Raw genomic sequence first — 57671 nt, 5'->3', positions numbered from 1 at the left:
TGGCCAAGTGGCTCTGCGGCCTCTGAGTACATGTTGAACATAACTTGGAAGATCGGTGATCGTCCCGCTTCGCGATGTAGCCTGGTATCCCTTACTATCCAACCGAACGGATATGCCGAATTTGCGATGGCATCGCTGACCAGTGCCTGGATGCGCAAGGCATGTACCGCAAAGGACTGGCCCACATCGATCGCGGTGCGGATTGGCAGCATGTTCAGGAAGAAACCAACAATGTCGGCACTGCCAGGTTGATCCCGTACGACGTGCGGTATGCCAACGATGATATCATCCTGACCGCTATACATCCGCAGTAGAAGCTTGAAACATGCGAGGAGTGCTGTCGACGTGGTGCACCCATGTCGGCGCGCAAACTCCCTTATTTGATGGGATAGCTCGCTGCCAAGTATCACCGAATGCGATGCGCCGCGATACGCATTTGTCTGCGGCCGCGCTCGTCGCGTTCCAAGCGAGAGTACCGGCGGATCATCTCCAATCTGACGACGCCAATAGCTACATTGGTTGGCAAGCGCATCCGGCGTAGCGTGTTGTGTTTCCCAGACCGCGTAGGTCGAGAGTGACACTCGGTTCTCTGGCAGAAACGCCGCGGCATCTACGTACCTTTGTCGCAGGTCCCTGAGCAGAACAGAGATCGACCAGGCATCGATGATAATTTCGTGAGCGGTGATCAGTATGAGATGATTGTCAGGACCGAAACTGATCATCTGCGCGCGAAACAGATGACCTTGGCTGAGATCAAAGCTGCCGTTCAGCTCTGTTCGCCTTAGCTCTGCGATCAGCTTCTCAGCCTCCTGCGACGTGAGATGAGATGCATCAGTCAATTCGAGACTTGCGCAGTGCGGAGCATCAAAAAGCTGAACCGGACCGTCCTCGTCGATAAAGCGTGCCGAAAGTGCCTGATGGGAATGAACGACATCGGTCCAGGCGCGATTGAACGCGGCCAGATCGATGATGCCCCGCATTCGCAGGCCGCCTTGAATGATGTAGTTCCTGGCAGACGGATCGAGCTGCGAAAGAAACCACAGATGCTCTTGAACTCGCGTCAGAGGCGATCGTGTAAGCTTTTCGCAAGCCGGTGCCGTGCACGGTCGAGAGTCGGCTCGCGCGGAAATCGAAGCCGCAAGAGATCGTATCGTTCCATTCAGGACCAGCCTGAAGTCCATTCTCACTCCGAGCTGGGTCTGCAATCGGCCCAATATGAGCATTGCACGGAGCGAGTCTCCGCCGAGGCTTATGAATTGGTCATTCACACCAATGTTCTCAATGCGCAGAACACCGGACCAAATTTGGCCCAGCTGAACTTCGAGGTCGGTTTGCGGCTCCTCGAATGGCGTCGGCAATGGAGGGCGAAGACTGGTCGGGTCGGGCAATGCTCCAAAATCGACCTTTCCATTACTGGTCAGTGGAATACCGTCGACGTGGATGATTCTTTCTGGGAGCATGTAGATGGGCAGCGCTTCAGCAAGGAAGTTCTGAAGCTCGCTTTCAGTTACCTCAGCTGGAGCGGACACATACGAGATGAGTCGTCTCGGTGCGCTTTCCCTCTCGGACCTGGTTATGTCTCTCGCCATAAGCTTTACGCCTGCGCAGACGGAGGCGACTGCGACGGCGCCACGCACCGAATGGTGAGCGGAGAGGCGAGCCTCGATTTCTCCTAGCTCAATTCTGTGCCCGCGGATTTTGACCTGACGGTCCCGTCGACCGAGACATTCCAAAAGACCATCGGAACGAACGCGCCCGAGATCGCCTGTCCTGTATAGGCGCTGGAAAGACGGAACGTTTGAGAACGAGTTTGGCCCAAAGGCATCCTTCGTGCGGACGTCGTCATTGACGTAACCAGCAGCGACGCCAACGCCGCTCACGCAGATTTCGCCGACCTCTCCCGCCTTGCACAGCCGCGGCCCGTCGGCGATATAAACCTCAAGATTAGAAATCGGCTTGCCGATCGGCACATAAGCGTCAGCCAGCGCAGGCGGCGCGGAGACCAGATGATGCGTGACGCCGTCCGCGCACTCGGTCGGCCCGTAATGGTTGAGAATGGGGACCCGCGGATACAAGGCAAGCCACGCCCGCGCCAATGCGGGTGTCAAAGGTTCTCCGACCGTCGAAATAATCCGCAAACCGTCCAGAGCTCGATCAGCCGCTGCAAGCGGCTGCAAATATTCAACAAATACTGCAAGCATCGACGGAACGAGTTGAACTACCGTCACGCCGTGTCCCTGAATCGCTTTGAGAAGCGATACTGGCGATTTCAGTGTCGCATCATCAATGAGCGCGATACAGCCTCCGACGCAAAGCCCCGCCAAAAGCTGCCATAACGAGATGTCAAAGCAGTGCGATGCCGTCTGCGCGATGCAATCCGTCCGAGTGAGGGCTAGGGCATCAATCTTTGCCGCCAGATGATTGTTTAGGGCTGCACGCTCGATCATTGCCCCCTTAGGACGGCCCGTTGAACCAGACGTAAACAGAATGTAAGCGAGTCCATCCTCGCTCCATGATGGCACAACAGACGAAGTCTGGGCCCCGCGCAGCGCCGCCTCTATCGTCATGAATTGCGTGGCGCCTTTGCTGCTCGCCCGTATTGGGCTGACCGCATCGAGCTGGCCTGGCCCTATAATCAGAGCACAGCGACTCTGCTCGATCATGAATGATGTACGCGGAGCCGGTAACGATGGATCGAGCGGCAGGTACGTTGATCCAGCCTTCAAAATTGCGACTACCGCCGTCGCCCAGTCGAGGTCACGCTCACCCCAATAGCCAATCACACTGCCGCGAGCGCACCGCTCTCGTAACCTCCTCGCGAGGAATTCCGATCTTACTCGCAGCGCCTTGTACGTAAGCTCGTTTGCGCCGTACCTCAGCGCAACCCTCACCGGATCCGATCTTGCAACGCGATCGATCGCCGTGATCACGTCGACCGGTTGACGCTCCATAAGCTGCTTTTTGCCTGATCGATTTTCCGTGGGCATACGCGTCTCGCCATTCGTCGCCTTCTGCGGCCCTCAAATCAGAACACCGAGGATCCCGATTGAGGTGTGCATTGCGTAGCCGCCCTGGTTCTGCCACTCATAGTGTGCCGTTTTTTCCCATTCTTAGCTTCTCGTCCTTTTGCGTTCGCTTCGATTTCCTCGATGATCGGCAGGTGAACGCGGCTGGACGCTAGTGCCTCAAGTTGGCGTTGGCATCTACCGGATCTTGTAGTAGACACGCGATAGTCTGCATGGCACCCGCGACCAACGCGCTCAGAGAATCGTTCCGGCTTGTGGTTTCTTGCATTTGTGCTCTCCTCATGAAAGTGGACTTGGCGCTCGCCGGGCTGCAGGTCGCTGCGGCGCCCAAGCGATGACATCGATTGTGCAAAAGCCAACACAGAGGTGTGTTACCGTTTTCAACAAGGCCGGCGTTGTTTGCCATAGCCGTTGAAGGACAATCGTTAAGCGCTCAAACATTTTGATGCTCGTGGCTATAACGAGATAGCTATGGGCAGCGTAACGAGTCGTGGGCGTGCAGAACCATCCGCCGCGAGCTCCTTGGTCCGCTGATGTTCGCAGTGGTCCGCCTTGGTGCAAACGAAAATTCACTCAGAAACGTTTGGCGACGTCCAGTCTACGCCAAAGGGCGTTTCGATACGGCTTCCGGAACCGGAATGGAATTGCGGGTAGCGCCTTCGCTTAGCCTCCACCTGATGCATGCTCGGCAACTTCTCTTCACGCGTCAAAGAAGCTTCCGTCTCGGCGCCTACGGCGGAACCGATACGAATAATGTTACGACAACGCCACGTAGCACTACGGCGAAGCCGGAGCCGGACTGTTATTATCGGGCGGTATTCGTGGTAAGCTGGAAGACGCTGATGATGAGCCCTTCCTGCGCGTGGGGCGTTGCGTGACTGGTCGCTCGTGACGAATTTTCCAACGAGCCCGATTTCGACAACCGCGGCGTAGCCGGTGCGATCCCTGTGTGGGTAGACGGGTCCGGTCCAGCGTCCGGGCCGGCTCCGCTCGCCGGCAATATCCATTGGCTTTCACCGTTTCGCATGTGCCTCGATAGATCGAAAATCTGCCCAGGCCAACAAAAGTCTCTTTTTACCGCTGCAGAGAGAAAGGCGTCTTCCTGCTGCGCAGCATACTGTCGAACGCTACAGCTCGATTGTCAGCTCTAAGACCATTGTCCACAACCTGACGTATGCACCCGCTACGAAGCAACGGGAGACCCTCAATGTCCAAGCGGCACGCTGCTTGCTTCATTTGCGGTGCCATCACCGATGCCAGCTCGAAGGCGCTCGGATGTGGATCGGGAAAGCGCCGCGGAGTGGTTGATGCGATCTGGAGTTCGTTTTTTGGGAGCGACAACGATTTCGCTGGTCGCAAGCGGAGCAGCCAATTCGGCGGACCTTGAGCCGGCAGTACAACTGCGACCGGCTCTGTGGAGCTGGTCCGGAGGATATATTGGCGGGCACGCCGGCGGTGGTTACGGCCAAAAATCCTTGAGTAATCCCTTCGGTCCGTCAGACTATGGCGGGGGCGTCGATACTCCTGTGTTCCTGGCGGGCGGCCGGATCCGCTATAACTGGCAGAAGAATAGCTGGGTGTTTGGTCTCAAACGCAAGGCCAGCAGTGCTCTCTCCAACGGCACAATTACCCGCCTCGCCGCCTCCGGCATAGTACTGCGCGCAAACTGCAAGGCGAGTCCAAACGTCTTTGTCACCGGAGCCGGTCGCCTCGCTTAAGCCTTTGGCGTGCAGGGCCACACGCTGGCCTACCTCAAGGCAGGCGTAGCTTGGCAAAACAATTGAGGCGCCGTCATCAATAACAACGGGTTTGGCCAATGTCGGCGACGGCGCGCTCGACCTCTACAAGGCGCTCGACGAGGTCTTTCCCCGAACACGCCACCATGATGCTAGGTGCAAAAACCGTGAACGTCCTGGACAGGTCCCACTCTCGGTGCAGCCCACCATGAAGAAGGATTTGCGCGAGGTTTATTGGGCGCGAGCCCAGCGTCCGCCGAAGCGGCGACCGACGTCTTCGCCGAGAAGTTTTGCGCCAAGTACGGCTGGGCGATCGAATGCCAGGTCAAGGATCGCGACGCACTACCGGTCTTCTGGGATTTTCTTGCCGAACATTGGGGCTGACTTGAGCACCACCAATCCCATCGAGCGTGTGTCCGCAACCGAGCGATACAGGACCCTGCGGACGAAGGGCTCCTTGTCGCCAACCACCGCCAAGCCGATGGTGTTCAAGCTCGTGATCGCCGCATCAAGGACCTGGCGGCGGCTCAAAAGCACAAATCCGTTGCCCAAGGTCGTCGCAATTGTCGGATTCAACGACGGCATTGAGATCATCCAAGTGCCGGCAAACCAGGTGCCTGATCACCTCGTCACCTAAATCCCGAATAGCTCGGCTTATTGGGCCGATAATTCAATGGAGATTTCTTAATGACTGTTGATAGCGAGAAGGAAGCCCCACCGGCGCTGTCCACCGGTGCGACGCATATACTTATCGAACTATGGGGAGCGAAGAACCTCGACGACCCGGCCATTGCGGAAGACGCAATTCGAAAAGCCATCCGTGCGGCGAGTGCGACATTACTCCACCTTCATATTCATAAGTTTTGTCCGGGTCACGGCGTCTCCGCAATAGCCTTGTTGGCTGAATCGCACATTACTTTGCATACTTGGCCTGAGAGGGCCTACGCGGCCGCTGATGTTTTCGTATGTGGCGACAGCGATCCTGCGAGGGCAGTGCCAGTTCTTGTTGAGGCCTTTCAGCCCGAACGATCTGACGTTCGCAGCTTCCGGAGAGGTGTGTCGATCAAGCCAACGCATTGAAGCAGATGGACGATCTCCTTGGAATAGCCGGTCATGTTTCCGCCCGCGAGCACCGTTCCAATTCCTCGATCCGCGCAAGTCGGCTGGCGTGACGCCGGTCCGCCACTCGGGAATGCCGAGGGCATGGGCCGAAGCCTTCACCGCCGGCTCACGATCGCCGGACAGGATCTCGATGGCGATGTTGCGCGCCTTTAGCGCCGCGATCACCGCTTGCGCATCCGGGACGCCGGCCCTGACGCACCGAGAGGATGAACGTTTCGTTCCCGTTGCTGAAAGCCGCGACCGACGCTTCGGGATCGCGATGGGTCGCATCGCCGGTCAACGCCTTGGCGCCGCCGGCCGATCAGACCGCGGCCAGGCTGGCAGCCGCGCTGAGCGCCGCGTGGAAAGCGAAGGGCGCATCGACCGGCCTTGGCTGAGGCGATCAAGCAGAAAGCCGCAGACCGCGAATTCGAGCGCCAGGCCGCTTTGACCTGTTGTCATCGATTTGGAGATGGAGGGCTGGTCCATCGCGGATTCTCTCTGGAAGAACACGCCGCCAGAAACCACATTCAACCTCGCGGGAGTTGATCGAAATCGAGGCCAGTGAATTTCTGCTAATGTGAAGCAGCCGCCGGTCGGAGAGCGATATAAACCGCTCGCGCTCCGCACAGCGCGCGCGGCAATGAGCGCTTTCGTGAATTACAGAGCTCAAGTCGAGCGATTTGCGGACGGCCTGTCAGTCGCGAGCGGTCGCCTTGCGTGCGGCGATGACGTCCTCACGGGCGATGATTCCGACCAGCTTCTGGCGGCTGTTGAGCACGATGATGCTCCTGATGCGGTACTCGACCATGATCTGGAGCACGCGCGTCAACTTAGTGTCGGGACTGACATAGATGAATTCAGGGGTCATGACGTCGCCGACCTTGCGGCTCATCAGGTCGTGATAACGCGGCAGCATCTGGCTCGTCGTGAAGGCGAGGCACTTCAGGATGTCGAATTTGGTGACGATGCCGACGACCTCCCCGTCGTCTTCGACCGGATAGCTGTTGAAATCGTCGCACTCGAACATCTCGCTGAGCTCGAGCAGGTCGAGATCGCGCTTCACCGTCCGGACGTCGCGTGTCATGTAGTCGCCGACGGTCTGCTCAAGAAACTTGTACACGGCGCGTCCTCCTCGATTCATCTCGGTTCGCCGCCCGTCAGTGCGACAGCAGCACGCAGCGAGCGGATTGCGTGACCAGATATGGGTGACGCCGCCGAGGATCAGCTCGCGGAAATGCGAATGACCGTAGGCGCCGGCGACGATCAAGCCAGCGCCGACATCGCCGGCAATTTTCTCCAATTGCACGGCGGCGGGTTCATTTCCCGCGGCTTCCGCGACGCGCGCTGTCGCGGTGACGCCGTGGCGGGCGAGCCAGGCGGCAACATTCGTGCCGCGCGCCATCGCGACCGAGCCGTCGTCATCGTCCTCCGGAATCTCGAGCATGGTGATGTCCTTCGCCTTGCGCAGCATCGGCAATGCATCGGCCACCGCGCGGCGCGCCTCGGCCGTGTCCTTCCAGGCACGAGCACGCTGCGCAGACCGAGCCAGTTGACCCCGTCGGGCACGACCAGAAGCAGCCGGCCGGCCTGCATCACCAGATCCTTGGGGCTTGCGAGCGAAAAGGCATCGGAAACGGCCGGGCTGTGCCCGCCGCTGCGACGATATCGGCGCACCGCACCTGCGCCAGGACAAGCCGCGTGGGGAAATCCATGCCGCCTGTCTGCCGCGCGCCTTCGTCGCGGCGCGGAATTGCGCTTCCAGATCGGTAAGACGTTTCCTGATTGAACGTGCTCCCGGTCGATCAGCCCTTGCCTCGGCCGCGTCAGCGAAATAGAGCGGCCGAGCAAACTGCGCCGCGGCAACGCCGACTATGGCCGCCTCGAACCGCTCGGCGAGTTCGCCCGCGACCTGAAGACGGCCGTTGTTGGGCTGATCGAGCGCTAGGCTGACCATCACTGTCGCATATGTCATCGAGGGTCTCCGGGCGCCGCGATGCGGTGGAATCTGGCCGCGCCGACGCAAGGCGGGATGAGGTAGATCAAATTTCGTCGTGCCAGCTGGAAGAATTCCGCCAATAAAATCAGAGATCCGAACTTGCCTCCGGCCCGGCCTTGGACGAAATTGTAGCCATCTTCACGGCACGGAACAGCCGCAGGAGAATGGGAGCAATAGCTTGTCGCCGAGTGGCGTCACGCATCCACCAGACGATGCTCGCGGCGAGCATTTTCGGATCCGAATCCAAGGATTCGGCGTCGACACCTGGGATCTCGACCTCAACACGCGGGAGCTGGACTGGTCTGAAACCGCCGGTTCCTTGCGCCGCGTCGCGCGGGGCCAGCCGGGGAGCTACGACCTGTTTATGTCCCGCCTCGAGCCCGGGACCGTGATCGGCTCGAGACGGCGATCAAGCGCGTCTCCGGGCGGGGCGGCGGATTCGACCTGTCTTTCGGGGTCACAGGCGAATCAGCGAGTGGGCACTGGATCCGCGCCCGGGCGGGAGTCATTCGCGATGAAGCCGGCGCCACACGCCATCTCAGCGGTATCCTTCTGGACATCGCCGTCGACGATGACGCGCACGCCCTGCCCGGCTTCCTCAACCGTACCGATGATCGGCGGCTTGACGCCGGCGGCCTGCGCAACCGCGGCGGCCACCGGATGATGGCTTGAGAGCGCCAGGCGTCTGGCGAGCGCAAATACGCCGGCGGGAATATCGGCTGCATTCGTCACGTCGTGGTCCGGCATCGTGAGCGTGCGGGTCTTGTCCAAGATGACATGATCGACTTCGGCGAGGCGCTCGATCACGTCGCCCGAATTGAGCAGCACTCTGAACATGAATATCGTGGCCACTGCCTGCACGGTGGGAATGGCGAGCCCGAGCGCACAGGGGCAGGTGATGATGCACCACCGGCGCTTAGAGCCGCGCCGGTGATCAGGCTCTGCTCGATCTCGGAGCGCCCGTCGATCACGGTGCCGTCGACGGAGCAGCGCTCGCCGGGCCGCAAGAGCACGATGTCGCCGGGATGGATCGCCGCCGGCACCTGCGAGATCTCAACGGGCCCGACGAATTTGGCTACCATCTCCGCTTTCAGCACGGCGAGATTGCCGCGACCGCGCGCCTCCGCCCCCGCCTGTTCTGCTCCAAGACGCGGCCGACTAGCAGCAAGGTAAGCAGCATGATCCCCGCGTCGAAAGAAGCGTGCGGCATGATGAATGGTCTCCACCACGGACATGCCGAGCGCCAGGATCACCACGATCGCAACCGCCAGCGCCTGCACAATCTCGACGCCTGATCGCTTTCACCCGGGCCGACGTTTCTCCTGCGCGACTTGGCCCGTCGAACGTATTTCGGCCGACCTTTTTTGTCGCAATCAAAGCCACGGGCACCGTTTCCCTTCCAAGAGGATCAGAGCTGCCAATCGTGGCGCCAACTGCTGCGGGCGGAGTTGAGGCCCAAAATGAGCAAAGGATTGCGCCAGCGCAACGTGCCTCCTCAGCGAAGTCGTTAGACAATCCGGCAGTTGAAGGAGAAACAGATGAGATCGGATCTGGCGCAATCGTACGGTCACGAGAGGCTTCCCCGCTACACAAGCTATCCGACCGCGCCGCACTTTTCGCCAGCGATCGGCGAACCTGATTACCGGATGTGGCTCGGATCCCTACCGCCCCGCCAGCCGGCCTCGATCTATGTGCACGTTCCGTTCTGCCGGTCTATGTGCTGGTACTGCGGCTGCCGCACCTCGGTCACGAAGAAAGACAACCCCATCGCAGTCTATACATCCGGTTTGCGAGCGGAGGCGCACCTAATCGCCGAAACTATCGGCCACCGCCTTCCTATCTCGCACATCAATTTCGGCGGCGGCACGCCGACGATCATGACGCCAGAGACCTTCGCCGATCTCGTCGGCGCGCTCCGCTTCTCGTATTTCGTGTTGCCCGACGCCGAAATCGCCGTGGAGATCGATCCGCGTACCCTGACCGAGCCGATCGCGGCGGGTTTGGGCTACAGCGGAGTCAATCGCGCGAGCCTGGGGGTACAGAGCTTCGATCCTGTTGTGCAGCGCGCCATCAACCGCGTGCAGACATTCGAGCAGACCGCCACGTGCGTTGAGCGCCTGCGGCAAGCTGGCGTGGGCCGGCTCAACTTCAATCTTATCTACGGTCTGCCACTTCAGACCATGCAATCGTGCCTAGACACGGTCGCCAAATGCATCGAACTCCGGCCGGACCGCTTGTGGGTGTTCAGTTACGCGCATATGCCCTCCTTCAAGAAGCATCAGCGCAAGATCGACGAACACGCGCTCCCCCAAACAGTCGAGCGCCATCTTCAGTCGGAATTGATTGCGGAAGCCTTGGTCGACGCGGGCTACGTGCGCATTGGTTTCGACCACTTCGCCCAACCACGCGACAATCTTGCCGCGGCGAAGCGCGAGGGGCGGCTGCGTCGGAACTTCCAGGGTTACACCGACGACACCCCCGAAACGCTCATCGGGCTAGGGGCAAGCGCCATCGGGAGGATGCCGCAAGGATTTGCACAGAATGTCGTGGTAACCCGTGATTACCTGGCGCGCATCGCCGAGGACCGGCCTGCCACCCTCAAGGGGTATGCCTTCACGGGTGACGATCGCTTCCGAGCCGATCTGATCGAGCGACTGATGTGCGACATGGCCCTCGACCTGTCGAAGATCGCTCGATCGCATGGCCGCAATCCGAAGTCGGCCGTCGTCGATCGCTCGCGGCTCGATAGCCTCATTGCAGACGGCGCAGTGACCATGGACGGCGGCGAGCGACTGTTGGTCAGGAAAGGCGCCGAGTTTCTCGTCAGGACCGTAGCGTCCGCATTCGATGCTCACCTGGCGCGGCCAGTGGCGACTCATAGCCGCACAGTATGAGGCTCCTGGAGCGGCCACACTAAAGCGTGATGAGATTAGGTTAGATTGCCGCAGTTACGGCGGTTGTTGAGCGAGCTGCGAAGTCGATCGGCCACCGTCGGCCTCGACTTACCGGTCCAGTTTCTTGCGTGTCTCGGAACGATCACGGAGCGTGGCGGATATGTCCGTTCCGTCTCATGACCTCTATTGGAGCCGCGTAGGCGGCGTAGGCTTCCTTCAAGAAGACAAGATCGAGCGGGCGCATTTGCGGCTCGATACCCGCAAAGCTACGATCTCGCCTTCGAGTCGGCCGTCGTGTCCCCTTTTCGCACTTGAGGATACCGCATAGCAAACGACATGGTCCTAGCCGGCGAATTCGAAGCCAATCGAGAGAAGATCACGGATCGTCCGTTCGATGCCCGTTTGGAGAACCAACCCAACCAGGAGCAGCTGTCCATACGCTATGGCTGACTTGTCCCAACTTTTATCCAGTTCTGAGTTCACCTCGGGCGCTCCATGAACCGGCAGGCAAGATACTCGGTGTCGTAACAGCCGCTACCAGGGGCAGCAGCTCAGTCAGTTCATCCATCGCAATGCAACTCCACAGTCGGCCGCATGCGGCACCGGCTGGCCCCGACCGGAAAGTATAGTCGGCGGTGTACGGCCATCTGCACGAAGTAAAATTGACCGGTACACGAGATCATCGACCGCAGCCGCTTGGGCAAATCGACCTACTTTGAACATTTTATACGCGATGCTGCGGTCAGGTTTCTCTTCCTCGAGCCGAGTGGCCGGACCAAATCTCACGCCAGTCATCGTGCCATCTCGTTCGCCTGATCCAAGAGATTTTGACAGCATTGGGTTGGAACTAATTGTGCGCGATGTGTGGCCTTCCGTTGAGGCGCGGCGCACGAGCTTGGGGAATTCAACCGCGACTTGCCGAGCAAAAGAAGGCTGCGCGCAGGCACTCCAGTGGTCGGAAAGCGGCAGACTGGGAGAAAAGTTATTTAGTCTGACCCGTGGAAAAGTCTTAGTATCGACACTGAGAACGCGGGCCGTACCGAGCGCATCTTCGCGTAGACAATTGGCTGCACTCGCTCCGATCTTGCTAAAAGCAAGCAGCGCTGTCGCGGCACTCGCAAGGAGCACGGCCGGGTTGGGCAGAGTCCGCCGCAACGGCTGTATCAGTGCTTGGTTGCGAGTACGGCCAGCAAGGTAATGCCATCCGAGTCGGCGGCAGTGCTCGAGCCGAAGTACATCACAGCAGCGCTTCGCTTGGTTGTGCCCCCGGATCACTAGCTTCCCGAGTATCCTGCAACGGGCCACTGCTCTTACGACATTCGCATAATTAGCTATTAAATGTTGCGTCTTCCCGGGCATCATACTCATGTGGTTGCACCAATTACAGCAACTTGCCCCGCCGGGGGCTCAAATTCGCTGCGCGAGCACCTTGTTTGGGGCAAATTAGATCAAGGAGGCATTGCCTGGATCGGAAAAGGAATATATCTCCGCATGAGCGGCCGTTTCGACAAGCTCGTGTGGAAACTTGTCTCGTCAGTCAAAGCGTAGCGCTTCGAGTAACGCGCGTCCTTTTTTCGTGATGGGCCATCGTCCGTTTACGCGCTCAAAAAGACGCTGAGAAATGATGTCGAGGTTCGGCACACGAGCAGCCATTCTCTTGGTGTGGTCGGCCTCATCGCGACCGCTCGTCGCCAAAACCGCCGTATCGCGCCACTTGAGCTCCGCCATGGGCGCGAATCCATGGGAGCAGCTGACCAAACTCTTCAAAACGATGAACTGGAAGTTCACCTTACTGACATCATCATCGTGACACCTACCGCCGCATAGTTGGCGCTCGGCGAAGCGCCTCGAAGCCAACAGCCTTGAGGCGTTCGCGCGTCCTCTCGCCTCTGCCGGCGGCCTCCAACAGTTTCGACACGATATGTGCGCGGGCGCGAGGCGTTTGCGTCCACCCAAACTTAGACCTGTCGACTCGGTGTGCGCCTGATTACAGGCCCAGCAACAGCTCTGCGATCTGCACCGCGTTCAGCGCTGCGCCCTTGAGCAGCTGATCGGCCGCCACGAACATCGAGATCGAATGGCCCGAGGGATCGCTGAGATCCTTGCGGATGCGGCCGACCAGAACGTCGTCCTGGCCCGAGGCGTCGATCGGCATCGGGAAGTAGTTCTTCACACGATCGTCGACGACCTTCACGCCCGGGGCCTGCGCCATGATAGCGCGAACCTGGTCCTCGGTGATGGGCTTCTCGCATTCGAAGGTGATGGCCTCGCAATGGGCGCGCAGCACCGGCACGCGGACGCACGTCACGCCAATGGCGATCTTCTCGTCCTCAAAAATCTTGCGGGTTTCCTTGATGACCTTGGTCTCTTCGTCGTTGTAGCCGGTCTCGGGATCGACCGCGGTGTTGTGGTTGAAGAGATTGAAGGCGTAGGGGTGCGGCATCACCTTGGGCGTATAAACCTGCCCGTTGAGATTGGCGCGGGTGGACTCGACGAGCTCGTCCATCGCGGCAGCGCCGGCGCCGGAGGCTGCCTGATAGGTCGAGATGATCACGCGCTTGATGCGGTTCTTCTGATGGATCGGCCAGAGCGGCACCAGCGCAGTGATCGCCGCGCAGTTCGGGTTGGCAATGATGCCCTTGTGGTCGCGGATGCGGTTGCCGTTGACCTCGGGGATCACCAGTGGGACGTTCGGGTCCATTCGGAAGGCGGAAGAATTGTCGACCACGACGGTGCCGGCCTTGACCGCGATCGGCGCGAACTTCTTGGAGATACCGCTGCCGGCCGAGAACAATGCGATGTCGACGCCCTCGAAGGCGCGCTCGGTCAGCTCCTCGATGACGACGTTCTGGCCACGGAACGACACCGTCTTGCCGGCGGAGCGGGCGCTGGCCAGCGCCTTGAGCTCACTGATGCGAAAGCCGCGCTTGTCCATGGTGGCGATGAATTCGGCGCCCACCGCACCGGTGACGCCGACAACCGCGACGACGGGATCGTTATTCACGTTCTCCTCCAATTTCATCGAGATTTAGACAGCAAGAAAGCCCCGGATCATGGGGGCTTCGGTAGAGCTGATTGGTAGTCGACGACTATGCGCGCACGCCTCCCCGGCCCCGAAGGCAGCGGTGGTTTTGGTCGTGCGTTCACTGATCGTGAACATGGCTGCGACTTATGCGGTATAGTTGTCGCAACAATTGATATTGAAGAACACGGATTAATGGTTTGAAGCATTCGACATCGGACATTCTCAAGTCGCCTTCAGTATAGTCTGAACCCGGCCACCCGGTTTTTAAGGGACCACAAGTTCTGTGCAGGTCTGTCGCAGCCAATAGAGCACTGGATCAACGTCTGCGGCGGCGCAACCGGAAGAAGGCTGTCAGATCGAACCTCGATCCTGCTTGCCTTAAGTTCTTCGGAGGAGCCAGTTTGTACTGGCAAGGGGAACATAACTGCGTGCGTAATGCTCGGTGTGAGTAGCCCATTGATGGTTTCGAGCTACAAAACCGAGCATGTAAAACCGCCAGCGGCATCCCTTGAATACAAGTAGTAACCAGACACCCAGCAAAGATGGGCTGAAGGGCGACGCATCGCTCGTTGTAGGCTAGGCTTTCCTTGTGACTTGCGTATCGCAATCGCCTAAATGATCCTAGACGTTCTGCTGGTCGCGAGCTTCGAAGGCGCTTACAGAGCTCCGATCGTGCATCTGCGATTGACATCTCTCTTCATGTCTCCTCCTGCGGCTGCACCGTGGAAGCTCCAGGAGAGTTTTCTTGCGGTACCGAACAAGACCCGCTGCAACAGACCTTCTCGTCTCTATAGTTTGCCAAGGTTTGGAGCAGCCGCCGCATAAAATACTGTTTTGTAGCTTCCGGCACGATTTCCGGATCGTCTAGCAATGTCATTGCCCGCTCGATCAGCTCGATCGCGCGTTGCTTGTCACCACTCTCGTAGTAATACTGAGCGACCACCCTATAGGAAGTAACGTTGAGGCCGCCGAAGGCTTGCCGAGGATTGAGGATATGTTCGGACACATCCCTGCCGATCGCAAAGCGTTCCGCACGCGGAAGGTGGGCCTTATCGTTCTCCGGATCAAAGAGTTGGTTCATCACGAAAATCAACCCACGCACAGCCTCTGACTGTTTCTCAATCGCATCTCGAAGCAGTTGGCGTAAGACCTGAAATCCGGTCGCCGTGTCGCGTATTTTGTGAAGCAACAGATCCGCATGAATCTGCCGGAAGGCGAGATTGTCCGGCACTGTGGCAATGCCCGCTTCGACCGCTGAGAGCGCCGTCGGCCAATCCTTTGCTTCCATCGCCGGTCGAATTGTCCGACCGATTGAGCGTACGCGCGCTCGGCGTTGGTCTTCCGCAATCCGTTTCGCATCAGCGGCTTTAGCTTCATAGCTCTTGCGCCAAGTGCCGTTGATAATTTTCGGCAAGAGCTCGTCGATTTCGATCGGATGACCGATAAAGGCAATGTGGCCGTCGCGGTCGACGACGAACAACGTCGGAAACCCAAGAGAAGCGCTGGCATCCATCCAAAGCTCGTTCATTTCGCCTGTACTGTCGAATCCGATTCGATAGTTCAGATTTGAGAACTTTTCAGTCAACCATGCGTCCAACTTGGTGCGAGCCTCATCCTGCGTTGGTGCTTCTTCAGTAGCCGCAACTCCGACGACCTCAAGCCCCTCGTCTTTGTATTTTGCTTGCAGCTCCATCAGGTGGGACATATCTTCCTCACATGGGGCCCACTCACTTGCCCAAAATTCGACGATGTACACTTTCCCTGGCTGGAAGCTCGTGAGGGGCTCGCCACGCAGCCAGTTCTGGACTTTGAGCAAAGGAGCCGGGGACTCCGTGCAAAGCACCATGATTATCTCCAAAGTTACTCTACGCGGTCCTGCCTCTTCACCCGAATTAGCAATCACCGTGCCAGGTAGTCGGCGCGCACTAATCACATGATAAAGCTTTGAAACACATCCACACGCCCAGTAGGTCACCTGTATGTAACCCGACAAGCTTTGCGTCGGCGTCGGATTTCGGGCACGCATCGCGACCTTCGTGGCGCCAGAAGATCGTCTTGCGAATGCGCATCCGCGAGCCGCGCTGCGCCAGAGGAGGCGCGCGCGAAGCCGGATGGTGCCCGCTGATCGTCAAATTCCAAGGGGCCGGTCCTTTCAGAAACAGTATTAGAGTTTGGACCTAAATAGCGCCACGTGATTCTCTTGCCTTTTCTTGATTCGGGGGCGAGAGAATGCGCACTGGTTTGTTTTGGCTGAACGACAGGCAATGGGCGCTATCGAACCTCATCTGCCGAGGGGACTGACGAGGCCGGACCGGGACGACGACCGACGCATCGTCAGCGGCATCATTCACAAGCTGCAATCGGGTGCACGATGGCGTGATTGTCCACGTGAATACGGCCCTTACACGACATCTACAATCGCTTCGCTCGCTGGGCCAACCGAGGACGATGGTGCGCAATCTTCGAAGCGCTGGCCAAGCCTGGCGAAGACGGCGTCGTGCTGTCGCTCGACTCGACCTCGATTAAAGCTCACCGGTGTGCCTCCGGCGGAAAAGGGGGAAGCATAATCAAGCAATTGGCCGCTCGCGCGGAGGCCGCACGACAAAAATCCATGCGCTGAGCGATCCGCTTTGCCGGCCGGTCGTCCTGCACTGACTCCGAGCCAGCATGCCGATATCGCTGCGGCTCCGGATGTGCTGGCGCTCGCGCCACCCATGAGCGCGCTCACTCGTCGACAAAGGGTATGACGGCGACAAGCTTCGCGGCGAAATCATTCGTCGCGGCGCCAACCCCGTAGTCCCCAATAACTCGAACCGTGTCGTCATCCATCGCTTCAACAAACGCGCCTACAAAGGCTGAAATGTCATCGAACGCTGCTTTTGCAAGCTCAAGGCCTTCCGGCGCATCGCCACGCGATAAGAACAAGCTCGCCCGTAAATTTTTGGCCGCTGTTCATCTGGGCGCTCTCCTCGCACATTGGCTCAATTGAGTCTGGACCCTAGCACTAGTTTGGCAGATTGTTGATTTTGCCGCATTTTATAGGATTCCCGAATCAAGAACGCACGAATTTCAGGGGCCCGAATCTGCTGTTTCCTGCGCCCAAACGGTACACGCGATTCTTTACCCTGAGGTCGGGCAACCGGCTGCCAGGCTGCGAAACGCTACCTGCGCTGCGCTTGTCCTTGATACAGCGACGCTCTTAGAGCCATGGCCTAGTGAACCTCCTCGAATTGTTGCACACCTGTAATAGGCTCGGAGCCACGAGGTGTCAGATGGAAGCACGTCAACTCCGCTCGTTTCCGGACGACTACAACCGGCAACCTAACCATCTGGTCGCATCGAGCGGCCATTCGATCGCATCGGTGGAGGGAACTTTGCCTGCGCGACTCCGTGTTACGCGCTGGGTGGAACGACGTGGGCCGGCTGGAGCTGACCACGGGGCGCGGCGCCCCTCGACGCAAGCGACGCTAGCCAAGACGGACCGTGCAGCGGAGATTGCTCGTTTGCAGAGAGAGGACGAGCGGTTGCGCATGGAGCCCGACATTTTAACAGTTCAATGTGTTGGGCGCCGAGTGACGATGGAGTTACGATAAGAAGGTTCACCTTGTCGAACTTGCAAGGTCTACGGCGTCGCGAGCGCCGGCACGTGCTGGCCCACAGCTTGCTGTTCACTTGAACTCACAAGCGCGCCAGGTCGGCTGGGCGGCGATTCCGTGCCAGCTCTCGTTCCCGTCGGGATCACGTCCGAGCTCAAGCGACGCGCCATAATCGCCCTCTTCCCCACCTGCGCAACGTGCAAGGGCTTGAGTCAGGGAGGTCGAGCTTGGCGGCGGCTGTCGCGTTCGAGTTGACAGTGACGGGGGACGTTGAGTGGCGCTGCAGTGAGTTCTTGAGCTGCTGCTGCGGCGACGATGATCCAGATTCCGAGCGATGTCAGGGCTTGGATCGCCGCTGGCTACACCGACATGCGAAGCCCGGCTCTTACAGTTCAGGAGATTGTGAAGCGCGATCCGCACGCTGGGTCGCGATCTCTACATCTTCCGAGAACGCCGCGGCGATCTGGTCAAGATCCTCGGCATGACGCGGCCGGCGCTATCGAGCTCAGCGGCGGTCTCCTGCAATCCGCGAGCTCGCGACTTCGCGCACGAGACTGTACGGGTCATTGACGAGGCTAGAGATCTGAGCCGCTGGCGCACGGCTTGCGACCTCGAGGCGGATGCGCCAGTCAGGATCATGCAGCAGCAGCGACACAAGCTGCATAGGTAGTCGTCGGGCTATCTCCAGTCTTACCGACGCCTCACGATCGTCGATCATGCTGAGCAACCATTCGTTTGGAATGCGCTGTGCCACAACACGGCGGACCAAGGCTTCGTCGTCGTCCACCATTCGGCGGAGCAGCATAGGCTCGATCCGACTCGCGACGACAAGGCGAACATAGTAATATTCGTCTGAGGCCATGGGCAGCAATTCTTCACCGTCGAGCAGGCTCGCCACCCGCTTCCTCAGCTCGGGATGCGGATGCTTCCGTAATTGCAACACGTAGTGTCTAGGCAGGCGTAGCATCGCATTCCATTGCACTTTTTCATTGGGATCATCGATCAGCGGCGGCAGCAGAGAGACACTGGCAAACTTCGCTGCGATTGCCCTTACCTCAAAGTGCGGATGCTTGAGATAGCCGTCGGCGAGATCCGGATTGCACTCGAAGAACCTCTCGATACAGCGGGGACAACGGTCCTTGACGCAGGCGTGTTGGAGCCGACATCCGCCGGTTCCGCTCAGTGCGAGATGCTCGCACGATACGCAGTCAAGCCGGTTGCCGTCCCAGTCAAGAGCCTTGTCGATGTCATCAACCATTGTCCTGCCCACATAGATCAGGCAAACGCAGCAACGACATGGGACCAAACTTTGCCGGAGGTAGCGAGCTCCAAAAGTTCTCCGAGCGCCAACCCTGCGCCTGCATCTGAATGGCGTGATCGTCGAAGCCGATCGTCCCATCGATCAAGGTGCCGACCAGCACCTGCAGAGTCTTTGAGCCACCGGCTTGGAAGTTCTCGACGGTAACGTCAAAGCCACCCTCCCTACACGATCCAAGCTTTACGCCAAGTTCGAGAGGCATATAGTTGAGGATCTGTGACCCCACGGCGAACCTCAAATTGGCCTTCTCGGGCTCGGCGGCATACGCCGAAATCACCGAGCAAGCGGTTAGCGCCACGGCCAGCAGCATTCGTGTCAAAACGTGCATGCGAACCTCCGTGGCTGTTGGGAGAACGTTACCAGGGTTCATCGGCAAGCGCGGGCCGGCAGACCACGAGCCGCTCTTCGGCGCGGTCGACGATGGCGTCGAGGACAACGACAAAGGCGGAGAGCACAATGATTCCATCAGATACCCTGGCCGCATCGAGGACGGCCTCGGCCTGCGCAGCCGGATTGACTGGGCGCGCCCTGAAAAGGGTTGATGAATGCGACGAAGCGAACCAGCGTCACCAGCCAGCAAGGACAAGACTGTCTCCAGTCGAATGGACTGCTTCGGAGGAGCGCAATTGTTGTGCCCCCCAAAAACGAGCTCCAGATCGCATCGAAGCCTGCCTCACAATCGTGTGTTCCAAATTGTCGCCACACAGCAAACCGTCAGGACCGACCAGACGCTAGCTTGCAACCCATCAACCTTACAGTTGTTGCCGCATGGACTTCTTGATTTCGATCATCTGTCCCCTCAGAAAGATCCATTCCATACTCCTGATGGGACCGAGCAGATCACTCAGTCTGCGATGAGACGTTATCGAGTTTAGGACGCTTAGCTTTCGATAAGCTGACGGGACTATCGCCGGAAAGTGGCGACTGCGGGAATCGCAAAGGCGGCACATCGTGGTGGTGAGGGGCGCATTGCGCCGCCTGCAATGTTCCTGAATGCTAGGCCGTTGCTTCACGAAATTATCTCCCCACTGGGATGGGACTGCTGGGGCGATAACGAGGCAACTGAGTATGTGACTCGAAGAGACAGCCGCGGTGGGGCTGCGCTAAAGTGAGGCGAGCCCCGCGGAGAAGGCGCGCATTCTTGACGAGTTTGTGGTTGTGACGGGCTTCCATCGAAAGCATGCGATGCGCTTACTCCGAGGCGAAACCGGGCATCGGTTCGTCGCACCGGTCGCCGGATTTGTCACGGCCAGTGGAAAACTGCCCCCTCAGCGTCACGAGAAATTGCTCCTCCTCGGATAGCCGAGGAGAGAGAGTGAATGAAACGAGGAATGAATCACGGAAGGATCGTCGTAATTGATCCACGGGGGCAGGTGATGAAGACGCCAGATGACGTGGCGGAGATGTTGCGCCTGAGCGCGTGCGGCTGGGTCTGAAGCGGATTTCTTTCGGCGCCACCTTCGCTGCAAAGGGCGTGCCTGCCCGAGAAAACGAGGATAAGCGACTAGTGCCATAGCTGCGAGTGCCTGGCTGAGAGCGCTTGGCTGCGAGTGCTTGCGTCCGTCCTGAATTGACTACCACAAAAACACGCGTTCGTACACCTCCCAAGCCTGATAGGGGAGCTTCGCTCGCTTTGCCATTATTCTTATCGACAGGAGCCGAACCAAGGTCGACCCGACTTCGCCGTAACATGATTTCAGATTTCAGAGCTCTCGCGGACCCGAGCCATGGACATGCGTCACACATTGTTAGTGCACCGCCCAAGCTCGTTGTGTTTCGAGCGAGCTTCCCAGCGAACTCTAGAGAGCACACTGAGCTGAGCAAGCAAAATTGCAGGCCAATGTCCGCGAGACAACCATGATAGCATTACCGGCAGAGAACGCTTGCGAGAGGGCAGATATCCCGCTGAGCCGCCTTGATGTAAGCGAGCCCAAGCGCTTTAAGGATGATACCGTTTGGCCTTGTTTCGAGCGGCTGCGAAGGGAAGATCCCGTCCATTATTGCGAAGACAGCCCATACGGTCCATATTGGTCGATAACAAAATACCGCGACATCATAGCCGTGGACTCAAATCACACAATATTCTCATCAGAACGAAGCGTCACAATTGTCGACCCGCCGGAGGAGTATTGGACCCCCAGTTTCATCAAAATGAGTCCTCCTGTCCATGCTCAGCAGCGTAAGACTATCAGTCCGATAGCGGCATCGGAGAACCTAGCGAATCTTGAAGGCTTGATCCGCGCGCGGGTTCAGAAGATCTTGGACGGTTTGCCGCGCAATGATACCTTCAACTGGGTCGACAGGGTCTCGATTGAGTTGACGACCCAAATGCTGGCCACGCTGTTCGATTTTCCATTTCAGGATCGACGGTTGCTGACCTACTGGTCGGACGTAGCTGCCTTGACGCCACAAATGGGCGACGAGATCGACAGCTGGGAAAAGCGAAAGGTGGTGCTGTCGGAGTGCCTGGACTATTTCACACGGCTTTGGAGCGAACGGGTCAATTGCGAGCCGCGCGCTGACCTGATCTCGATGATGGCGCATTCGCCGGCCACGCGAAACATGGAGCCGCGCGGGTTCCTGGGCAACCTCATTCTGCTGATTGTTGGAGGCAACGATACAACGCGCAACTCAATCAGCGGTGGCGTCTTGTTCATGAGCCAAAATCCGTCCGAACTGCGAAAACTCCGAGATGATGCTTCGCTACTGCCCGGGGCGGTATCCGAGATTATACGATACCAAACGCCTATCGCGCACATGCGCCGGACGGCTGTGGCCGATTTGACGATAGGCCACAAGCAAATCAGGCGAGGCGATAAAGTTGTGATGTGGTATATCTCCGGCAACCGAGACGACGAAGTCATTGCGAACCCCAACAGCTTCATCATTGATCGAGACAATGTACGACAACATCTCTCATTTGGATTTGGCATTCATCGTTGCGTGGGTAGGCATCTCGCAGAGCTGCAGCTGAAAATCCTGTGGGAGGAGATGCTGAACCGATCTCTGGAGGTAAAGGTGGTCGGCGAACCGGAGCGAGTTGAATCAAATTTTGTGCACGGTTATTCCGCACTGCCGGTGCAGATTCCAGGTTAGTCTCGGTTGCGAGCGACATTCAACACTGGTCGTGCAGAACCGGCGGTGAGGATCACGGCCTGGTGGAGACCAGTTGTCTGGGTAAGTTCACCGGCGTTGCGTTGCGGGTTGTGCTTTTTTCGAAGAGTGCGGACAGGGCCACAGCGTCGTTATCCGGTCGAAGACCCTGGCCGGCCGTTCCGATACGTCACGCCGCCGATTGTCGCATCGTTGTTACTGGAGAGCTTGGCGCCGCACGAGCTCGGGAAATTGGGCCGACGACTTGCCGACGCATTGAACCGCGATGCGATGGCTCGCCGGCAACCCCGCTCCATCAGGGGGCATGGTCTATTCGAAGAATACGAGAGAAGCCGGCCTCAATCGCGAGCTCAACGACCAGATTTGCACCCGTCGTCGGACGTCCGCGATGTTCTACGTCGCGCGGCAACAAATGGCGCGTCCGATGAGAAATTAGAGAAAACCGATTGTCTGAACACAAGAAAAACAGTTGGTCTTGGACTCGCGCGTTCGACAAGTTTCTGAGAACATTGATCTCGGGCATGCTGCTGGTCAGCGACGCAGATGATGCTCGCGCGCACCCATCGCATTGCTCGGAATTGGATCCGGAACATCGCTGGTCGGCCGCTCGAGCTGCTGTAAAATGGAGAAAGTAGATCCAAATCCGTGTTCGCAAGCGGTCAGCCGCACTCCTGCAACGTCTGAGTATGAACACGATGTGGGGCGATACGCAGGTCCAAAGAAGGAGAGAGCGCTCCGTGCGAACACCACGAATTCGACAAGTTATCTTTCGATTTTCTGAGATATTTATAGCTGGGAGCAGCGACACGAAGACGCTATCACCTCAGTGTGACCTAAGGCGTCATCTGACCGTCAACGGCGTGGCATATCTGTTTGAATCGGGTGCTGCGGCAGCCCCTGCCCCGATGCGCCGCCGGACGAGGTCGTATGTTGGTTCAACTTGGAAGAGGTGATGACATGGTGACCACGCGTGAAGTCTCTATCGATGACGCCACAACGGTGACCCACATGGTTGCTGCCCTGCTTGCCGAACTTGAGGGCGGACAGAAACAGGGCGGACTAGATACCCAGCTTGTTGTCGACCTACTGGCCATGAAAGGGCGCGTCTACGGGTTTCTGGCTTTCACGGAGGTACGCCCGGTCGGCCTCATTATGTTGTCGGAAAGCGCCGCCCTTTTTGCGGGTGGAACCTATGGTATTATCACCGAACTCTACGTGGTGCCGGAACAGCGCTCGTCTGGGGTCGCGATGCGTCTCATTGAGGCTGCGGTGGGCCTGGGTACGCTAAAGGGCTGGCGCCAGCTAGAAGTGGGGACGCCGAGGCAGCCCATATGGAGCCGTAGCCCCAGCTCAGCATTGTACCTGAAGGCCGGCTTTGCAGAGATCGGCCCACGCCTCAAGTTGCCGTTACGCGCCTTAGCTAGTCATCGTCCGAAACGTAGTGCTGCGGGGCGATCGCGATTAGATCCTCGGCGGCAACGCGCGCCAAGCCGCTGTATCCCGGATTCGTCTTCGACATTTGCGTGAGCGTCGATGTGTCGGCACCAGGTTGACTCGCGATGGAGTTGTTAATGCCGGATTTGCGTCCGGCCGACAAATCGGAGAGCACCGGCGCATCTGAAATTCCTCATTCTGAGTGAGCTGATCCGCGCGCCCAGATCGAAGGGACATGAACCCCTGCGCCACGCAGGGCGCCAGCCTCTGCGCGGCGATGAGCCGTCTGTAAGGGCCGAACGCTGGCCAGTCTCCCAGGGCGTACGGATAGGACGGCTTACGAAAGGCTCACGAGCTCGCCCCATCAGTTGACCTGTTCATGGCCGGTCTAATATTCTTTGCGGTCCCTTGCGCTGGCGCGCATAGGAAGTGGTCTGGCGATTACGTGGAAGATCCGATCGACCCAATGCACCGGTCTTTCTGATCAACACCGAGGGCGCGACATATCCTCTCGTGTACGAACAGCGCGGGGTACCTCGGGTGTACCCAGCCCAGCAAGACAAGTCGCCGGTAGCTCTACCGAGAGTCACAACTACGTCCCATGTCGAATGACCTGCGTCGGGCCCTGCTCCGCCTCGGCAAGCGGATAGGCTGGTTGGCCACTGAAAAGGGCGTTCAATAAGGACTCACTGAACGCAGGCCTGAGCTTGCCGCGGTGGATTACGACTTCCTCGTGACCCTTCGCAGCTTGGGCGTTCTGCCAGTACCGATTGTAGCCGCTCTGTTTATTGGACTTCACGTGGCAAGCGGCAACGCCATCGTCATCCAGTGCCGTCAACTGCCACGCACATACATGGGACTCGGAATTGCACCATTGCGCAGCGCTTTGGGCTGCAGCTTGATCTCGAACAGCGCCCCCGGCTCGCCCTTCAACACGCGCGGGGAGATCCGAAGGCGCCAACTCGTGCGCCCCCGCAAGTGTTCAAGGTACTGCTGCGACGGAAAAGCGTAAGTCTTCATGCAATCGATTCTGGTCGTGGCCTCTCGGGCATCCAAAGCCTTTGCCTGCCCCTCGGCCTCGGACAACATCGACTTGAGTTGAACTATTTTGTTGTGCGCTTCGCGCAGTTGCAAAGGCGTGAGCAGGCCGCGCCTACGAGCTCCTCCAGCGCGGCTACACAGGCCTCGATCTCGGCGGCCTGGTCTGCAGGCGCTCGACGACAATGTCCACGACGTGGTCGGCGTCCTCGGGTTTATCTGACGCGCTTGCGAGGCGGCCCTTTGCTGGCCGCCCAGATCGAATTGCAAAAGCTCGTCCAATCGCTTGAGCAGTGGCGTCAGGGCCTCCATCGACGGCGGCGACCGCTAAGGATCGCGCCGCGCGGTGTGTAGCTGACCTGAATGGGGTAGTCGCCGACCTCGGCACTGAGCATGGCACGCAGGTCCTCGATCGGCTCGATGACGACAACGCGGAGCTCGGCCAGAGCCTCCCTTGTCATTCAAGGCGAACAGACTGGTTCGTCCGGGTTTTTGCCACAAGCAAAGACCGTCGTGTTCGACGGTGCCTGATAATCCGCAATCGTCGGGTCGGCAACAAAGATGCTCGTCGCTGGCGCGGCCAGATGAACCATCTCGCCCTGCGAAGAGGAGAGCCCCAGCGTACCGCTGGTGCTGCCGCGAGCTGCATGCGGCCGCTTCCCTCTGCCATCTGGCTTCGTCTGAGCTGCGGCAGCAAGCGGAAACAGCAGGGCAAGCGCCCACAGCACGTGGCTGGCACGACGCAGAGTGGCAGACGAGGGTAAGCTGGTGACCATCGACGGCTTATCGGCGCCGACGGCATTGTTAATGATCTTCAAGGGATCGCTTCTTTCAAGTTCGATCGGCTAGGCAGCCGATACTGTGCTAATAAGCTCGAGCGTGTATCCGACGCCGCGCGCGGTTTTTATCCTGATCGTCGCATTCGCCTGGCTCAAATGGCCGCGCAAGCGATAGATCCCGACTTCCAGCGCGTTGGTCGAGACCTCGTCGTCGAACCCATAGAGGCTGTCCTCTAGGAACGAGCGCGGCACGGTACGGCCAGCGCGGCTGAGCAGATGTTCAAGAATGCACACTTCGCGGCGCGCTATCCTCAGTATCCGACCACCGACCGAGACGTGCCTTGCGATCGGGTCGAAATGCAGATTACCGAATGTCACGACCGGCGCAGTCATTTGCGTTGGCCGTCGCAAAATGGCTCGCATGCGAGCAATGACTTCCTTGATCGACACGGGCTTGGGCAGGAAATCATCCGCGCCCGCGTTGAAAATCGCAATGCGCAAGGCGAGATCGTTGAGACTGCTCATCATCATGGCCGGAATTGAACGTCCCTCGCGCCGCAACTGACTCAGCCAGTCCAATCCATCTCCATCCGGCAGAACCAATTCGATTAGAAGCATGTGGTAGCTTGCGCAGCCCAGCGCGGCCGCTGCCTCATCCAGCGTGCGCGTCACATCTACGGCGAAGCCGCAATCGAGCAGCGCCTCCTTCATGGCGCGCGCAAACTCGGCATGATGATCAACCAGGAGAATACGCATTGCACCGCCTCTCCCCATCCAAACTAAGACCCGAGCGCGTCACCCTCGACCATGAGCTTCGACGGGAGTGAGCGGGTCTCGCGTTGGCCTAAACGTGAAGAGACGGGAATAGCCGGCCAGATGATGGGGGCCGCCGATCAACGTCTGCGGATCCAGCAGGATCGGACGGGCAGGAGCAAAGGCCTGCCGCTGGCCGCTCGCGCCGCGTAAGATCCCATTGGCGTCAGCAAGAGCGCCGAAACTGCCTATCAAACCCACGACGCCCACGCGATACCGAGGCATCTGCGAACTGACAACAGCAGTGCTTGCACGCCCTGCGACGGCGCGCTCGGCGTCGATCGCGCGAGGCGGCGCAATCCAAAGCAGAGCGCAGGAGACCGTGGCTGGACCTGCGGCCGTACAGACGAGCGAAATCGGCATTTGGAAACTCCTCTAGTCGTCTTGGTCCGCGGCCCGTCTTGCTAGGCCGACGTTAAATCACGACGGTGCAAGTATCCCGCGTTCGAAGACTTTTCACGGTTGGCATCCGGCCAATGACTCCCAATGGCCGAGATGCGCGACGGAACGGTCAAATGCAGCGTCAGCCAAAGAAAGACCCCTTGTTAGCCGGTGACAGGCGCGATAGCGGCGGAGGACTCTGCCGTTCAACGCGCGCCAGCTTCCGTACGGTGCAACTGAGAACGACGCGCGAGTAGGGCTCCATTCCGTCGCCACGGTTCTGGTTGAGGAGCTTGCGCAATCATCGCTCGGCATGAGCGGCCCCAGAATGATAAGCCGTCGGAAGCGAAACTCGCTTGTTCCGCGTAAAGGGCAAGGTCAAAACCACGGTCGTTCTCGCGCCCTCGATCCTGCTCCGCCCCCAACGGCTCCGGCGCTGCGACCTCGGCTCTGCAGAGAGGTCGTGTCGGGTGCAGACCCGGGCGGGGAGTGGCTAAGCAGGGTGACCTGGCAGAGCGGCGGGGCATTGAGCTGTCGAGACGTTCGCAATTCGTGCTACCTGTCGGGAAGTGTTCGCGCGAGCGGGGTTCTATGTCGCGCGACTGTCGTAAACCCTACAATATGACGCTACGGGCGATTCAAGTGCCTTTGACAGCGGATGCACAAGCATTTCGTCTGTCCAAATGCCGCGGCGCTTTGCGTAAGCCCTCAAGCGAGCCGTCGTCCGCGATACGCTTCTTCAATGCGACGGCTCGCTCAACGCACTCTGAACGCACCAGCCGTGTAGAAACAGATTCCATCGTGTTTAGCGTGACATCCTCAAAGCGTACTCCGCGACTCTCGGAGGTCGTACGGCACGCTTCCGTCTGCAAGTTCCACGCATCACTCGCACTTGGGCGCGGGCGCGGATATGGCGCGGGTTACCCTTGGGAAGAGCCGGTGCGGGCACCGCAAGTTTGGGATACGCCGCGAGAAAGGTTCCATCGGCGTGCCATACATCAGCCCGGCTACCTCCGCGCGCGGAATCACGCTCGATGATCGAGGTCGTTTCACCAGCTTTCCCAAACAAGCAGCAAAGCGCTTGACGACGTCGGTCAGTGGCATGAGACGCTCGGTCGAAGTCGTTTCTTTCATTGCGAATTTTTCCAAACTTTGCGGATTCTTCAAGCGGACGAGGGCGCATGTCACTCAGTTCGAAGGCGGCCCACATCGCGCTATGGGTACTCTCGAGCAAGCACCAGGCCAGTCGGAAAACGGAGCTGTGTGAAGGTCCGATGATGATTCGAACAGTTTGCCAGGAATTCACTGGCACCTGCGATCCTCTTGCAATCCGCAACCGCAAAAACACCAGAGGTAAAACACTTTCAGGCGAGCGCCCGGTCGGGGCGAAAGGCTTAGGGCGCATAATAGACAAGAATTGTACCGCTCGGCACCCGAACAGAACGGCGCCATATGGTCCTCGTGCAACTTTGGGGCGCCAGCAACTGTTTGCAGCAATCGGCTAAATGTCGAGCCGCGTCTGCGAAGGAGCCATCACCGGCTCTCAAGGTGTCCGGGACCTGCCCTGGCCGCAATCACTGCCGGAACATCCTCCGCTGGAAATGGAAGAAGAATAGACGAACTTGGAATTGTTCCAAACGATTGAACTACGGTTTCATCCAGGCGAAAGCCATTGAACCGCGGCACCGGGATGGCGATGTTCTCGATGCACCGGCGTCCGAGCACGGTGAGGCAGATGTTCTGCATGGTCCCGCTGGCTTTGCCTAACAAACCAAAGATATGTCCACTCCCTGTCTTTATAGGTGTTTCAATGTTGTCAAAGTAATTACCCTCGACCAGTGCTTGTACAGATGATCCAGCATCCACTGCATGGAAGAATCCGCCGCTTTGTTGCGCATTCGTGTTGTGGAAATAATTGTTAACGAGATGAATAATGGCGTGCGCACCGTCAATGTGCGGCGCCCGCCCCGAGATCTCATGGAAATAGTTATTTGCGATAGTGATCGTCTGCGGGACACCGAGAAATAGGAGATTCCAATAGTGCTCACCGTTACAATAGGAGGAATAGGTATCGCTGCCATCGAAGTCGTTCCAGGAAATCGTAATATTCGTCGTAGGGCCAAAGCCGCCGGCAATCATCTGTCGCCCGATATTATGAAATCGGTTGTGATCGATCCAAACCAGGTCGGCTCGTGCAATTGCAATAGCATCGCCGGCAAATATCACGCCTTGATTGACATCACTGATGGTCAGGTTGCGAATAACGACGTTGCTGACCCCATTCAGGCGCAGCCCCTTCCCTTTGATTGTAGCGCTCGGGCCAACGCCGGTCACTGTTTTGTTCGAGCCAATTTCCAGCGGGCGCTTGCCGGCCCTGTCGAAGCCGACCAACGTCCTCTCCTTGCCATCGCAATGCGCGTCGTTGCCATCCATAAGGAGAAGGGACTCACGCTTGTAAGGTGCCGAACAAGCGCGGCCATATTGGCATCCCTGCCCCTCGCCTCGCCCTTCCGTACCGGTAAAGTCTATGGTTCCGATTACCTGGATCTCGCGCGGACTATTGTCATTGCACTGCCCGAAGCTGTACGAACGACATAACTCATGATTCAGAGCTTCGGTTGATCTGACCTGAACTATCTCGCCTCCAAGGCCGCCCGTCGCTGCAGAGCCAAAGCCCTTGAGGGCTTCCGATCGCACATTGTTCGATCCGAGCACGGAAGAGATGCCGAGGACGACAGCAAGTCCGCCGAGCACGCGCAACAAAGGCTTGATGTGCTCCATCGTGTCTTTCGTAGACATATGCTCTCTTTGCTACCCGGAAAATCCGCACGAGAAACTGAACTTTCGAGCTGAAATGCTGAACTGGAATGGGCATCAGCATGGGGCGTTAACGCCATCACATCGGCCTCAATAAGGCAGGAAGGAATATTGGAACCATGCGAAACAACAGCCGAAGTGTGCAGCCGCAGGCTCCGTACCAACTGCGACGGATCTCGGTAGCCATTGAGCCCACTCACGGCCGATAAAAGCAGCGGTCGATGCTTCGAGAGCTCGGTCAGAATGAAAGCAAGATGCTATCCCACGGCTGGCCGTAACGCGAGCGGCTCGAAGACGACGGCTGGACCAGCTTGCAAACACGCTCTTCGATCTCCCCTTTGACACATCATAGGTTAGCTGCCCTCAGCGCCAGCGCGCGAGGAGAAATGAAACTACCCAGATTGGCTCTTTCTGTGATCCAGCTTGAGGCGCGCCCCAGTTCAAATCAAGAGTCGCCCGGCTGTCGGTCGGGCTGCCGGGGAGCTTCGCCCATGTACACGCCGCCCGCCTTCCGAGTCGTCGACATGGCCGACCTTCATCGGAAAATGCGCGAGGCAAGGTCAGCGACACTGATTACCGCCCTTCACGAAGGGCTTATTGGAGCGATGCTGCCTGTAGTACTCGACGAGAGCGAAGGCTCCATGGGCACCATTTACGCGCGCCTGGCGCGTTCGAATCCGCAGCGGAAGCTGACGCCGACTGGCGAGGCCATGGCGATTTTCGCTGGGGCGCAGGCCTATATCAGCCCCTCCTGGTACCTGATCAAGCACGACACAGGCGAGCCGTACCGACGTGGAACTATGTCGCAGTGCATGCCTACGGTCCAGTTGAGTTCTTCGATGATGCCGATCGGTTGAGGGAGGTCGTCACGCCGCTGACCGATATGCAGGAGCGCTCGGGCAAAGACCATCGGGCGGTCTCCGACGGCCGTGCCTATTTCATCAAGCGGAGCTCAAGGGGGTTGTCTTTTTGCGATTGCAAATTGTACGGCTCGATGGCACGCGGAAGATGAGCCAGAACCGCAATACGGCGGATCGCGCCAGCGTCATCGAGGGCTTATCCAACAGCGACCGTGACGAAGAGCGTCGTGCGGCTCACCTCATTCCGAAAGGATGACGAACCCGAACGGCTTATTGTAAACGATCCAGTGCCACGTGGATTTTCTCGACTTGCTCGACTGCTCTGCGTCTGCACAACGACGTGCTGGCGGCGGGGGTTTAGTGCATGATGCCATCGAACGCGCGCCGTCTATCGCGAGCGGCCGCCGTGGCGCCCAGGCCACGAGGCCAACTGCGGAGAAGAAAAACGATGCACCGGTCCCAGCCCATGGGATGATTCGCAGCGCATTGCAGCAATGCTTTGCATTGAGATCGGATTTACGAGCGCGGCGCCGGCTCTTTATTGTCAAAGCACCCTCTTCCCAACCTTTCAACACTGACTCTTGCGATTGGGTTAACCTGATCGGCGCCCCCGAAGCTCTGCTCAACCTCAGGCGAGGGTTGTATGCAACTAAAACTACTTTCCGTATTGATATCGCCCTTCCGACTCAAACAAAGGTGCTTTGAATGACAATTGCCGTCGCATCTCGAACACTGCGTCTGCAGGTTTCGTCTGATTGAGCTTGATGGCTCGCAATTCTCTAGAAAGATTTGCAAAGAGCCAGCGAGCGTCTGGAATCTGACATTGCGGTCGGATTGCAGATTTTCTGACAGTTCGCGACAATCTGCGGTCGCGCCAACACTCACGACGGGCAGCAAGAAACGCGAATGTCTCAAGTTGTCAACGTCGCACAGCTTACTTCTGTCATGATGATCGGGGTTCCCGGAGCACCCCTGCTCGACGCCGCACTCGACCTAAGACCTCAAGTGACCTGTTCCGCCCGATCCACGCCCTCCGGCGCAACGGGCATGCTGAACTGAAAGACGGCTCCGCGAGGATCATTGGCGCCCGCCCACATTCGCCCCCCGTGCGCTTCAATAATAGAATGGCAAATGGCCAGCCCCATGCCCATGCCTTCGGATTTCGTGGTGTAAAACGCCTCGAACACGCGGTCTGCGCTGTTTGGATCGAGTCCTGGACCCGTATCCCGAAAAGCGACCAATACATTATTCGCGCCATCAGTCCGCGTAGCGATCAGTAATTCGCGCTCGCCTTCGTTGATCTCGCTCATTGCCTCGATGGCGTTCGTGATCAGATTGAGAATCACCTGCCGCAGCTGAACGCGATCTGCTCGAACGAGCGGCAACGCCTCAGTCCGTCGGGTTCGCACCCACACATCATGTTTTGCGAGTTCCGCGCCAACTAAGGACAGCACCTCTAAGATCACTTCGTCAATTGCAAGAAGCTCCGTTTGTATCGGAGCCTTATTCATAAGAGCGCGGATCCGGCGGATCACGTTCCCCGCGCGCATACTGTCACGGACAATCAAGCCGAAGGTCTGCCGAACTTCTTCCAGGTTTGGGGGTTGAGCACCGAGCCAATTTAGCCCTGCCCCCGCATTGCTGCTGATCGCCGCAATCGGCTGGTTCACCTCATGGGCGATCGAGGCGGCCAGCTGTCCCATTGTCGTGACCCGATTGGCGTGTGCAAGGCCCATCAGAGTTTCGCGATAACGTCGTTCGCTTTCACGGGCTTCCGCTTCCACTCTCTTTCGCTCTGTCAGGTCGAGGACGAAGCCAACACCTTGGTCCTGTCGCTCATCGAATACGGCGAGGCCGAGTAGCACCGGCACGCGGCTGCCATCCTTCCGAACATACTCTTTCTCGAACTGCTGAACAGCTCCGGTCCGTTTTGCTTCTGTCCGAGCATCCATTGTGCGCTCGTACCATTCTGGAGGCGTCAGGTCGAGACCGTTCACTCGCCCTGCGAGAAGATCCTCTTGGTCGTATCCAACCATCGTGAGGAAGGCTCGATTTGCCTCGATGATCTCGCCCCCTTTGCGGATGATAAAGATTCCGATGATGTTAGCGTCGAGTAAGCGCCTGATTTTCGCCTCCCGTTGCTGCACTTCGCTGTACAACCGGCTGTTTTCTAGCGCTGTTGCAGCTTGAGAGGCAAGCATTTTCAGGACGGAGTTGCCGCCAGCTGAGAATATGCGCGGGGCGAGATTATTCTCCAGATAAAGAGCGCCGATCAGCTTGCCCTGCGTAATCAGTGGCAGGCAAAGAATAGAACGCGCTTTGCGCTCGCTGATATACGGATCTTCCGCAAATGAAGGCTGGGCGGCAGCATCTTCGAGAATGACGTTTTCGCGGACACGCAGGACGAAATGCAGCACGGACTCGGGAAGAGCCATCGGAGTCACGGGCTGTTCATCCACCTTTACAAGCAGCGCATCCGCTACCGTTCTGACTTCCGCCTCGATCCGTGGCTCGTCTCCATCCAGGAGAATCAACAAACCTCGTTCGGCGCCGGCCTGCTCAATCGCAGTCCGCATAAGCATGTCGATTAGTTTTGGAAGCACAATCTCGCCGGAAATCGCCTGCGACACCTTTGTCACGGTCGCGAGATCAAGCTGCTCAACCGGAGCTCCGATCCTCATGCCATTCCCGGCAATAGTGGTCTCCTCATGGCTGAAATGGGGATTCAGCTCGTCGAGTTGACGCACCTTACCATCTGCTCCCCAACGAAGGTAGCCGCGCCGCGCTTCCTGCAGGTAGACCCGGGAGATCCTTTCAAAACCGCGCGCAGCATAAAAGCGCGCTGCAAGTTCACAGGCGATCCCCTCGTGGTGGGGGAAACCGTTACGTCCTGCGGTCTCGATTGAGTGTTCGTACAGTCGCATTGCGTCTGCATCCCGGCATTCCAGCCTCGCAATTTCAGCCCCGACCAAGGAAGCGCGATTGTCAAAGTTTTCGGGGCAATTCGTGCCCCATATCTGCAGCTGTCTGTGATGGGCATCAATTATATCTCGATGTTGCTGTTGTTCGCTTTCACCTAGCCTGTCGCAGTGACACGAGTGAGACAACGCACCATAGAAGTGAAACTCCGCGATCAAGGACTCTGTTGGCATGGTCCACAATCGGGGCTCTGCCTTCGAGCGAGCACCAATAGCCGCAGCATAATCGCCGGCTAGAAACCGCGCCTGAAGTTTGCGGATCCAGTAGACGGTTTCGCTAGGTGACAGCTCCGGACTGTGTTCAAATGATCGCTCGATGTCCAGCTCGTCAAATTGCTGGTCGTCGAAGGAACCGAATGAGCGCGTGAGGCCGCGCATGGTTCTAATAATTGCGAGCTGTGCAGTCATGGCATCAGTAGCAAACTGGACCTTTCGGTTCCGTATCGTAGCAAGGTTTTTCTCTATCTCGCTCTGCACGTCTTTCAGGGGATCTCCCGCCATCAGCATATTTGAGGTTAGATGAAGCAAGCTGTACGCCTCATAGAGGACATCGCCGATGCTGACCGCAGCTTCGAGCGCTCGCCGGATCAAAACTCGTCCGTCCCTTAGGGGCTTCGTCCACGGGATCACGTTGCCTCCGATGGCCAAATAGACCGGAGCCCGAAAACGAGAGAACTCACCGCGATCAACGAGATCGCACGCAAGTCGACCAAATTTATCCGCCGCTTGGTAGTCACCGAAGCGGCCGGCCGAGATTCGGCCCAGCCATGCGTAGTGGGTGCAAGAAGCATCAGTATTGCCGTATTCGAGGCTGAGGCTGACGGCTCTGCAGATAACCAAAGCGGATAAATTCACGTCTGTGAATCCTGCGGCCGGAAGAATCCGCGTCAAGACGGCAAGCGTGGCAAGCGTGGTCTGATCTGTCATTCCAGGCAAACCAGCAAGCTCCTCGATCGCGTCCGGCAGCTGTGACCACATCCGCCGATATTCGGCTAGTGTTTCCTGGTCCGTCGGATGCTGCGGCCACTCGACCCCGACGTCGTGAAGATATTCGAGACCCACGGCCACTGCCCGGCCGTGCTGACCGAGCGTCAAGTAAAGATCGACCTGCAAACATGCGACCGTTGATCGCTGGGGCACGTTCAAAGCGCGCTTCGATAGCGCGGAGAGGAGGCTCTCTGCAATGTTCAGCCGGCCTACCAAGAATTCGCATTCGGCCCGACTGGTCTCCAGTGCGAACGTGAGTTCGTGGCGCCTTTGCCACGAATCCTGCGCGAGCAGCGCAGCACCGACGGTGAAATATGTGAGTGCCGAGGCGTAGGCCGCCGATGCCCTGGCACGCTGCCCTGCGGTTAAATTCAACTCCGCGAGCTGCTCTCGCTCCTGACCGGAGGCGATTAGCGCGACACCTCGATTGAGTTGACTGACAACATCGAAGATAGCCTCTTCACGTTTGTGCGCAGGGACATGTGCCGCAAGCATTCGACCGATCCGCAAATGGGCAGGAGCGCGCGAGGATTCCGGCACCAGCAAGTAAGCCGCCTCTTGAACGCGATCGTGGACGAAGCGGTAGGCTGGTCCTTGGCGCGCGATCAGTTCCTGCCGGATCGCCGGCCACAGCCTCGCATGCACCTGCTCGTGTGAGGTTTCGAGCACGATCGCAAGCTCCGCCGTCCCGGCGATGTTGCCGAAACAGGCAAGCTGTTGCAGCGCGTCCTGCGTTTCGTCGGGCAGCCGGATGAGCTTGCCGAGCATCAGCTCCACGACGTTCTCGGTGTACGCTTTTGCGTGAATGCGCTCGAGATCCCAACGCCAGCGGGCCGGCTCGTGATCGAACGTCAACAATTGCTCGTCGGCCAGTTCAGATAAGAATTGAATGGCGAAGAACGGATTGCCCATCGTCTTTTGATGCACCAATTTTGCAAGCGGGGCAGCGCGTTTTGGTCCGCAGCGAAGGGTATCTGCGACCAACTGCGCGACATCGCCTCCAGTGAGCGGCGAAAGCGTTATCTCCTCTAGATTTACGTCGGCTCCCCTAATGGACTCGAGCTTGCGTTTCAGTGGATGGCCTGCATCAACTTCGTTGCTGCGGTAAGCTCCAATGACCAGCAGGTGCAGGTCCGACTGAGTCAAGAGATCCTCGATCAGGTCGAGCGTTGCGGCATCGTGCCACTGCAAATCGTCGAGGAAGAGCACCAATGGATGGGTTCGCCGGGCGAACACACCGATAAAGCGGCGAAGCACGAGCTGGAAACGATTTTGCGCTTGCCGAGGTGGAAGCTCAGCAGGCGCGGGCTGCTCGCCAATGATCAGGCTCAGATCGGGGATCAATTCGACCATCAGCTGTCCATTCGCGCCGAGCGCCTCCCGGAGCGCTTGCCGCCAGGTAGCGAGTTCGCGCTCACTTTTGCTGAGAAGAGGACGCACAAGACTCTGAAAGGTCTGTGCTAATGTCGCATAGGGAACATCGCGCTTCAGTTGCTCGAATTTGCCTGATGCCAACAGTCCGTGCGAGGGCACGAGTACTTTGTGTAGCTCCTGGACAAGCGAGGACTTACCAATGCCGGAGTAGCCGGCAACCAGCATCAACCCCGGCGCGCCGCTTTTCACCGCGCGATCGAAAGAACCAAGTAAGGTCTCGATCTCGCGGGCTCTGCCATAGAGCTTCTCGGGGATGAGCAACCGATCAGGTGTGTCGTCTGCGCCGAGCTCAAATGTGTCGATGCGACCGTGGTTGGCCCATGCTGCCAGACAGTGTTGCAGATCGTGCTCAAGGCCAGCGGCAGTCTGGTAGCGTTCCTCGGCGGTCTTCGCGAGGAGTTTCATCACAATCTGAGAGATTGGCTCCGGGAGGTTTTGCGATTTCTCGACAGGCGGGGTTGCTTTTCTTGCAATATGACAATGGATCCACTCCAAGGGATCTGAGCCCGTGAACGGCAGCGCGCCGGTCAGCATCTGATAGAATGTCACGCCAAGTGAATAGAGATCACTGCGACAGTCGACTGAGCGATTCATTCGTCCGGTCTGTTCAGGCGCCATGTAGGGCAGCGAGCCCGCGATGAACTCGGCAGGCTCAGGCGGCACGCGCTCGCGGGAAAGTCGGGAAGCCAGACCAAACCCAGTGAGTCGCACCTGTTCGTCAGGACAATTGACCAGAATGTGAGCGGGTTTCAGGTCCTTATGGACCAAGCCGCTCCGGTGAAGTTTGCCCACGGCCCTCGTGATACCAACAGCGAGGCGCAGGAACGGCTTGGGCTCCATACGGATCCCGAGTAAATTTAGCAGTGGCTCGCCGCACGGATCCTCCAGGACCAGCATAGTCCGACCAGCTTCCCGGATAAGTTCCAACGGCCGCACTGCCCATGCCTCGTCTAGCTCCTCCCTCAGCTCAGACTCATGGGCGAGGCGGTCAAGCGTCGCTGGGTGTTCCGCGATGGGCCGCACAACAAGCACGACAGCACTGCTGCCGTGGGTTTGCCGGCGCCACGCGCGGCAGAACGCGCGATCACCGTCCTCCCACAGGGGCTGGATGTCCTGGATGTCATTGTCGACATTTGAGCCGAACAGAGTTCGGCTGAGGGGGTCCCGCGGCATTTGCCCGCCCAGTCAATAAGGATTGAGCCAAAATCTGACACATATCGGGCGAGCTTGTGAAGGGACTTCGCAAAGGGCGCGAGTACCGATCAAGGCCGCCACATTACCCGACCAGCGGCCCACTTCCAGTCGTTCAGAATGACCCCAGATCGCTGCTACTGCTCAAGCAGGCAATGACGTCTGAAAGCTGATCGGTTTGCCCATGATCGGCGCAACGCGCGAGGCCATTGGACGCCGGCTTCTGACGGCTGCAACGGCCTGAGCGCCGCAACCGCGCTCAGGCTAGAAATCCCGCCGACATGCGCGGTGCTGTTTTCTTCGACATTCACTCCTGGCTCCGTTGTTGGAAGGCGCCACACAGTCATCGACTCCGAACCACAGCATCAAGGGCAGATCTGCGAGCCACCGTGAACGAAACCGCGGCAAAACTATCCTCTTTATTCCTGCTCCCATTGCTCGAGCAACTGATCCGCGACAAAGGCGCTCGTGATGCCCACAAAGCGCCCGTACAGGCTCTCACCGATCGGAATGCCGCTCGCTGCGGTTCTCAGGAGGGCGATTGCCGGACAGGCGATTTCGATAGATCCGAGAAAGTTCATGCTGGTTAACCGCTGTTCAAGCGAGGCGTGAGCTACCCCAAAACCGGTGAAGGAAAAGGCAATTAAATGAAGAACAGCGGAACGCCTTCTTCTCGCCACGCGCACTGTGACAACATTTATCCAAGTCTTTGCCAACCAGAACTTTGCCCGATCGGACTTTGCCAATCGATAGATCTACACCGGCATCGTCCAACGTGATGCTACGAACGATTCAAGCCCTTCCTGACCGGTACGAAGGCGCAGGAAGTCACGACCTATTCTAGCTTGCTAAGCGAGCCTCAGTTTTGCCACGCTGGTTGCTTCATTGGTGGCAGCATCACCACGGATGTACTGGCGATGCGGGGCGAACCCGACGCACTTTCTTCTCGACGGAGCGCGTCGGGCCGCCTTTATATACCCTGCCTAGCGGATCGATGAGCTAGTAGGTTTGACAATAGCTTCAGGTTGACCGCTCGGGCCGCGTTTTGTCGTTCCTATGTAGGTCAAAGAGCCGATCTCCAGGCTGCCCGACACGGACCCCTGCTGTCCGCCAATTCTTAGGAGAATGATTCTGTCACTGGATCAACGGTTGTTTGGCTGATGCAGCAGAGCAATGCAGCTGCCTTTCGCCGCACTGGTCCACAGCCGGACACCGAATGGAGTATTACGCCGCCTGATCTTGGAGGCGCGCCTGGTGAAGGAAGCAACGAGACGAACGAACGTGAGCGTCCCTGCAGCAGCTCGAGTTCGAGCATATTTCCTACAAACATCATGTCGGAAAGGACTTGAATCGCACCTTGCGTCAGGTTGTACGAAGTCGATGCAAGGTGCATTCCCCAAGCTCCCAAAGACGCAACTCCCAGGCGCTCTGACGACGGAGAAGAAGAGTTCATGTGCTGATGCCGCTGCTACTCGCCCTGGTTTCTATTGTCCTTAGTACGGGTGCGATACTCTACGCCGGTTGCCGATCGCAACGTCGGCGGGATCGGCGCACGCACAGGCACAATCGACCCAATTCGCTCAGCTCGCGCCCCCGCGTTCAACTACCAAGGCGCCGGGCATTCTGATCCTTCAGCCGCAAAATGAGTCGTCCGCTGCAGCCCCACTCGCGAAGGCCAGGCGACACGCGCCGCCGTGCTAAAGCAAGCGCCTTAAGTCCTGGATTCGGTGATTCTTGACCGGGTGTTCATCGATTTGATCGATGCCGCGGGGCCGGTCCAACGCGACGGCGGATAGACGCGAAAGGCAGTTCTCGACCACTCGAGCGGTTTTTGCTAGACTTTCCTGTAATGGGTCACGCTGGTGCGAATGGCTAACCAGTCACGCACCTGGAAAATCTCAAAGATTCGCCTGCACGAAAGGCTGCATATCTCAATCAAAGGTCGTTGTTGCGCGACAATTCTACTGTAAATCGTACGAGTGAGGCTCCTATCGTGACCAAGCGCTCTGAACCGCGGAAGGAAGCGGCAAATGTCGAAGGGCCGGAGGTGAGGCCGAGCGTCCTCGTCGTCGACGATGACCTCTCAATGCGCGAATCCCTGGTCAACCTATTTCGTTCGATCGGTCTAGATGTCGTTGCTTACGGATCGGCCCAGGAACTGCTCCAGAGCGAACTTCCTGATGTTCCTAGCTGCCTCGTGCTTGACATCAGGCTGCCAGGATCGAGCGGGCTTGAGCTCCAGAGTGAATTAGCCAAACTGAAGATTCACATTCCCGTCATTTTCATCACCGCTCATGGCGATATTCCGATGACCGTCAAAGCCATGAAGAGTGGAGCAATCGATTTTCTCAGCAAGCCGTTTCGCGATCAGGAACTGCTCGATGGCGTAGTCGCAGCTATCGAACAGGATCGGAAGAGGCGGGGTGCAGACAAGGTGGTCGGGAGGCTGCAGTCCTTGTTTGAGGCCCTAAGCCCACGAGAGCAGGATGTCTTGAAACTGGTCGCCGCCGGCCTGTTGAACAAACAGGTAGCCGCGGAACTCGGACTCGCCGAGATTACAGTAAAAATCTATCGCGGCCACGTGATGAAGAAGATGGGTGCTCGATCGCTAGCCGATTTGATCAGGATGAGTGAGAGGCTGGGAATTGGGTCCGACCGTTTCAGGGCACAAACCTAAGTATGATTTTACAATTTCATCGAACACGCGCACCCTTCAGCTGGCCGTCATGCTTCTGCCACCGCCTTCGCCCAATTAGAACGGGTTGTCTTGTCCAGGTATTCAACTGTTACCGTTGTCGACGACGATCCTTCGATTCGTGCCGCACTGAACAACCTTTTGAAATCGCACGGCCACGTCGTTCATACGTTTGCGTCGGCTGAGGACTTCTTGCGGTCGTCTCAATTAAAGGACACGTCCTGTGTCATTGCAGACCTGCAGATGCCCACGATGAGCGGCTTTGAACTTTTGCAAAAGATGCGGGCCCAGGGTCAAGCCGCGCCATTCATCTTGATTACTGCCTTCGCGGATGATCGCACGCGAGCCCGCGCGTTGAGCGCCGGTGTAACTGGCTTTTTCGCCAAACCCTTTGCCGGTATGGAGTTGATAGCCTGCCTCGATGAAGCGCTGCGCGAGCATCGTGGCGGAACGGACGCGTGAAAACATGGGGAAGCCGTCTCGACCCAACCGCGCCGGCGCGGCGCTTACGATGCCGATCAATGTGCGGCCGCCAGTGCTTACCTCGTGCTGGTGGCGACCATCGCCTTTCCATCTTGCCGTATTTTTGTCGCTGTTGTTGTCCCTTCGGCCTCTCATCGAAGCACTTGCAGCGTGGGGCTCCTGACAAAAACGCCACTGGTATGATCGCGTCATCAGACGAGGCGAGGCTCTCCTCGCCCTAACGAAGGTGCGCACCTACGACGATGAGCCTAGGTCGAAAGCACCGCGGCAGCGGCTTGCCAGGCAGGACCTCGCCGAAAAGGGTTTACCCGACGCTGCTGCGAGTGCTCCAGAGAAAGTCCGGCGCCGGAGTCTGTGGGAGGATGACATGCCAATCACAGCGAAATCACGCAGCCTTTCAAGACGATTGCTGCATTCACAAAAGGCTGCAGGCCATGTGGAGCTTCCGAAAGATCCACAGTTTGCACCCCGAGATTCGTGCTTCCGTCCCAGCATCCTTTCGGCGGGCAGAAGCACCCGAAAAACTTACGCATCCGTTGCAGCCGTAACACTAATGCCGCTGGTCGATGCGATCTCAAGCCATGCCTTTGCTACCGACCGAAGCGCATCGGACCCTTTTGGGTCACGATGAAAGTTATGACATTCGTTCTCCATCACAGAAATTGTTCTGACGCAAGCTGGCCGCACGGCAGGCGCGAACTCCTCGCGCGCGGCTGAGCAATCCTGTCCGCGAAAGACGACTTTAGCAAATGGCGTTCGCTAGATGTGGACGACACTACTAGACATAGTAGCTTTGTTCCGCATGATTCTCAGGTAAATCGCTGGAGCTGATTTTCAGACGCGCTACGCGACGGCCCAAAGGACGTCGAGAGGCGTGCAACCCGCGCCTTCACCGTTTGCCTATCTCGTATGATGTTGGCCGCGCTTATCCGTCGGGCAGATTTTCTTGTCGAGGAGACGATCACATGGTTGGAGAACACGGGCCGCGCAGAATGAAAACAGTCGAAACGCTGGAGTCGAATGTGCGCTCGTACTCACGTTCCTTTCCTGCTGTCTTCAGTCGGGCGCGCGGCTCCATTATGTTCACCGAGGGTGGCCGAAAGGTCATTGACTTTCTGTCTGGCGCTGGAGCGCTAAACTATGGCCACAACAATCAGGAGATCAAAGCAGCAATCAGCAAGTATTTGGAGTCGGACGGCGTCGTCCACGGCTTGGACATGGCCACTCCAGCAAAGGTCGAATTCATGGAGACGTTTAGCTCTGTCATCCTTCGTGAACGGAATCTTTCCTACCGCTTTCAATTTACGGGGCCTACGGGAGCTAACGCCGTTGAAGCAGCGCTAAAGCTCTCGCGTAAGATCACAGGGCGTCACAACGTCATTTCTTTCACGAATGGATATCACGGCCAAAGCTTGGGAGCCCTAGCTGCGAGCGGTAACCGCGTTTACCGCAAAGCCAGCAGCATTCCCTTATCCGGCACAACTTTCATGCCGTATGATGGGTATCTTGGCTCCGCTGACAGTCCGGCGGATTACGTGCGAAAGGTATTAATGGACGAGAGCAGTGGTATTGACCTTCCCGCCGCCATTCTCGTCGAAACCGTGCAAGGAGAGGGAGGCATTAACGTCGCCGGTAAGGAATGGCTGCAGTCAATTCAGGCTTTGGCAAAAGAGGTCGGAGCTATTTTCATAGTTGACGATATCCAAATGGGCTGTGGTCGCACAGGCGAGTTTTTCAGTTTCGAGTTCGCCGCCTTGTCGCCAGACATTGTTGTGATGTCGAAATCGCTGAGTGGGTACGGCTTGCCTTTGTCGATGCTCTTGATCAAAGAAGCGATCGACGCATGGGAACCAGGCGAGCACACGGGAACGTTTCGAGGAAACAATCTAGCACTCGTTTCTGGCAAAGCGGCTTTGACTCTGTATTGGCGTAACCAGACGTTCTCGCAACAGGTCCAACGCTTGGGCGCATTTATGCGGCGTCGACTCGATGCTATCGCGCATCAGCACGGCAACAAGTTCGCTGTTCGTGGACGGGGCATGGTATGCGGCTTCGATTGCAAAACGACCGAGACCGCAGAGGCGACGTCACGTAAAGCGTTTGAGAAGGGCTTGATTATCGAGCGATGTGGACCGACGGATCAAGTTGTGAAGTTCTTGCCCGCACTTACGATCGACCAAGAAACGTTGGGACAAGGCCTAGACATATTCGAGGAGTCGTTGACCGAAACGTTGAATTCGGCCCGAGGAAGCTAATTTGTAGGCACACGAGAGAAACTGTTGCGCGACAGCATCGCCGCACAAGTCACTGGTGCGAGCCCCTACTTGTCGCCGAAGCGTTAAGAATTTTTGAGCCATGATTATGGAGGCGGCGCCTGAACGCCAATGCTGTCTGTGATCCGCCGAGTCGGCTGATGCGCGAAGAACGCCTGCTGCCCTCCTTGGTCCACAACACTGGGTGCGAGCAGCACCTTTGACCATAGCACCTCGTAATCGCGAGCGACTCTGGTCGAGCTGGTTCGCTATCAGTCGTCCTGCGAGTACAATCCAACTAAGGCCCTCGCGGATGCACAGCGCAGCAAGCCACGAGCTGCACTAACAGATGGCGCGACGAAAGTCATCAAGGCAGCGCGGTTGACGGCGTCAGTTACACGATACCGAACAAGCCTCCCAATCAGAAAGGTCGGTCCTCGGCTTTTGCTCCAGAACTGCAGAGCACTTATCGGCGTGCGCCGCAGCACGCTGCTGTAACCCCAATGTTGGCGTGCTCGAGTTCAGTTATCAGAAGCTCCTGTTGGCGTGAGCACCTCGGCGTCAAGCGAAAGCGACGGACCAAATGTCAACTATGGTAGCCCAACCGAGAAAGCCCGACGCATCTGCCGGGTCTGAGATGCGTCGGGCCGAGTGGGAGACTGAGCGTGACAGTCTTCCTCCCACAAACGCGTCTGCAAGTAGCATGCCGCGCCGGTGCCGCTACAGCCGTGTCTCAAATTAGATATCTTGTCTTTGCCACAAAGTTCCCCGAGGCATTCAGGCATGCGCTTCTGGGAAGGCCTACCAAGCTGGGCCTATTCCCCTTCCAAAAACTCGCGCCATCGCCTTTCGTTTGGAACAAAAATGAGGCAGAAGAAGCGGCCAACGGGCCGCCGGCTCGTCAACAAACAGATATTTAGATGTTTGATACATTGCTACCCGTCACTGGAACGATCGTCCCCAGTTCGCGCACGACAGAGGCATACGATCGAGACCTCAGTTTAGATTTCGCGAAAGGTGCACTCATTGTTTTGGTGATTGTTGGGCACCTGATCCAGTATGTCATCTACCGAGACGGCGGGTTTTGGTATTCGCCGTACTACAAATCGATCTATATGTTTCACATGCCACTCTTTATGGCGATTAGCGGATATCTTTCTGCTCGATCGCTGCTGCAAAAGCCGTTCACTCGAGCCGCCAGCGACCGTGCGAAGCAGCTCTTGCTGCCGATGCTGTTTTGGTGGGCGATAATGGAGACAGCTAAGTTAGCGGCGTTGTGGCGCGCGACCAACCTAACGAGCGGACTTTTGGAATTTGTAGACGATCTCGCTGGCACATACTGGTTCATCTGGGCCACGTTTATTTCCTACCTTCTCATCAAGATTTCTACCATGCTGACCCGCCGATCGTGGGTCATAATTGGCTCAGCCATACTGGTCGCGCTCGCGCCTCTGACATTTTCCATATCACCGCTGATCAGATTCACTTACCCGTTCTTCTGCTTCGGCTTCTTGCTTGCTCAATCGAGAGAACGATGGACGACTGCATTGCGACATCACAAGCCGGTCCTGATTTTATTTCTCTTAATAGTAACCTGCGTATGCTTTCTAGCTTGGGGCAAGAGCACCTATGTCTACAATAATCTTGGGGTAATTCACGACTTTCGGTCAACTAGAGACGTGCTTCTGATGTTTGTTGGCTCTGCAGCTGCGTCAGCAATCGCTATCGAACTCCTGCTGCAATGCTGGAGCTTTAGCCATTTAAACCGAACGGCCCGCTTTATCGCTGTGGAATTGGGCCAGGCCACACTGCTGCTCTACCTGGTCCAGGGTACCGTGTTCCGTCTCATGGATTTCATACAATTCGGAGAACTTTGGGATCTCACGACCCGGCTGATCATCGCGGGCGTGCTCGGGGCCGCGATCATTGCGATCGCCCTAACGATCCGCTCGATCGTTCAAGGCGTTCCATATCTGTCTCAGCTCGTCCTTGGAATGCCACCTCAGGTCTCCCACAAGCCAAACCTGCCATGAACTAGCTGTATCCATTTGATGGTTTGAGTACGGCAGGGTGCCGATAGCATCGACTTGTGACGCCGCTCGAATAGCGAACCCAGATTCGGCGGCGACGGCGTGCCGCCATCGAGGCCATGATCGGCCTAAGAGCAACCCATCGAGCGTGTATTGCTCTCGGTTTGTATGGCACCGACGAACGTAAGCGCTTAGCCGGAACCCTTGCTTCGGGATCGGTATAGCTGTGCGAAAGAAGCCTCCGACTTGGACGGAGGTTTGGGATGGGATTGGACAGCAAAAAGGACGTCCATTTGGACGGCTCGTCGGTAGGGCCGGTGAGCCGGCTGGAGGTCCTTGAAGGACCGTCGGGACGCCGCGTGCGTTCGGAGGCTGAGAGAGCTCGGATCGTCGCCGAGAGTCTGCTACCCGGTGCCCAGGTGTCCGAGGTGGCGCGCAAGCACGGAGCGACGCGCTGGCAGATTTACGATTGGCGACGGCGCTTTCGACAGCGAGGCATGTTGCCGCCGTGCGAGGCGTCGCAGCCGACATTCGCGCCGCTGGTCGTGGAAGGTGCGTTAGAGGAGCGTCACGTTCCGGCGATCAAGCTTGAGATAGCGATCGGCGATGTCGTGGTGCGGACGGAGACGGCCATAGATGGCGAGGAGCTGTCTCGGGTGATCCGCGCGGTACGAGCGTCACGATGATCGCGCCCGGTGCTGATCTGAAGATTTACATGGCGACGCGGCCGATTGACTTCCGCTGTGGCCATGATGGGCTTGCTGCGAATGTGCAGGAGATGCTTCGTCTCGATCCGTTCAGCGGTGCAGCCTTCGTGTTCCGATCGAAACGAGCGGACCGGATCAAGATTTTGGTCTGGGATCGAACGGGCCTAGTGTTGGTGCACAAGCGCCTCGAATGCTGCAAGTTCGTTTGGCCAACGATCGCAGACGGCGTGATGCGCATATCGCCGGCGATGTTCGCAGCCCTGTTCGAGGGGCTGGATTGGAGGTTGGTCCGCCCGCAAGAAGCGCGGCGTCCGCAGGCGGCGGGATAACTGCGGCAGAGTGACTCGGAAGGTATTTTGCACGTGACGCACGCGGCGGCGGTGTGCTCGAATTAGCACATGAGCATCGCGGCGCTGCGCGACGAAAATGAACGACTGAAGGCGCTTTTGGCGCAAACGCAGGCGGCCTTGAGCGAGCATCAGGGGGCGCTGGCGGCGTCGGAGGAAGCGCGGCGTCGGCTGGAGGTCATCCTCGGCGAATTGCGACGCGAGAAGTTCGGCGCGAAGTCCGAGAAGCTGCGGCCAGATCAGTATCACTTGCCGCTGGAAGACGTGGAGATCGCGCAAGGCATCCTGGACGCGGCGCAGGAGAGAGCCGAGGCTGTGATCCAGGGCCGATCGCGGAGTGTGCCGGATCAAGGTTCTCATCGCAATCGCGGCTGCTTGCCTGCCCATTTGCCTCGGGTGGAACGGATCATCGAGCCTGCGAGCACGCTCTGTCCGTGCGGTTGCGGCGCCATGACGAAGATCGGCGAGGACGTCAGCAAACGGCTCGACGTGATCCCGGCGCAATGGCGAGTGTTGGTCACGCGCCACCCGAAATACATCTGTCGCCGCTGCTCGGGCCCTGTCGTGCAGGCGCATGCACCGGAGCACGTCGTGCCTGGTGGACTGCCGACCGAAGCGGCGATTGCGCACGTGATCGTCTCCAAGTTCGGCGACCATACGCCGTTTTACCGTCAGGCCGAGATCTATGCGCGCCAGGGGATCCGACTTGATCGGGCGACACTGGGCAACTGGTCCGGCCGCGCCTGCTTCCATCTTCAGCCGATCGCGGACCACATGCGCCGCCGCCTGGCCATGGCGGATCGTCTGTTCATGGACGAAACCACGGCGCCGGTGCTCGACCCCGGGCGAGGCCAAACGAAGAAGGGCTACTTCTGGGCGATCGCCTCCGACGACCGCGGCCACAGCGGCCCAAGTCCTCCGATCGTGCTGTTCCGATATGCCCCCGGTCGGAGCGGTGTCTTCGCGAGCAGTTCCTGGATGGCTTTGGCGGACGCTTCCTGCAATGCGATGCCTATGACGGTTATGACCGGCTGACCGAAGTTGCTCGACCGCAGGGGCCGTGGACGCTCGTGCATTGCCGGAGCCATTTGCGCCGCCGCTTCGTCAAATTGGCCCGCAACAGCAAATCGCCGATCGCCGAGGCCGCGGTTCGGCACATCACACAGCTTTACGCCATCGAAGCCATGGTACGCGGTTCATCGCCGGACATCCGGCTGGCCGCGCGCAGGGAGCACTCGCTGCCCATGGTCGCCGCCTTAAAGCCTTGGTTCGAGAAGCAGCTGTCGATGATCTCCAGCGGTTCGACGCTCGCCGAGGACATCCGCTACGCGCTCAATCACTGGCAAGGGCTGACCCGCTTCCTAGAAGACGGGCGCCTCGAGCTCGACACCAACCCGGTCGAGAACGCCATCCGGCCAGTCTGCCTGACTAGAAAAAATGCCCTCTTCGCCGGTCATGAGGTCGGAGCCGAAAACTGGGCCTTGCTCGCGTCGATCGTCGCCACCTGCAAGCTCAACGACGTCAACCCGGCTGCCTACATCGCCGAAACACTCGAGGCGATCATCGACGGCCATCCTCTTAGCAGGATCGAAGACCTCATGCCCTGGCGATTCCGCAAATCGTCAAGCCAGCCCCAATAAGGGTCCCGCCTAAGCGCTTACCGACGAACTCAGCCCATTGCCGTCCATCCAAATACGGTCGAGTGTCGTGAGATTATTCTAGCCGCCCAGTTTTCGACCCAGATCGAACCCAATCCATTCACACTCAGCAAGATGGTTCTTCGACTGCCGTACTGAACCCGAGACCTCCCTGTCGTTCGAATCTCCGTCTAGTACCCGCAGCTTCCCGTAGTAAAAGGCCCTCGGTGACCAACAGGCCGTTCTTGTTCGATGAGATGGCGATCCGATGCTCATCGCGAGCCTGTCGGCTTCTCATCGTCTCGAAACCGTGACGATCTCGATTGGAAGATTTAGATTCACGACCATGCGGCCCACGACCGCGCGTTGTTGAACCCTTTTGTCGAATGCATGCGACACTGGCTGCACGATAGAATAGCTTGCACACCTACTTCGCAAGGCCGCAAAAATGCAAGCGTGCAGAGGCTTGCCGGGTTCGCCGGTTCGACGAGGTCGCAAATAAAGCCGGACAAGTCTCCCGGGATCTAGCTCAGAGACGAACCCGACCCGCTTCGCGGCACGGCTTCTCACCGTTTGGGAAGTCACGAGACTATCTGCCGAGATCCTCATTTGGTCTCAACTGGGGCGGGTGCGAGGAAGGCGCTCACTAACGGTGATAGCGGAGGTCGTCTAGCTTTCGGCCAGGGCTAGATGAGGATCGTGCGGCCAACCTATCGTCGCAGTGGGCCCCACCTCGCTAACGGACTGGCGCTCCTCTGCAAGGGCGCCGCGCAGTTCCCCGACCGTACTTGCTCGTTTGCATGTTGGACCTTGCACTAGCTTGATTTGGATGGCGTCCAGTTTACGATCGCCCCGCGCAAGCCGTCCGGAATCCGATATGACTCCTGCGCCGCAGGGAATGCTCCGCTACGGACATCGGCTGCCCAGCGCGAGAGGCCCTCCCGCAGCAGCTGATGGCCCTCTACATAGACACGCACGAATTTTGGATAATGGCTTCCTGCGAGCCCCAACACGTCGTGGAACACTAGAACTTGGCCTGAGCAACTTGGACCCGCTCCGATCCCAATCGTTGGTATGGTCAGAGATTCAGTCGCTCGGGCAGCGAGCTCAGCCGGGATACCTTCGAGGACAAGAGCAAAGCATCCCGCCTGCTGTAGCTGGTGCGCATCGTCAAGCAGACGTAGGGCATCGTCCGCGTTTCGACCTTGTACCTTGAAGCCACCCATTGCGTTAACGCTTTGTGGCGTGAGACCAAGATGGCCCATCACGGGAATTTCGCAATTCACCAAGGCTCGGATCATCTCGACACGCTTACCCCCTCCTTCAAGCTTCACGGCGTCGGCGCCACGCTGCAGGAAGCCTCCAGCATTGCGTATCGTGTCGTCGGGACTGAGATGAAAGCTAAGAAACGGCATGTCAGCTACAAGCATGGCCCGAGGCCTTGTCCGCGCGACCGCCTCCAGGTGGTGATTCATCATCGCCATGCTGACCGGTAAGGTGTCATCAAACCCAAGGCATACGTTGCCGACGCTATCGCCAACTAGAATGACGTCGACCACAGGATCGGCGATACGTGCCGTTACCGCATTATAAGCCGTGGTCATGACGATGGCACGCCTTTCCTCTTTGAATCGCTGCAGAACTGGAATCGTGACACGCACAACTGACAGCTGCGAAATGTGACTCATGTCGATCTGATCCGGCCGCGCATGTTTCTGGAAATGGCCTTCCCTTGGAAGAGCAAATGGCCTCTGTCAATAGGGAGGTCGAAAAGGCGCGTCACTGAGAAGTTGGAAAGCACAAAGCTTCCAATGATTGCGCGATCAGCAAACAAACTCTTCCAAGATGTTCCTCCGCGATGTGATCCTGGGACTCCACCATCCAAACATTCTGCGACTCAAAACGGCGGCCGGGAGACGATGCACGCAAGCGGCAGAGGCTCGACGATAAAGGCCGCGGGATTTCCGTTCCGACATGCTGACTCAAGCGCATCAAGCGTCGCCTGCTCACAACCGCTCGCAGGGAACGGGATTGAGGTCACGTCGAACAGGAAAGGGCCGTACGCCGCGTTGAAGACACCGCGGGCACCAACTGACGTCGCCCGAAGGTGTCGCCATGATAGGAGTGTTGCATGACAACGATGCGTGTTCGCTGTTGCCTATATTGTGCCAATAGCCGAATGCCATCTTCAAGGCGAAGAGTAGAGAACATGTCCGACGCCTCGGGGTGCGACGTTCAAAAGGATTCGAGCGCCCTCTTCAGCCGGATCGTCCGTGTAGCCGGCGAAAATGATTTGGGTCAGCTTGCCGGCCTGTTCTTCTGAATCGCGCTCACGATTTGCGGATGGCAATGGCCGTGAGTGAGGACCCACCAGGATGAGATTTCAATTTTGATTCGATGGGCGCAGTGTAGAGATAAGCACCGTCGCCACGCACAACTTGGGTCATTTGGTTGTCAAGGGCATGCTGCGTGAATGGATGCCAACTTGGCCACCTCTTGTTTGGCATCAAGGCTTGAAATCGCCGGGGATAAACGAGCCCTTGAAGACAGCCTGCAGACTGTCTGCCGTCAGGGGAGAAATCCAGGGCAGCCGTCCTAACCAACGCACCCGCGTGATGTCACAAATTGCGCTCTCAGTTTCAGAATTTCTTTCCCCGATGAATGCGATCCCAAGAAGTTCGATCTGGCGCTTTCGCAAGGCTTCTATCGACAGCAGAGAGTGATTGATGGTTCCGAGTTGCGTGCGGGCGCAGAGCACGACGGGAAGCCGCCAACGCTCGAGGACGTCGATGTAAAGTGCGCTAGAATTCAGCGGCACCATTAGCCCGCCGACGCCTTCGATGACGAGCGGTCGCTCGCCGGTATCCGGCACCACGAGCGAATCGGGATCGATGCGAATTGCGTCTATTTCGGCGGAATGATACGGGGAAGCGGGTGTTCTAAGGCGGTAACGCTCCGGAATGATCCGATCGGCCGACAGACCGCCCAGTCGTGCGACCAGCTGGCTATCGGTCTCTCCTTCAAGACCGGCCTGAATTGGTTTCCAATAATTCGCGCCGAGGATATGGGCAAGGCCTGCCGAAAAGACAGTTTTTCCGATCCCAGTATCTGTGCCGGTCACCACGATCCGCTGGCTCATCGAGATCCGCCCATCGTCTCCACAGTGAGCGCATCGAGCATCGCACGTCCCTCATGCTCTCCGACGTTGAGAGTCAGTAAACTTCTTAAACAAGCCGTGCTGGCCGGCACCGTTTGCGGTCTCATTCCTCGGATGTCAAATCCGCGAGCGTGTGGCGCGGAGGATAGCCTCATGGCGCGGGCATTCTCGGCAACGAAATAGGGCAGGATCTGCGAGTTCGAAGGACTCCCCTCGCCTCGCGCAACCATCTCCAGATGCGTGAACGCGACAAGCTTCGCCAGGCGCTGTTGGCGCTCCGCCTCCTTCTCCAGGATCAACAGAGCCTCCCGTACGGCCAACGCCATTAACGGCGAAGGGGCGGTCGCGAAAATGAACGGGCAACAGCACTTGATTAAGAAGTCGCGCAGCACGCCAGAGGCGGTGACAAGCGCGCCGGCAGCTCCCAGCGCCTTGCCGCAACGATGAACAACGAGGAGATTTGTGCGTCCTTCATAGGGCGCCGTGAGCCCTCGTCCCTGCTCGCTGCAAACACCGCTGGCATGCACCTCGCCCACAACCAAGAACGCATCGTGCCGGTCCGCGATCGTGAGCAAATCTTCAAGCGGTGCCAAATCGCTATCCATGCTGTAGAGGCTCTCGACTACGATCCAGACCTGCCCCGCTCCGCCCGCGGCACCAGTCGCGACTCTCGCTCTCGATAGCCTGCGGGTCCTTATGGGCGCAGATTCTGAAAGCGGCTCGGCCAGCTCGCGCCTCTTCACGAGGACTGGCGTGAACCAGAGACTCAAGGACAGGCAGGTCGTTGCGGCGCCATTGTCAGCACTGGAAGACTTGCGAAATAGGGACCGCCGAGGAAGAGCGCGGTCTGCGCCCCGAAGAACCGCGCGGCTTCTGCCTCGAGGCATTTGTGCTCCTCGCAGTTGCCGCGCAGAAGCCGTGATCCGCCCGCTCCGGTCAGAATGGCCTTTTTCATGCGCGCGCGCCCGCCAGGGCAAGATAATCGCTTGATGAAAAGTCGGTCCCGATGCGCGGCATGAAACCGCGCAGGCGATCGTCTTCTTTAAGCGCATCCAAACCTGCCACATAGCTGGCCGATTTAGCGGCAATGACGGAACTCATTCTTCACTCGCTGAGCAACGATGGACGCCGCAAAACTTGAACTGGCGGCGAAGAACAGGGCCTTCCCGCGTTGGCTGTGTGAATTCAAACCGGCAGGAGGCGATTTTCTCGATCAACCAGCACAATGCGCGGCTTGAAGATTTTTGCATCCTCCTCGTCAAATGACGCGTATGCGACGATACTTATCTTATCTCCGGGCATCGCCAGTCGGGCCGCCGCACCGTTCACGTCTACGGTGCCGGATCCTTGTGGCGCTTCTGTCACAAACGTTGCAAAGCGTGCCCCCGTCTCAAGATTGTAGAGTTCGACGCGCTCGTTGATCAGGATACCGGCCGCGTCCAGCAGCCCGCGATCAATCGAGATCGAGCCTTCATAGTGCAGGTCGGCTTCAGTTACCGAGGCGCAATGAATCGTTCCCTTCATCAAGACAATCTGCATTATTCACCTACGCTGATCGCTTGCGCGCAGCACCTCTATTTGTTTGACAACCTAAGCGAAGTCCACGTTGTTCGGCGTCGGCGAGCCGTGCGGCTTGCTTTGGCGTGAGCATGCCGAGCGTTACGCACGTCTCCACGACAACACGTTTAATGGCGGCAATCGTGTCGCAGGCCTGATCGAGATCGCGGTCCTTTGGACTGCGCCAGGCCGCGGCCATGCAGAAGCGAGTCGCCCCGGCGGCCTTGGCGTGCTGCGCGGCGGCGACCATATCCGCGCGATCCATCAAGCGAGTCGCCTTCAGGCCAGTGTCGTAGTCGTAATGCACGCCCTTGCCGCAGTAGGCGCAGTCTTCAGGACAACCTCCGGTCTTGACGCTGAGCAAGCTTGCGCTTTCGACGTGGTTTGGATCGAAATTGTCGCGATGAACGGTCCGGCTGTGAAATGGGAGGTCGGCAAATGGCAGCGCGCAAAGCTCTCCCGCCTCGGCACGTTCCCAGTCGCGGCGGACCGGCGTGCCGTTGCGGCCGCTATTGCCTTCGACTTCCACAGCCCCCCAAGACTTTCGCTCAATCATATGGACGACACCATCGTGCGTAGCTCTGCAGAGCAACACTCTTGCCCGGTATTAAACGAGAATTATCGCCGAGTTGCGCCTGGATGGTGCTCATATCAGGCTCATAGCCGCTTCTCACGCAGGATTTCCTCGCAGCATCGAGGAACGCGCAACAACACTCCTCGGCGCCCCTCACTCAGGCAACTAGCCGATGCGTACCGTGGTTGCGCTCCATAGGCTCCTTTCCTGTTACTAATGTGTTTGGCCGCGCGCCATGTATAACGGATCCACGGACCTGCTCTATTCGTCCCCCGGCCGATTCCTCGCTGGTGTGGTTATGCACGTCGCATTCCGCACAATAAACGGTATTCGGACGAGCCGCTTGTGCGAGCGCTGCCTCGCGCCGCCTTCAGAAGCGCAGCGCGTTGGCTCTGGGGCGCAGAGTGGTGACCCGCACGCCCTTGGCGGGCCTGTGCACCACTAGGTCACCTAGGCTCCATCGACGGTGTGCTCGCCGCCTGTAGGAGCAGCAGAATACTTTGCCGCCGCTCGACTTAAGCACCGACGCGGCGGAATCCGTTATGAGACCGCACTCGTCCGTCCAAACAGCGTTACCGCTTGAGATGCCCGAGCCCGACGATGCCCGCGGAGGCTGCCGGTGGCATCGGAATGACCTGACGTATCGGCCTCCAGAGATGCAGCCAACAGCAACTATTGTTGACATACTGCGAGCGAGGAGGTTGCAGCTGCATCACGCATTCCTCCTGATCCCAAACAGGTCTTTGACGAGACACATTTCGTCCCAGCTTGGAGATCGCCGTCGCGCCGACACCGAGACATGCTCCCATCCCGGACGGACGACGAAGCCGATAATCTTGAGGTGACAGCCACAAGGCCTCTGCACAAAGAAGTGAGCGGAAGGACCAGAACCTGGTGCGGTGGCGAATCGGCCATCGCCGACGCGCCCTGCCTCGAGTCTTTCTACAATTTGCCCCTCACGCGTTCCAGCTTGCTTCAGCCGATAGAGTTGACGCCGGCACCGCTCGTGTCCTCCGACCGATATATCGAGCGGTTGCCACCCCGGCATGGGCAGTCCCAAATACTCCTGATCATCTGCACGGAACTTATCTGGATGAAGAACATCGGCTCTGTCCGGAATCGTCCACCGGAGAGTTCTGTTGTGGTTGGTCTTGATTGTCGCTTGGATTTTCTCGTCATGCGTGACTTCGTCGCGAACCTGCCTCATGCAGACGATCCGCGCAGACGTCTACGTGGTTTCGCTACGCAAGCCTGCCAGCAGGAGCTTCTGCTCGCCGCTTCGCTTGAATAAGCCGCAGCGTTATGGCGTTGAGCTATCCGTGTTTGGTCCAAGATGCCAGAGCTCGACTGAAACGCCTCACAGCCAAAATGGCGGCGGAAGCCAATTCGCGTGGCGTGATCCGGCGAACCGGTTACTTTGTCACCCAAGACACGTCGCCGGCTACAGCAGATGATGCACAGCGACGCACAATGCTTAGCCAGTTCGTCGAGCGAGAGGCTTGTATTTTCGCTCGTGCGACGATCAGGCGGTGGACCTTCATCTCATTCCTTCCCATGTCCAGCGGTTAGCCAGCTTGCCGCCTGAGACACCGTCAATACGTCATCTAAGTGGCCGGCCCCTGACTCACAAGCGTTCACGGCCAGAGGCTCGGACGCGCCGACCGCACTTTTGAGCAGCCTCGCTCATGGGCGTTACCGATCAGGGCGTTTGCCTAAAGCCGTCCGACGGCGAGGCTCCACTGCGATCACAACGCCTAGACGTTCGATGCAACCGTTCGCTCCGGCGGTGATCAGAACTGCCCGTCAACCTCATTTCTTTGCCGCTTCTCCGCGAGGCGAGCCAGCTTATCATATTCCTTAGCGACCTTGAGGAGCCTGCGTCTGGACGTGTCGCCCTTGATCGACTCGGCTTTTACTCGTGTCGCTTCCGCACGGCGTCGCCAATGTTTGGCGTCTGAGAATGGCTTCTTCTGCTTCATGCAAAAGACGATGCAATGTTTAGATCAAGAAAATGCGACACATGCCCTACGTAAGATCCCGTAGGCTGGCTTTCGCAAAAGCACCTCATTTGCCGTCACTTGCCGGCCGCTCTGTCAATGTCTGAGATGCGACAAGCCGCTCGCAATAAACGCAAGCGCGTTGAGTAAGCTTCATGCGGTCCTCTTGGTTGAGAACGCGCGCTTGAAAACACCAATGATAGTGGAGATTGGACTCATTGGTGGTCGCGTCAGATCCCGCGCAAAATGCGAGACTCTCGACATAAGTGCTTGAATCGAACGTAGCGTCAGATTGTAATGTCTTCAATGCAGCTGGCGACCGCGCCTGGCCGTCAACGGCTTCCGGGCGACCAATTGGGAGCGTGTCATTTGGAGCTCAGATTGCAGAACGCCCTCGATGCCTCGAAACGCCTCAGTGAGGTAGCCTCGGCGAGTCATTGCAATATCTTGCGATGAAACGGGGAGTGCAGGAGAACCGAATGCTAAGATCGGAGCAGCATCGCCGCGTGACGATTGCCCGATTTGAGATATTGCTCATGGCGGAGGTCGCCCTCCGGAGATCAGCGCTTCGCTGCTCAGAGTGGAATGGAAGTTGGAGGCGGTACAGGTGGTCGTGCCCCACCTACCGCAAAGCTGCAAATGGTGTGCTCGCGCCGCAACGGAGCAGCTGTAGGCCTAAACGTTGGCACAGTGTTTGGTACGCAGCCTCCTATAGCGACGTCTTCGTCAGTGCCTGGCTGCAATGATTGGGCCATCGCACGAAAGCTGGTCGTACTATGAGCTGGCTCACAGCTTGCTGAGCAATCTCAGGAGGGTTCAGGCCTTAGAGATTTACCAACGCCGCCTCGATATACGCATCGAAAGCTCAAGGGGCCCGGCTGCATGCCTGCCTCATTCGGGGCCCAACGAGCGGCCCTTTCTAGCAGGTCGCATGTCCGAGGCGGCCATCTTATGGCCTGCCTCGTCACGCGAGTTGAGCAGGCAGAGACAGTGGAACGGCTTTTCGGTCCCGACGGGTCGCTTACCACCTGTCCGCGCCGCAATTCCACTGGTCGCACCCAAGCAATGGAGCGACGCCCGACGAAGGCGAACGAAACCCGCCGGATTACAAACTTTCGTATAGTTCTTCAAAACCGTTTCTATGTGGAACGTTTACCTCCGCACAGTTGAGCGATCGATGCGATGTCTATACACGTCCAGAATTCGGTGCTTCGAGAGCGTGACGCTTCCGCATCGGAGACCGACGCGATTAAAGGTCGTCGATCGCGGGACGACATTAACATGCGCAGAGAAAAGATTTGTCAAACCAAGCGAGCAAACAGCGGGTCGCTCTAATCACCGGCGTGACTGGACAGGACGGCGCCTATCTTGCCGAACATCTGCTGTCGCTCGGCTATGTCGTGCACGGCGTCAAGCGGCGCTCGTCCTCGTTTAACACCGCGCGCGTCGACCATCTCTACCAGGACCCGCATGTCGGCAATGTGCCGTTCCTGATGCACTACGGCGACATGACGGACTCGACTAATCTGATCCGCCTGGTGCAACAGATCCGGCCGACCGAGATCTACAATCTGGCGGCCCAAAGCAACGTCGCCGTCAGCTTCGAAAGCCCGGAATACACCGCCAACGCCGACGGCGTCGGCGTGCTGCGGCTCCTGGAAGCAATCCGCATCCTCGGCATGGAAAAGGAGACGCGGTTTTATCAAGCTTCGACCTCCGAGCTCTATGGCCTAGTGCAGGAGGTCCCGCAGAAGGAGACCACGCCGTTCTATCCGCGCTCGCCTTATGGCGTCGCAAAACTCTATGGCTACTGGATCACGGTGAACTACCGCGAAGCCTACGGCATGTTCGCCAGCAACGGCATCCTGTTCAACCATGAGAGCCCAATTCGCGGCGAAACATTTGTCACCCGCAAGATCACCCGCGGCGTCGCCCGCATCGAGGTTGGACTTGAGGAGACGCTCTATCTCGGCAATCTCTCTGCCAAGCGCGACTGGGGCCACGCCAGGGATTACATCGAGGGCATGCACATGATCCTGCAGGCGGACAAGCCCGACGATTTCGTGCTCGCCACCGGCGAGACGCGCTCGGTACGGGAGATGGTCGAGCTGTCGTTTGCGCAAATCGGCCGCCGCATCGAATGGCGGGGCCAAGGCGTCGACGAGACCGGCGTCGATGCCAAGAGCGGCAAGACCGTGGTGAAGATCGACCCGACCTATTTCCGCCCCACCGAGGTCGATCTCCTCGTCGGCGATGCCACCAAGGCACGCGAGGTGCTCGGCTGGACACCGAAGCGGAGTTTTGCGGAACTCGTCGCCGAGATGGTGGCGAGCGATCTCGCGGAGGCAAACCGGGATGCGGCCAATGGCAAACGCACCGTTTGAGCTCAACGGCAAGAGCGTTTACGTCGCCGGCCATCGCGGCATGGTCGGCAGCGCGCTCGTGCGCCGGCTCGCGCGAGAGGATGTGAAGCTCTTGACGGTGGACCGGAGCGAGGTCGACCTCTGCAACCAGGCCGCCGTGGTCGATTGGTTTGCGAGGACGCGGCCGCAAGTCGTGTTCCTTGCCGCTGCAAAAGTCGGCGGCATCGTCGCCAATGCCACGCTGCGCGCCAAGTTCATTTACGACAACATCGCGATCGCGGCCAATGTGATCCACGCCGCGCATCAAAACGGTGCCGAGAAGCTGATGTTCCTCGGTTCGTCCTGCATCTATCCGAAGCTGGCCGCCCAACCGCTACGCGAGGACTCCGTGCTGACCGGCCCGTTGGAACCGACCAACGAGCCCTATGCGATTGCCAAGATCGCCGGCATCAAAATGGTGGAGGCCTATCGCAGCCAATATGGCAGCGACTTCATCAGCGTGATGCCGACCAATCTCTACGGCCCCGGCGACAATTATCATCCCGAATACAGCCACGTGGTCGCGGCCCTGATCCGGCGCTTCCATGAGGCAAAGGTTTCGGGCGCAAGAAGCGTCGTAGTCTGGGGCACCGGCACGCCGCGGCGCGAGTTCCTCTATGTCGACGACATGGCCGATGCCTGCGTGCATTTGATGAAGACCTATTCGAGCGCGGAGCTGATCAACATCGGCACCGGCGAGGACATCACCATTGCCGAGTTTGCCCGCATCGTCGCCGAAGTCGTCGGCTACATCGGCGAGATCAGTTTCGATACCTCCCGGCCCGACGGCACGCCGCGCAAGCTGCTCGACGTCAGCCGTCTCGCGAGCCTCGGCTGGCGCGCGAGGACATGGCTCACACATGGAATGCGGCAGGCCTACCAGGCCTTCTTGGCTGCATCGGCTACATCGGACAAAAAGGAGAGAACCATGCAGCTGCTAGCCGCTGATGGCGCTCATTGTTCGGTTCCCAGAAAGTTGCTGTAGGATCTTCCGGCGAATTCGACAGGGCTCCACGCGTTACTTGGAGCTCGCGCACCGCCGGGTGACGCGTGCCCCGATGGAGGGGCAGGCACGGGCTAGACTGGCCCATAGTTAGAGCGAGCGAATTGGTCAGGCGCGCCTTGCGGCACGCTCTGTTTGAACTTGAGGTAAACTGATTAGCATGTGCGGGATTGTCGGCATCTTGGGGCGCGGTCCGGTCGCGGATCGACTCATCGATTCACTTAAGCGACTGGAATATCGCGGCTACGACTCAGCAGGCATCGGAACGCTCAAAGAAAATTATATCGAGCTTCGGCGTGCCGAGGGCAA

At 58.3% G+C, this 57671-nt stretch carries 32 protein-coding genes and 13 pseudogenes (2 of these 45 cut by a window edge); 22 read left to right on the top strand and 23 right to left on the bottom strand.

Going from position 1 to position 57671, the window contains the following annotated elements; translation table 11 throughout:
- Window positions 1-2987, bottom strand: the 5' end (the start) of a protein-coding gene (locus tag ABIC03_RS37665) for a non-ribosomal peptide synthetase (RefSeq protein ID WP_354065769.1). It extends 3472 nt beyond the left edge of the window; only the first 2987 of its 6459 coding nucleotides appear in the window; the start codon lies at window positions 2985-2987; its stop codon lies off the left edge, out of view.
- Window positions 2988-4333: 1346 nt separating this feature from the next.
- On the opposite strand from ABIC03_RS37665, the gene ABIC03_RS37660 reads away from it, so the two are divergent.
- The 3 genes and pseudogenes from ABIC03_RS37660 (at window position 4334) to speD (ending at window position 5842) form a co-directional block, all read left to right on the top strand.
- A complete protein-coding gene (locus ABIC03_RS37660; RefSeq protein ID WP_354065767.1) occupies window positions 4334-4744 on the top strand; it encodes a hypothetical protein in 411 nt (136 codons plus the stop codon).
- Window positions 4745-4844: 100 nt separating this feature from the next.
- A pseudogene (locus ABIC03_RS37655) lies at window positions 4845-5399 on the top strand (transposase); the annotation flags it as partial.
- A gap of 50 nt (window positions 5400-5449) precedes the next feature.
- The gene (gene speD, locus ABIC03_RS37650; protein WP_354065765.1) at window positions 5450-5842 is read left to right on the top strand and encodes an adenosylmethionine decarboxylase; all 393 of its coding nucleotides are present in this window, start codon (window positions 5450-5452) and stop codon (window positions 5840-5842) included.
- Window positions 5843-5920: 78 nt separating this feature from the next.
- Here speD and ABIC03_RS37645 read toward each other — a convergent pair.
- Window positions 5921-6149: pseudogene (locus tag ABIC03_RS37645) on the bottom strand (copper-translocating P-type ATPase); the annotation flags it as partial.
- On the opposite strand from ABIC03_RS37645, the gene ABIC03_RS39355 reads away from it, so the two are divergent.
- Complete coding sequence (locus tag ABIC03_RS39355; RefSeq protein WP_474423111.1) at window positions 6091-6261, top strand: hypothetical protein; 171 nt, start codon at window positions 6091-6093, stop codon at window positions 6259-6261. The pseudogene ABIC03_RS37645 and the gene ABIC03_RS39355 overlap by 59 nt on opposite strands.
- 299 nt (window positions 6262-6560) lie before the next feature.
- Here the strand turns inward: ABIC03_RS39355 and ABIC03_RS37640 are convergent, their stop codons facing one another.
- Both ABIC03_RS37640 and ABIC03_RS37635 read right to left on the bottom strand, forming a co-directional pair.
- Window positions 6561-6986 carry a CBS domain-containing protein gene (locus ABIC03_RS37640; protein WP_354065763.1) on the bottom strand — a complete coding sequence of 142 codons (426 nt, stop codon included), beginning with the start codon at window positions 6984-6986 and terminating at the stop codon, window positions 6561-6563.
- Window positions 6987-7023: 37 nt separating this feature from the next.
- Window positions 7024-7838 (bottom strand): annotated as a pseudogene (locus tag ABIC03_RS37635) (universal stress protein).
- Between the two features lie 202 nt (window positions 7839-8040).
- On the opposite strand from ABIC03_RS37635, the pseudogene ABIC03_RS37630 reads away from it, so the two are divergent.
- A pseudogene (locus ABIC03_RS37630) lies at window positions 8041-8423 on the top strand (PAS domain-containing protein); the annotation flags it as partial.
- Here the strand turns inward: ABIC03_RS37630 and ABIC03_RS37625 are convergent.
- Window positions 8373-9127: pseudogene (locus ABIC03_RS37625) on the bottom strand (P-type ATPase actuator domain-containing protein); the annotation flags it as partial. The pseudogenes ABIC03_RS37630 and ABIC03_RS37625 overlap by 51 nt on opposite strands.
- Window positions 9128-9400: 273 nt before the next feature.
- On the opposite strand from ABIC03_RS37625, the gene hemN reads away from it, so the two are divergent.
- Window positions 9401-10756 (top strand): oxygen-independent coproporphyrinogen III oxidase, encoded by a 1356-nt coding sequence (gene hemN / locus ABIC03_RS37620; protein ID WP_354065761.1) that lies wholly within the window; start codon window positions 9401-9403, stop codon window positions 10754-10756.
- A gap of 1533 nt (window positions 10757-12289) precedes the next feature.
- On the opposite strand, the gene ABIC03_RS37615 is transcribed toward hemN, so the two are convergent.
- The 3 genes from ABIC03_RS37615 to ABIC03_RS37605 all read right to left on the bottom strand — a co-directional run bounded on the left by ABIC03_RS37615 (window position 12290) and on the right by ABIC03_RS37605 (window position 15627).
- Window positions 12290-12484, bottom strand: a complete 195-nt coding sequence (locus ABIC03_RS37615; protein WP_354065759.1) for a hypothetical protein — start codon at window positions 12482-12484, stop codon at window positions 12290-12292.
- 259 nt (window positions 12485-12743) lie between these two features.
- Entirely contained in the window at window positions 12744-13772 is a 1029-nt protein-coding gene (locus tag ABIC03_RS37610) for an aspartate-semialdehyde dehydrogenase (RefSeq protein ID WP_354065797.1), read from the bottom strand.
- Window positions 13773-14478: 706 nt separating this feature from the next.
- Window positions 14479-15627, bottom strand: coding sequence for a TlpA disulfide reductase family protein (locus ABIC03_RS37605; RefSeq protein ID WP_354065757.1), 1149 nt, complete (start codon window positions 15625-15627; stop codon window positions 14479-14481).
- A gap of 364 nt (window positions 15628-15991) precedes the next feature.
- Here ABIC03_RS37605 and ABIC03_RS37600 point away from each other — a divergent pair.
- A pseudogene (locus ABIC03_RS37600) lies at window positions 15992-16770 on the top strand (IS5 family transposase).
- Between the two features lie 1112 nt (window positions 16771-17882).
- Here the strand turns inward: ABIC03_RS37600 and ABIC03_RS37595 are convergent.
- Window positions 17883-18635, bottom strand: a complete 753-nt coding sequence (locus tag ABIC03_RS37595; protein WP_354065755.1) for a 4Fe4S-binding leucine-rich repeat protein — start codon at window positions 18633-18635, stop codon at window positions 17883-17885.
- Complete coding sequence (locus ABIC03_RS37590; protein ID WP_354065753.1) at window positions 18628-19023, bottom strand: type 2 periplasmic-binding domain-containing protein; 396 nt, start codon at window positions 19021-19023, stop codon at window positions 18628-18630. Before ABIC03_RS37590 ends, ABIC03_RS37595 begins: the two co-directional genes overlap by 8 nt.
- A gap of 10 nt (window positions 19024-19033) precedes the next feature.
- On the opposite strand from ABIC03_RS37590, the gene ABIC03_RS37585 reads away from it, so the two are divergent.
- From ABIC03_RS37585 to ABIC03_RS37575, 3 genes are all read left to right on the top strand, one after another.
- Window positions 19034-19237, top strand: coding sequence for a hypothetical protein (locus ABIC03_RS37585; protein ID WP_354065751.1), 204 nt, complete (start codon window positions 19034-19036; stop codon window positions 19235-19237).
- Window positions 19238-20552: 1315 nt separating this feature from the next.
- On the top strand, window positions 20553-21791 hold the full coding sequence (locus tag ABIC03_RS37580) for a cytochrome P450 (RefSeq protein WP_354065749.1): 1239 nt from the start codon (window positions 20553-20555) through the stop codon (window positions 21789-21791).
- Between the two features lie 975 nt (window positions 21792-22766).
- Window positions 22767-23336, top strand: coding sequence for a GNAT family N-acetyltransferase (locus ABIC03_RS37575; RefSeq protein WP_354065747.1), 570 nt, complete (start codon window positions 22767-22769; stop codon window positions 23334-23336).
- A 499-nt stretch (window positions 23337-23835) separates the two neighbouring features.
- On the opposite strand, the pseudogene ABIC03_RS37570 reads toward ABIC03_RS37575, so the two are convergent.
- The 4 genes and pseudogenes from ABIC03_RS37570 to ABIC03_RS37555 form a co-directional block, all read right to left on the bottom strand.
- Window positions 23836-24608 (bottom strand): annotated as a pseudogene (locus ABIC03_RS37570) (T3SS effector XopP-like protein); the annotation flags it as partial.
- Window positions 24605-25099: pseudogene (locus ABIC03_RS37565) on the bottom strand (pilus assembly protein N-terminal domain-containing protein); the annotation flags it as partial. The pseudogenes ABIC03_RS37565 and ABIC03_RS37570, both read right to left, overlap by 4 nt.
- Before the next feature lie 27 nt (window positions 25100-25126).
- Window positions 25127-25816 carry a response regulator transcription factor gene (locus ABIC03_RS37560; RefSeq protein ID WP_354065745.1) on the bottom strand — a complete coding sequence of 230 codons (690 nt, stop codon included), beginning with the start codon at window positions 25814-25816 and terminating at the stop codon, window positions 25127-25129.
- A gap of 1971 nt (window positions 25817-27787) precedes the next feature.
- Entirely contained in the window at window positions 27788-29053 is a 1266-nt protein-coding gene (locus tag ABIC03_RS37555; RefSeq protein WP_354065743.1) for a pectate lyase family protein, read from the bottom strand.
- A 404-nt stretch (window positions 29054-29457) separates the two neighbouring features.
- On the opposite strand from ABIC03_RS37555, the pseudogene ABIC03_RS37550 reads away from it, so the two are divergent.
- Both ABIC03_RS37550 and ABIC03_RS37545 read left to right on the top strand, forming a co-directional pair.
- Window positions 29458-30083, top strand: a pseudogene (locus ABIC03_RS37550) (FMN-binding negative transcriptional regulator).
- A 142-nt stretch (window positions 30084-30225) separates the two neighbouring features.
- Complete coding sequence (locus ABIC03_RS37545; protein ID WP_354065741.1) at window positions 30226-30636, top strand: hypothetical protein; 411 nt, start codon at window positions 30226-30228, stop codon at window positions 30634-30636.
- Between the two features lie 296 nt (window positions 30637-30932).
- On the opposite strand, the gene ABIC03_RS37540 is transcribed toward ABIC03_RS37545, so the two are convergent.
- Together ABIC03_RS37540 and ABIC03_RS37535 are read right to left on the bottom strand one after the other, a co-directional pair.
- Entirely contained in the window at window positions 30933-36503 is a 5571-nt protein-coding gene (locus ABIC03_RS37540) for a trifunctional serine/threonine-protein kinase/ATP-binding protein/sensor histidine kinase (protein WP_354065739.1), read from the bottom strand.
- A 437-nt stretch (window positions 36504-36940) separates the two neighbouring features.
- A complete protein-coding gene (locus ABIC03_RS37535; RefSeq protein WP_354065737.1) occupies window positions 36941-37267 on the bottom strand; it encodes a hypothetical protein in 327 nt (108 codons plus the stop codon).
- Between the two features lie 1247 nt (window positions 37268-38514).
- Here ABIC03_RS37535 and ABIC03_RS37530 point away from each other — a divergent pair.
- The 7 genes and pseudogenes from ABIC03_RS37530 (at window position 38515) to tnpC (ending at window position 46675) form a co-directional block, all read left to right on the top strand.
- The gene (locus ABIC03_RS37530; RefSeq protein WP_354065735.1) at window positions 38515-39198 is read left to right on the top strand and encodes a response regulator transcription factor; all 684 of its coding nucleotides are present in this window, start codon (window positions 38515-38517) and stop codon (window positions 39196-39198) included.
- Window positions 39199-39357: 159 nt separating this feature from the next.
- Window positions 39358-39678, top strand: coding sequence for a response regulator transcription factor (locus tag ABIC03_RS37525; RefSeq protein ID WP_502917360.1), 321 nt, complete (start codon window positions 39358-39360; stop codon window positions 39676-39678).
- Window positions 39679-40691: 1013 nt separating this feature from the next.
- Window positions 40692-41954, top strand: coding sequence for a diaminobutyrate--2-oxoglutarate transaminase (gene ectB, locus ABIC03_RS37520; RefSeq protein ID WP_354065793.1), 1263 nt, complete (start codon window positions 40692-40694; stop codon window positions 41952-41954).
- Between the two features lie 917 nt (window positions 41955-42871).
- On the top strand, window positions 42872-43984 hold the full coding sequence (gene nolL / locus ABIC03_RS37515; protein ID WP_354065733.1) for a nodulation factor fucose acetyltransferase NolL: 1113 nt from the start codon (window positions 42872-42874) through the stop codon (window positions 43982-43984).
- 260 nt (window positions 43985-44244) lie between these two features.
- Entirely contained in the window at window positions 44245-44667 is a 423-nt protein-coding gene (tnpA, locus tag ABIC03_RS37510; protein WP_354065731.1) for an IS66-like element accessory protein TnpA, read from the top strand.
- Window positions 44664-45017: an IS66 family insertion sequence element accessory protein TnpB gene (gene tnpB, locus ABIC03_RS37505; RefSeq protein ID WP_354065729.1), complete on the top strand. Its 354-nt coding sequence runs from the start codon at window positions 44664-44666 to the stop codon at window positions 45015-45017. The genes tnpA and tnpB overlap by 4 nt, the downstream gene beginning before the upstream one ends.
- Window positions 45018-45086: 69 nt before the next feature.
- Window positions 45087-46675: pseudogene (gene tnpC / locus ABIC03_RS37500) on the top strand (IS66 family transposase).
- Between the two features lie 812 nt (window positions 46676-47487).
- On the opposite strand, the gene panB reads toward tnpC, so the two are convergent.
- The 7 genes and pseudogenes from panB to ABIC03_RS39350 form a co-directional block, all read right to left on the bottom strand.
- The gene (gene panB / locus ABIC03_RS37495) at window positions 47488-48360 is read right to left on the bottom strand and encodes a 3-methyl-2-oxobutanoate hydroxymethyltransferase (protein WP_354065727.1); all 873 of its coding nucleotides are present in this window, start codon (window positions 48358-48360) and stop codon (window positions 47488-47490) included.
- 239 nt (window positions 48361-48599) lie between these two features.
- Window positions 48600-49179, bottom strand: a pseudogene (locus ABIC03_RS37490) (aminotransferase class III-fold pyridoxal phosphate-dependent enzyme); the annotation flags it as partial.
- On the bottom strand, window positions 49179-49811 hold the full coding sequence (gene bioD / locus ABIC03_RS37485; protein ID WP_354065725.1) for a dethiobiotin synthase: 633 nt from the start codon (window positions 49809-49811) through the stop codon (window positions 49179-49181). The pseudogene ABIC03_RS37490 and the gene bioD, both read right to left, overlap by 1 nt.
- Window positions 49808-50930: pseudogene (locus ABIC03_RS37480) on the bottom strand (aminotransferase class I/II-fold pyridoxal phosphate-dependent enzyme). Before ABIC03_RS37480 ends, bioD begins: the two are co-directional and overlap by 4 nt.
- 84 nt (window positions 50931-51014) lie before the next feature.
- A complete protein-coding gene (gene panD, locus ABIC03_RS37475; RefSeq protein WP_283018418.1) occupies window positions 51015-51368 on the bottom strand; it encodes an aspartate 1-decarboxylase in 354 nt (117 codons plus the stop codon).
- 7 nt (window positions 51369-51375) lie between these two features.
- Entirely contained in the window at window positions 51376-51942 is a 567-nt protein-coding gene (locus tag ABIC03_RS37470) for a radical SAM protein (RefSeq protein WP_354065722.1), read from the bottom strand.
- Between the two features lie 590 nt (window positions 51943-52532).
- Window positions 52533-52717: pseudogene (locus ABIC03_RS39350) on the bottom strand (DUF7694 domain-containing protein).
- Between the two features lie 2538 nt (window positions 52718-55255).
- On the opposite strand from ABIC03_RS39350, the gene gmd reads away from it, so the two are divergent.
- The 3 genes from gmd to glmS all read left to right on the top strand — a co-directional run.
- A complete protein-coding gene (gene gmd, locus ABIC03_RS37460; protein ID WP_354065718.1) occupies window positions 55256-56341 on the top strand; it encodes a GDP-mannose 4,6-dehydratase in 1086 nt (361 codons plus the stop codon).
- On the top strand, window positions 56313-57344 hold the full coding sequence (gene fcl / locus ABIC03_RS37455; RefSeq protein ID WP_502917359.1) for a GDP-L-fucose synthase: 1032 nt from the start codon (window positions 56313-56315) through the stop codon (window positions 57342-57344). The genes gmd and fcl overlap by 29 nt, the downstream gene beginning before the upstream one ends.
- A gap of 178 nt (window positions 57345-57522) precedes the next feature.
- Window positions 57523-57671, top strand: the start of a protein-coding gene (gene glmS / locus ABIC03_RS37450) for a glutamine--fructose-6-phosphate transaminase (isomerizing) (RefSeq protein WP_354065714.1). 1678 nt of this gene lie beyond the right edge of the window; only the first 149 of its 1827 coding nucleotides appear in the window; the start codon lies at window positions 57523-57525; its stop codon lies off the right edge, out of view.

The sequence above is a fragment of the Bradyrhizobium sp. RT6a genome (assembly GCF_040547675.1).
Classification (GTDB): Bacteria; Pseudomonadota; Alphaproteobacteria; order Rhizobiales; family Xanthobacteraceae; genus Bradyrhizobium.
Note: the sequence above shows the minus strand (reverse complement) of the source record. Positions and strands in the feature narration are given on the sequence as shown.

Coding starts and splice junctions, on each gene's coding strand:
- ABIC03_RS37660 (WP_354065767.1), top strand. CDS start 4,334: ATGCGATCTGGAGTTCGTTTTTTGGGAGCGACAACGATTTCGCTGGTC.
- speD (WP_354065765.1), top strand. CDS start 5,450: ATGACTGTTGATAGCGAGAAGGAAGCCCCACCGGCGCTGTCCACCGGT.
- ABIC03_RS39355 (WP_474423111.1), top strand. CDS start 6,091: ATGAACGTTTCGTTCCCGTTGCTGAAAGCCGCGACCGACGCTTCGGGA.
- hemN (WP_354065761.1), top strand. CDS start 9,401: ATGAGATCGGATCTGGCGCAATCGTACGGTCACGAGAGGCTTCCCCGC.
- ABIC03_RS37615 (WP_354065759.1), bottom strand. CDS start 12,484: ATGGCGGAGCTCAAGTGGCGCGATACGGCGGTTTTGGCGACGAGCGGT.
- ABIC03_RS37605 (WP_354065757.1), bottom strand. CDS start 15,627: ATGGTGCTTTGCACGGAGTCCCCGGCTCCTTTGCTCAAAGTCCAGAAC.
- ABIC03_RS37595 (WP_354065755.1), bottom strand. CDS start 18,635: ATGGTTGATGACATCGACAAGGCTCTTGACTGGGACGGCAACCGGCTT.
- ABIC03_RS37590 (WP_354065753.1), bottom strand. CDS start 19,023: ATGCACGTTTTGACACGAATGCTGCTGGCCGTGGCGCTAACCGCTTGC.
- ABIC03_RS37580 (WP_354065749.1), top strand. CDS start 20,553: ATGATAGCATTACCGGCAGAGAACGCTTGCGAGAGGGCAGATATCCCG.
- ABIC03_RS37575 (WP_354065747.1), top strand. CDS start 22,767: ATGGTGACCACGCGTGAAGTCTCTATCGATGACGCCACAACGGTGACC.
- ABIC03_RS37560 (WP_354065745.1), bottom strand. CDS start 25,816: ATGCGTATTCTCCTGGTTGATCATCATGCCGAGTTTGCGCGCGCCATG.
- ABIC03_RS37555 (WP_354065743.1), bottom strand. CDS start 29,053: ATGTCTACGAAAGACACGATGGAGCACATCAAGCCTTTGTTGCGCGTG.
- ABIC03_RS37540 (WP_354065739.1), bottom strand. CDS start 36,503: ATGCCGCGGGACCCCCTCAGCCGAACTCTGTTCGGCTCAAATGTCGAC.
- ectB (WP_354065793.1), top strand. CDS start 40,692: ATGAAAACAGTCGAAACGCTGGAGTCGAATGTGCGCTCGTACTCACGT.
- nolL (WP_354065733.1), top strand. CDS start 42,872: ATGTTTGATACATTGCTACCCGTCACTGGAACGATCGTCCCCAGTTCG.
- tnpA (WP_354065731.1), top strand. CDS start 44,245: ATGGGATTGGACAGCAAAAAGGACGTCCATTTGGACGGCTCGTCGGTA.
- tnpB (WP_354065729.1), top strand. CDS start 44,664: ATGATCGCGCCCGGTGCTGATCTGAAGATTTACATGGCGACGCGGCCG.
- panB (WP_354065727.1), bottom strand. CDS start 48,360: ATGAGTCACATTTCGCAGCTGTCAGTTGTGCGTGTCACGATTCCAGTT.
- bioD (WP_354065725.1), bottom strand. CDS start 49,811: ATGAGCCAGCGGATCGTGGTGACCGGCACAGATACTGGGATCGGAAAA.
- panD (WP_283018418.1), bottom strand. CDS start 51,368: ATGCAGATTGTCTTGATGAAGGGAACGATTCATTGCGCCTCGGTAACT.
- ABIC03_RS37470 (WP_354065722.1), bottom strand. CDS start 51,942: ATGATTGAGCGAAAGTCTTGGGGGGCTGTGGAAGTCGAAGGCAATAGC.
- fcl (WP_502917359.1), top strand. CDS start 56,313: ATGCGGCCAATGGCAAACGCACCGTTTGAGCTCAACGGCAAGAGCGTT.